Annotated in this window: 54 protein-coding genes and 6 tRNA genes (1 of these 60 only partly in view); 33 read left to right on the top strand and 27 right to left on the bottom strand. The window is 71.1% G+C overall.

What is annotated here, in order from left to right; genetic code table 11:
* On the top strand, nt 1-75 hold the 3' end of the coding sequence (locus ABD297_RS13330) for a molybdopterin-dependent oxidoreductase (RefSeq protein ID WP_344255437.1). 1,491 nt of this gene lie to the left of the window's left edge; only the last 75 of its 1,566 coding nucleotides appear in the window; its start codon lies beyond the left edge, outside the window; its stop codon occupies nt 73-75.
* On the opposite strand, the gene ABD297_RS13325 is transcribed toward ABD297_RS13330, so the two are convergent.
* Nucleotides 56-532, bottom strand: coding sequence for a RidA family protein (locus ABD297_RS13325; protein ID WP_344255436.1), 477 nt, complete (start codon nt 530-532; stop codon nt 56-58). The two genes, ABD297_RS13330 and ABD297_RS13325, sit on opposite strands and share 20 nt — an antisense overlap.
* Nucleotides 529-723, bottom strand: coding sequence for a hypothetical protein (locus ABD297_RS13320; RefSeq protein ID WP_344255435.1), 195 nt, complete (start codon nt 721-723; stop codon nt 529-531). Before ABD297_RS13320 ends, ABD297_RS13325 begins: the two co-directional genes overlap by 4 nt.
* A 130-nt stretch (nt 724-853) precedes the next feature.
* Here ABD297_RS13320 and ABD297_RS13315 point away from each other — a divergent pair.
* From ABD297_RS13315 to ABD297_RS13305, 3 genes are all read left to right on the top strand, one after another.
* Nucleotides 854-934 (top strand) — tRNA-Leu (locus ABD297_RS13315).
* Between the two features lie 75 nt (nt 935-1,009).
* Nucleotides 1,010-1,483, top strand: coding sequence for a thioredoxin-dependent thiol peroxidase (gene bcp / locus ABD297_RS13310; protein WP_344255434.1), 474 nt, complete (start codon nt 1,010-1,012; stop codon nt 1,481-1,483).
* 28 nt (nt 1,484-1,511) lie between these two features.
* Nucleotides 1,512-1,763 carry a DUF3618 domain-containing protein gene (locus ABD297_RS13305; RefSeq protein ID WP_147064025.1) on the top strand — a complete coding sequence of 84 codons (252 nt, stop codon included), beginning with the start codon at nt 1,512-1,514 and terminating at the stop codon, nt 1,761-1,763.
* A gap of 213 nt (nt 1,764-1,976) precedes the next feature.
* Here the strand turns inward: ABD297_RS13305 and ABD297_RS13300 are convergent.
* From ABD297_RS13300 to orn, 3 genes are all read right to left on the bottom strand, one after another.
* Nucleotides 1,977-2,049 (bottom strand) — tRNA-Lys (locus ABD297_RS13300).
* 380 nt (nt 2,050-2,429) lie between these two features.
* A tRNA-His gene (locus tag ABD297_RS13295) sits at nt 2,430-2,505 on the bottom strand.
* A 204-nt stretch (nt 2,506-2,709) separates the two neighbouring features.
* Nucleotides 2,710-3,333 (bottom strand): oligoribonuclease, encoded by a 624-nt coding sequence (gene orn / locus ABD297_RS13290; protein ID WP_344255433.1) that lies wholly within the window; start codon nt 3,331-3,333, stop codon nt 2,710-2,712.
* 94 nt (nt 3,334-3,427) lie between these two features.
* On the opposite strand from orn, the gene ABD297_RS13285 reads away from it, so the two are divergent.
* The 6 genes from ABD297_RS13285 (at nt 3,428) to ettA (ending at nt 11,143) form a co-directional block, all read left to right on the top strand.
* A complete protein-coding gene (locus ABD297_RS13285; protein ID WP_344255432.1) occupies nt 3,428-4,618 on the top strand; it encodes a PrsW family intramembrane metalloprotease in 1,191 nt (396 codons plus the stop codon).
* A gap of 55 nt (nt 4,619-4,673) precedes the next feature.
* Nucleotides 4,674-4,746 (top strand) — tRNA-Arg (locus tag ABD297_RS13280).
* A gap of 338 nt (nt 4,747-5,084) precedes the next feature.
* Complete coding sequence (locus tag ABD297_RS13275; RefSeq protein ID WP_344255431.1) at nt 5,085-6,794, top strand: GTPase family protein; 1,710 nt, start codon at nt 5,085-5,087, stop codon at nt 6,792-6,794.
* Entirely contained in the window at nt 6,791-8,587 is a 1,797-nt protein-coding gene (locus tag ABD297_RS13270) for a GTPase (protein ID WP_344255430.1), read from the top strand. Before ABD297_RS13275 ends, ABD297_RS13270 begins: the two co-directional genes overlap by 4 nt.
* Before the next feature lie 195 nt (nt 8,588-8,782).
* Nucleotides 8,783-9,391, top strand: a complete 609-nt coding sequence (locus ABD297_RS13265; protein WP_344255429.1) for a single-stranded DNA-binding protein — start codon at nt 8,783-8,785, stop codon at nt 9,389-9,391.
* 69 nt (nt 9,392-9,460) lie between these two features.
* The gene (gene ettA, locus ABD297_RS13260; protein ID WP_344255428.1) at nt 9,461-11,143 is read left to right on the top strand and encodes an energy-dependent translational throttle protein EttA; all 1,683 of its coding nucleotides are present in this window, start codon (nt 9,461-9,463) and stop codon (nt 11,141-11,143) included.
* 73 nt (nt 11,144-11,216) lie between these two features.
* Here ettA and ABD297_RS13255 read toward each other — a convergent pair whose 3' ends face one another.
* The gene (locus ABD297_RS13255; RefSeq protein ID WP_344255427.1) at nt 11,217-12,260 is read right to left on the bottom strand and encodes a magnesium transporter CorA family protein; all 1,044 of its coding nucleotides are present in this window, start codon (nt 12,258-12,260) and stop codon (nt 11,217-11,219) included.
* A gap of 176 nt (nt 12,261-12,436) precedes the next feature.
* On the bottom strand, nt 12,437-13,876 hold the full coding sequence (gene yczR / locus ABD297_RS13250; RefSeq protein ID WP_344255426.1) for a MocR-like transcription factor YczR: 1,440 nt from the start codon (nt 13,874-13,876) through the stop codon (nt 12,437-12,439).
* Between the two features lie 62 nt (nt 13,877-13,938).
* Here yczR and yczE point away from each other — a divergent pair, with 62 nt between their 5' ends.
* Nucleotides 13,939-14,685 carry a membrane protein YczE gene (gene yczE, locus ABD297_RS13245; RefSeq protein WP_344255425.1) on the top strand — a complete coding sequence of 249 codons (747 nt, stop codon included), beginning with the start codon at nt 13,939-13,941 and terminating at the stop codon, nt 14,683-14,685.
* Here the strand turns inward: yczE and ABD297_RS13240 are convergent.
* Nucleotides 14,648-15,253, bottom strand: coding sequence for a 2'-5' RNA ligase family protein (locus ABD297_RS13240; RefSeq protein ID WP_344255424.1), 606 nt, complete (start codon nt 15,251-15,253; stop codon nt 14,648-14,650). The genes yczE and ABD297_RS13240 overlap by 38 nt on opposite strands.
* 5 nt (nt 15,254-15,258) lie before the next feature.
* Nucleotides 15,259-15,885, bottom strand: coding sequence for a TetR/AcrR family transcriptional regulator (locus ABD297_RS13235; protein WP_344255423.1), 627 nt, complete (start codon nt 15,883-15,885; stop codon nt 15,259-15,261).
* A 98-nt stretch (nt 15,886-15,983) separates the two neighbouring features.
* On the opposite strand from ABD297_RS13235, the gene ABD297_RS13230 reads away from it, so the two are divergent.
* Both ABD297_RS13230 and ABD297_RS13225 read left to right on the top strand, forming a co-directional pair.
* Entirely contained in the window at nt 15,984-17,129 is a 1,146-nt protein-coding gene (locus ABD297_RS13230) for an acyl-CoA dehydrogenase family protein (RefSeq protein ID WP_344255422.1), read from the top strand.
* The gene (locus ABD297_RS13225) at nt 17,129-17,905 is read left to right on the top strand and encodes an SDR family oxidoreductase (RefSeq protein WP_344255421.1); all 777 of its coding nucleotides are present in this window, start codon (nt 17,129-17,131) and stop codon (nt 17,903-17,905) included. The genes ABD297_RS13230 and ABD297_RS13225 overlap by 1 nt, the downstream gene beginning before the upstream one ends.
* A 102-nt stretch (nt 17,906-18,007) precedes the next feature.
* Here ABD297_RS13225 and ABD297_RS13220 read toward each other — a convergent pair whose 3' ends face one another.
* Nucleotides 18,008-19,162: a baeRF3 domain-containing protein gene (locus ABD297_RS13220; protein WP_344255420.1), complete on the bottom strand. Its 1,155-nt coding sequence runs from the start codon at nt 19,160-19,162 to the stop codon at nt 18,008-18,010.
* Between the two features lie 409 nt (nt 19,163-19,571).
* Here ABD297_RS13220 and glgX point away from each other — a divergent pair, with 409 nt between their 5' ends.
* Genes glgX through treZ form a run of 3 tightly spaced genes read left to right on the top strand, consistent with a single transcriptional unit; the run spans nt 19,572 to nt 25,998 of the window.
* Entirely contained in the window at nt 19,572-21,743 is a 2,172-nt protein-coding gene (gene glgX / locus ABD297_RS13215; RefSeq protein WP_344255419.1) for a glycogen debranching protein GlgX, read from the top strand.
* Nucleotides 21,740-24,169 (top strand): malto-oligosyltrehalose synthase, encoded by a 2,430-nt coding sequence (gene treY / locus ABD297_RS13210; RefSeq protein WP_344255418.1) that lies wholly within the window; start codon nt 21,740-21,742, stop codon nt 24,167-24,169. Before glgX ends, treY begins: the two co-directional genes overlap by 4 nt.
* Nucleotides 24,166-25,998, top strand: coding sequence for a malto-oligosyltrehalose trehalohydrolase (gene treZ / locus ABD297_RS13205; RefSeq protein ID WP_344255417.1), 1,833 nt, complete (start codon nt 24,166-24,168; stop codon nt 25,996-25,998). The genes treY and treZ overlap by 4 nt, the downstream gene beginning before the upstream one ends.
* Nucleotides 25,999-26,195: 197 nt before the next feature.
* Here treZ and ABD297_RS13200 read toward each other — a convergent pair whose 3' ends face one another.
* Entirely contained in the window at nt 26,196-27,164 is a 969-nt protein-coding gene (locus ABD297_RS13200; RefSeq protein ID WP_344255416.1) for an acyl-CoA thioesterase, read from the bottom strand.
* Nucleotides 27,165-27,216: 52 nt separating this feature from the next.
* Nucleotides 27,217-29,370 (bottom strand): RecQ family ATP-dependent DNA helicase, encoded by a 2,154-nt coding sequence (locus tag ABD297_RS13195; RefSeq protein ID WP_344255415.1) that lies wholly within the window; start codon nt 29,368-29,370, stop codon nt 27,217-27,219.
* Between the two features lie 123 nt (nt 29,371-29,493).
* On the opposite strand from ABD297_RS13195, the gene ABD297_RS13190 reads away from it, so the two are divergent.
* Nucleotides 29,494-30,009, top strand: a complete 516-nt coding sequence (locus tag ABD297_RS13190; protein WP_344255414.1) for an acyl-CoA thioesterase — start codon at nt 29,494-29,496, stop codon at nt 30,007-30,009.
* Complete coding sequence (locus ABD297_RS13185) at nt 30,006-30,644, top strand: DUF8185 domain-containing protein (RefSeq protein ID WP_344255413.1); 639 nt, start codon at nt 30,006-30,008, stop codon at nt 30,642-30,644. The genes ABD297_RS13190 and ABD297_RS13185 overlap by 4 nt, the downstream gene beginning before the upstream one ends.
* A 60-nt stretch (nt 30,645-30,704) precedes the next feature.
* Here the strand turns inward: ABD297_RS13185 and ABD297_RS13180 are convergent, their stop codons facing one another.
* The 8 genes from ABD297_RS13180 to ABD297_RS13145 all read right to left on the bottom strand — a co-directional run bounded on the left by ABD297_RS13180 (nt 30,705) and on the right by ABD297_RS13145 (nt 38,521).
* The gene (locus ABD297_RS13180) at nt 30,705-31,496 is read right to left on the bottom strand and encodes a glycerophosphodiester phosphodiesterase family protein (RefSeq protein WP_344255412.1); all 792 of its coding nucleotides are present in this window, start codon (nt 31,494-31,496) and stop codon (nt 30,705-30,707) included.
* A gap of 81 nt (nt 31,497-31,577) precedes the next feature.
* Nucleotides 31,578-31,982 (bottom strand): hypothetical protein, encoded by a 405-nt coding sequence (locus ABD297_RS13175; RefSeq protein WP_344255411.1) that lies wholly within the window; start codon nt 31,980-31,982, stop codon nt 31,578-31,580.
* Nucleotides 31,983-32,008: 26 nt separating this feature from the next.
* Entirely contained in the window at nt 32,009-32,221 is a 213-nt protein-coding gene (locus tag ABD297_RS13170) for a VOC family protein (protein WP_344255410.1), read from the bottom strand.
* A 94-nt stretch (nt 32,222-32,315) separates the two neighbouring features.
* The gene (locus ABD297_RS13165; RefSeq protein WP_344255409.1) at nt 32,316-32,555 is read right to left on the bottom strand and encodes a hypothetical protein; all 240 of its coding nucleotides are present in this window, start codon (nt 32,553-32,555) and stop codon (nt 32,316-32,318) included.
* A 354-nt stretch (nt 32,556-32,909) separates the two neighbouring features.
* Nucleotides 32,910-33,404 carry a DUF2247 family protein gene (locus ABD297_RS13160; RefSeq protein WP_344255408.1) on the bottom strand — a complete coding sequence of 165 codons (495 nt, stop codon included), beginning with the start codon at nt 33,402-33,404 and terminating at the stop codon, nt 32,910-32,912.
* Nucleotides 33,405-33,424: 20 nt separating this feature from the next.
* Complete coding sequence (locus tag ABD297_RS13155) at nt 33,425-36,241, bottom strand: hypothetical protein (protein ID WP_344255407.1); 2,817 nt, start codon at nt 36,239-36,241, stop codon at nt 33,425-33,427.
* Entirely contained in the window at nt 36,238-36,591 is a 354-nt protein-coding gene (locus tag ABD297_RS13150; RefSeq protein ID WP_344255406.1) for a hypothetical protein, read from the bottom strand. Before ABD297_RS13150 ends, ABD297_RS13155 begins: the two co-directional genes overlap by 4 nt.
* A 133-nt stretch (nt 36,592-36,724) precedes the next feature.
* Nucleotides 36,725-38,521 carry a glycoside hydrolase family 13 protein gene (locus ABD297_RS13145; RefSeq protein ID WP_425581169.1) on the bottom strand — a complete coding sequence of 599 codons (1,797 nt, stop codon included), beginning with the start codon at nt 38,519-38,521 and terminating at the stop codon, nt 36,725-36,727.
* Nucleotides 38,522-38,735: 214 nt separating this feature from the next.
* Here ABD297_RS13145 and ABD297_RS13140 point away from each other — a divergent pair, with 214 nt between their 5' ends.
* A complete protein-coding gene (locus ABD297_RS13140) occupies nt 38,736-39,143 on the top strand; it encodes an NUDIX hydrolase (protein ID WP_344255405.1) in 408 nt (135 codons plus the stop codon).
* Nucleotides 39,144-39,186: 43 nt separating this feature from the next.
* Here the strand turns inward: ABD297_RS13140 and ABD297_RS13135 are convergent, their stop codons facing one another.
* The 4 genes from ABD297_RS13135 to pepN form a co-directional block, all read right to left on the bottom strand.
* Nucleotides 39,187-39,783: a hypothetical protein gene (locus tag ABD297_RS13135; RefSeq protein ID WP_344255404.1), complete on the bottom strand. Its 597-nt coding sequence runs from the start codon at nt 39,781-39,783 to the stop codon at nt 39,187-39,189.
* A gap of 164 nt (nt 39,784-39,947) precedes the next feature.
* A complete protein-coding gene (locus ABD297_RS13130) occupies nt 39,948-40,334 on the bottom strand; it encodes a globin (protein WP_344255403.1) in 387 nt (128 codons plus the stop codon).
* Nucleotides 40,335-40,395: 61 nt separating this feature from the next.
* Nucleotides 40,396-41,319 (bottom strand): mechanosensitive ion channel family protein, encoded by a 924-nt coding sequence (locus ABD297_RS13125; RefSeq protein ID WP_344255402.1) that lies wholly within the window; start codon nt 41,317-41,319, stop codon nt 40,396-40,398.
* A gap of 255 nt (nt 41,320-41,574) precedes the next feature.
* Nucleotides 41,575-44,154, bottom strand: a complete 2,580-nt coding sequence (gene pepN / locus ABD297_RS13120; protein WP_344255401.1) for an aminopeptidase N — start codon at nt 44,152-44,154, stop codon at nt 41,575-41,577.
* 137 nt (nt 44,155-44,291) lie between these two features.
* Here pepN and ABD297_RS13115 point away from each other — a divergent pair, with 137 nt between their 5' ends.
* From ABD297_RS13115 to ABD297_RS13105, 3 genes are all read left to right on the top strand, one after another.
* Complete coding sequence (locus tag ABD297_RS13115) at nt 44,292-44,927, top strand: mycothiol-dependent nitroreductase Rv2466c family protein (protein WP_344255400.1); 636 nt, start codon at nt 44,292-44,294, stop codon at nt 44,925-44,927.
* A gap of 170 nt (nt 44,928-45,097) precedes the next feature.
* Nucleotides 45,098-45,580 carry a ribose-5-phosphate isomerase gene (locus ABD297_RS13110; protein WP_344255398.1) on the top strand — a complete coding sequence of 161 codons (483 nt, stop codon included), beginning with the start codon at nt 45,098-45,100 and terminating at the stop codon, nt 45,578-45,580.
* A gap of 45 nt (nt 45,581-45,625) precedes the next feature.
* Nucleotides 45,626-46,741, top strand: a complete 1,116-nt coding sequence (locus ABD297_RS13105; protein WP_344255397.1) for a PP2C family protein-serine/threonine phosphatase — start codon at nt 45,626-45,628, stop codon at nt 46,739-46,741.
* Between the two features lie 61 nt (nt 46,742-46,802).
* Here ABD297_RS13105 and ABD297_RS13100 read toward each other — a convergent pair whose 3' ends face one another.
* Entirely contained in the window at nt 46,803-47,006 is a 204-nt protein-coding gene (locus ABD297_RS13100) for an antitoxin (RefSeq protein WP_344255396.1), read from the bottom strand.
* Nucleotides 47,007-47,140: 134 nt separating this feature from the next.
* Here ABD297_RS13100 and trmB point away from each other — a divergent pair, with 134 nt between their 5' ends.
* Nucleotides 47,141-47,881, top strand: a complete 741-nt coding sequence (gene trmB, locus ABD297_RS13095; protein WP_344255395.1) for a tRNA (guanosine(46)-N7)-methyltransferase TrmB — start codon at nt 47,141-47,143, stop codon at nt 47,879-47,881.
* 218 nt (nt 47,882-48,099) lie between these two features.
* Here the strand turns inward: trmB and ABD297_RS13090 are convergent.
* Nucleotides 48,100-48,173, bottom strand: a tRNA-Pro gene (locus tag ABD297_RS13090).
* Between the two features lie 148 nt (nt 48,174-48,321).
* Between ABD297_RS13090 and ABD297_RS13085 the strand changes: the two genes are divergently transcribed.
* Both ABD297_RS13085 and ABD297_RS13080 read left to right on the top strand, forming a co-directional pair.
* Nucleotides 48,322-48,395: transfer RNA gene (locus ABD297_RS13085), tRNA-Gly, on the top strand.
* Between the two features lie 44 nt (nt 48,396-48,439).
* Complete coding sequence (locus tag ABD297_RS13080) at nt 48,440-48,736, top strand: DUF2087 domain-containing protein (protein ID WP_344255394.1); 297 nt, start codon at nt 48,440-48,442, stop codon at nt 48,734-48,736.
* Between the two features lie 37 nt (nt 48,737-48,773).
* On the opposite strand, the gene ABD297_RS13075 is transcribed toward ABD297_RS13080, so the two are convergent.
* On the bottom strand, nt 48,774-49,289 hold the full coding sequence (locus tag ABD297_RS13075) for a hypothetical protein (protein ID WP_344255393.1): 516 nt from the start codon (nt 49,287-49,289) through the stop codon (nt 48,774-48,776).
* Nucleotides 49,290-49,429: 140 nt separating this feature from the next.
* On the opposite strand from ABD297_RS13075, the gene tig reads away from it, so the two are divergent.
* The 8 genes from tig (at nt 49,430) to ABD297_RS13035 (ending at nt 55,497) form a co-directional block, all read left to right on the top strand.
* A complete protein-coding gene (gene tig, locus ABD297_RS13070) occupies nt 49,430-50,770 on the top strand; it encodes a trigger factor (RefSeq protein WP_344255392.1) in 1,341 nt (446 codons plus the stop codon).
* A gap of 171 nt (nt 50,771-50,941) precedes the next feature.
* Nucleotides 50,942-51,241: a hypothetical protein gene (locus tag ABD297_RS13065; RefSeq protein WP_344255391.1), complete on the top strand. Its 300-nt coding sequence runs from the start codon at nt 50,942-50,944 to the stop codon at nt 51,239-51,241.
* 259 nt (nt 51,242-51,500) lie between these two features.
* A complete protein-coding gene (locus ABD297_RS13060; protein ID WP_344255390.1) occupies nt 51,501-52,139 on the top strand; it encodes an ATP-dependent Clp protease proteolytic subunit in 639 nt (212 codons plus the stop codon).
* A 30-nt stretch (nt 52,140-52,169) separates the two neighbouring features.
* The gene (locus ABD297_RS13055) at nt 52,170-52,823 is read left to right on the top strand and encodes an ATP-dependent Clp protease proteolytic subunit (protein WP_344255389.1); all 654 of its coding nucleotides are present in this window, start codon (nt 52,170-52,172) and stop codon (nt 52,821-52,823) included.
* Between the two features lie 119 nt (nt 52,824-52,942).
* Nucleotides 52,943-53,197 carry an acyl-CoA-binding protein gene (locus tag ABD297_RS13050; protein WP_344255388.1) on the top strand — a complete coding sequence of 85 codons (255 nt, stop codon included), beginning with the start codon at nt 52,943-52,945 and terminating at the stop codon, nt 53,195-53,197.
* Between the two features lie 17 nt (nt 53,198-53,214).
* Complete coding sequence (locus tag ABD297_RS13045; RefSeq protein ID WP_344255387.1) at nt 53,215-53,385, top strand: hypothetical protein; 171 nt, start codon at nt 53,215-53,217, stop codon at nt 53,383-53,385.
* A 149-nt stretch (nt 53,386-53,534) separates the two neighbouring features.
* Nucleotides 53,535-54,812: an ATP-dependent Clp protease ATP-binding subunit ClpX gene (gene clpX / locus ABD297_RS13040; protein WP_344255386.1), complete on the top strand. Its 1,278-nt coding sequence runs from the start codon at nt 53,535-53,537 to the stop codon at nt 54,810-54,812.
* Nucleotides 54,813-54,900: 88 nt separating this feature from the next.
* Nucleotides 54,901-55,497: a hypothetical protein gene (locus ABD297_RS13035; RefSeq protein WP_344255384.1), complete on the top strand. Its 597-nt coding sequence runs from the start codon at nt 54,901-54,903 to the stop codon at nt 55,495-55,497.
* Nucleotides 55,498-55,734: the final 237 nt, after the last annotated feature.

The raw sequence follows: 55,734 nt of genomic DNA, 5'->3' as shown, positions 1-55,734 counted from the left end.
CAGTCGCCGCTCGAGGCGCCGCCGGCTCCCGACGGCGCCACCGGCATCCACGTGGTCAACGTCCGGGTGGAGTGAGTCCCTCGACGTCCTCGCCGAGCCCCTCGCCGAGGCTCCCGCCGGCGTCGTCGGCAGGGATCCCGGTGCCGGACCCCGACCCCACGACGGCGTCGGCCTCGATCTCGACGAGCAGGTCCGGATCGATGAGGGCGGTCACCTGCACCATCGTCGAGGCAGGTCGCACCTCGGCGAAGACCTCACCGTGGGCCCGACCCACCGCCTCCCAGTCACGGATGTCGGTGACGAACATCCGCGTCCGCACCACGTCCGCCGGCGCTGCCCCGCACGCGGCGAGCGCCTTGACGACGATCTCGAGGGCGACCTTCGCCTGGGTGTAGGCATCTCCCGGGGCCACCACCCGACCGTCGCGGATGGCCGTGGTCCCGGCCACGTGGACGCTGCTGCCGACCCGCACCGCCCGCGAGTAGCCGACGACACCCTCCCAGGCGCTGCCCGTACCGACGTTCTGCCTCATGAACGCAGGCTAGCCGGGACCTCGGAAGGGGCCGCCACACTCGTCAGCGACGCCGTCGGGAGCAGGAACCAGTGCCGCGCCAGGCAGACGACCCGGGCGTGCTCGACGGGCCCCTCGGTGCTCTCCAGGACGGCACGCTCCGTGACCTCCGCGACGGCGCCGCACTCCGGGCACGTCGTCGTCTCGAGCACTCGTCCGCTCCTGCCGGTCGACCCCTCCACGGCACACCTCCCTCGTCCGGACCTCTCAAGGACGGAGGCAGGGACGCGACGGCTGATACCTGCGTGGCGCCAACTACAGTGGGGCCCGCGCACTTCGCGAGCGGACGTGGTGGAACTGGTAGACACGCAGGATTTAGGTTCCTGTGCCCTAGGTGTGCGGGTTCGAGTCCCGCCGTCCGCACTCGACCCGGTCCTGACCGTCAGGGTCCCCGGAACGGGTACGAGCCCGGCAGACACGACGACGAAGGAGCACCAGGTGACCGCACGACTCGAGCCCGGCGAGCAGGCCCCGGCCTTCACCCTGACCGACGACACCGGCCAGAGCGTCAGCCTCGCCGACTTCGTGGGCCGCAAGGTCATCGTCTACTTCTACCCGGCGGCCATGACCCCCGGCTGCACCAAGCAGGCGTGCGACTTCAGCGAGTCGCTCGACTCGCTCAAGAAGGACGGCTATGAGGTCGTCGGCATCTCCAAGGACAAGCCGGCCAAGCTCGCGAAGTTCCGTGAGCGCGACCACCTCACCATCCCGCTCCTCAGCGACGAGGACCTCACGGTCCACACGGCATACGGCGCCTGGGGTGAGAAGAAGCTCTACGGCAAGACCGTCGAGGGCGTCATCCGCTCGACCTTCGTCGTCGACGAGGAGGGCAAGGTCAGCCACGCGTTCTACAACGTCAAGGCGACCGGCCACGTGGCCAAGCTCCGTCGCGACCTCGGCATCGCCGACTAGAGTCGCACCGTCCCCGAAAGGAAGCCAGATGAGCGACACCGCACGCATCGAGCAGGACATCCAGGCAGCGCGCGCGCGCCTCGAAGGCACCGTCAACGAGCTCGCGTACCGCGCCCAGCCCCAGGTCATCGCCCAGCGCCAGCTGCAGGGCCTGAGGCTGCGCCTCGACGCCGCCACGCACACCGAGGACGGGGAGCTGCGCATCGAGCGCATCGGTGCCGTCGTCGCGGCCGCCGTGGTCGTCGTCGTGGCCGTGGGGTGGCTCCGCCGCCGGCGCTAGCCGCCCGCACCGGCCCCGCGCCAGCTCCGGACCAGCTCGAGACCAGCACCGAAGTCGGACCCGGCCACGCGCGACGTGGCCGGGTCCACTCATGTCCGACCCCGTCCGCCCGTCTCCGCTGGTGCGGTCCGCCCGCCCGGGTCGGCAGCCCGGCGACCCCGGGGGCATGGGAAAGGCCCCCGCCCGGATCTCTCCGAACGGGGGCCTCACGAGTGCGCCGCCAGGGACTCGAACCCCGAACCCAGTGATTAAGAGTCACTTGCTCTGCCAATTGAGCTAGCGGCGCAACGAGGTGAAACGTTAGCAGCCGTTCCGGGCCGGGACAAAATCGGCCTCGGGGCGACCGGTCCGGCCCTGGGCGAGGTGGGCCCGGATGGGCGAGCGTCCCGGCGCTGCGGGGGGATTCGCCGCCCTACGGGGTCGCCGACGCCGACGAGATCAGCGACAGCGCGAGGCTGACGAGCATGACGCCGATGATGACGCCGACCGTGATCCGCTGGGCCTTCTTGTTCCCCATGAGCATGGGGCCCATTGTGCGGCATCGGACCCGACGGGGTCGACGTGACGGGCGCGGGGGAGGGCCGGCGCCGGGTGGGTCCCGACACGACTGTGGCCCGGTCCCTGGGAGGGACCGGGCCACAGTCGGCGTCCTGCGAGGCAGGACCGTGGGGTGAGTGACGGGACTTGAACCCGCGGCCACCTGGACCACAACCAGGTGCTCTACCAGCTGAGCTACACCCACCATGCACAACACGAGCCGGGCCCGAGGGCTCGGCGCCGTGTCACGGCGTCGACAATGCTACAGGCTCTCGTGAGGTGCTCGTGACCACCCCGTCCGACGCCTCACCGCACGCTCGCCCGACGCTCGCCGGAAGCCGTGTCGGCGGCCCGGCCGGACGGCATACGCGCAGCAGGGTGCGTGTGTCGCCCGGCGTGGTCGGCGCGCTCAGTGCTCGATGACGTGCGGCGTCGCGAGGGCCTTGGCCGTGGCGCTGTCGGGGCCGGGCTGCGGGACGAAGACGGCCTGACGGTAGTAGCGCAGCTCGGCGATCGACTCGCGGATGTCGGCGAGCGCCCGGTGGCCCCCGGACTTCTTCGGCGCGTTGAAGTAGACGCGGGGGTACCAGCGGCGCGAGAGCTCCTTGATGGAGCTGACGTCGATGATCCGGTAGTGCAGGTAGGACTCGAGCACCGGCATGTCGCGGGAGAGGAAGCCGCGGTCGGTCGCCACGGTGTTGCCGCCGAGCGGGGCCTTGCGCGGCTCGGGGACGAACGTGCGCACGTAGTCGAGGACGATGTGCTCGGCCTCCTGCAGCGTGACCCCGGAGTCGAGCTCGGTGATCAGTCCAGAGCTCGTGTGCATGTCGCGGACGAAGTCGTCCATCTGCTCGAGGGCTTCGTCCGGCGGCTTGACGACGACGTCGATGCCGTCGCCGAGCTGGTTCAGCTCGAAGTCCGTGACGAGGGCGGCCACCTCCACCAGGGCGTCGGACTTCAGGGACAGGCCCGTCATCTCGCAGTCGATCCAGATGATCCGGTCGGCGATGGCTCGGTGGTTCGTGTCGCTCACCGCTCCACCATAGAGGCTGGGGGCGACGCTCCTCGCCCGCTCGCGCGAGCACGAGCCCCGGTGCGCGGCCGTGCTGCTGCACTAGCCTGCCCTCATGACCTCAGGGGACGTGACCACGCAAGGTCCGGGCGCTGCGCCGGGCGGCCAGGCGCAGCAATGGAGTCCGGCTCGCAACCCGACCAGGCGGCCCCTCCTGCGCACCGCCCTGACGATCGGCGTCGCGGCCTCGGTCTTCCTTGTCTGCCTGCTCGTCCTCCTCGGCATCCTGGGCGAGCGGCTCAGCACCCAGACGCTCGTCACGTCGGCGCTCATGGCGATCATCCCGGTCCTCGTCATCGTGCCGACGTTCCTGTGGCTGGACCGCTACGAGGCCGAACCGGTGCGCTACATCGTGTTCGCCTTCCTGTGGGGAGCGCTGGTCGCGGTCGTCGGCGCCTTCTTCCTCAACACCTTCGGCCTCAAGCTGCTCGTCGAGGCGCGCTGGACCGACCCTCTCGAGACGGGCGCCGTCTACCTCGCACCGGTCACCGAGGAGACCCTCAAGGGCCTCGGCATCCTGCTCATCTACCTGCTGCGGCGCCGCGAGTTCGACGGGATCGTCGACGGGATCGTCTACGCCGGGCTCATCGGGGCGGGCTTCGCCTTCAGCGAGAACATCCTCTACCTGGGCCAGGCCTACAACGAGTACGGCAGCGAGGGGCTCACCTCGACGTTCCTCGTGCGCGGCCTCATGGGCCCGTTCGGCCACCCCCTCTTCACGTCGCTGACGGGCATCGGGATCGGGATCGCCGTCACCACGAGAAGGCCGGTGGTCCGGGTCGTCGCGATCGTGGCCGGGTGGGTCTGCGCCATGCTGCTCCACGGGCTGTGGAACCTCTCCGCCCTCGCCGGCATGGACGGGTTCTTCGCGGCCTACGTGACCTACCAGGTCCCGCTCTTCATCGCCTTCATCGGCTTCCTCCTCTGGCTCCGGCGACGCGAGGGCCGACTCATCGGGCGCTACCTCTCGCCGTATGCCGACGCAGGCTGGCTCACCCACGCCGAGGTCACGATGCTCTCCCACCTGAGGTTGCGGCGGGCGGCCCGGACCTGGGCCAGGCAGAACGGCGGTCGCGCGGCCAAGCGGTCCATGGATGCCTTCCAGGACAGCGCCAGCGACCTCGCGCTGCTGCGGTCACGGCTCGTCCACGGCACGGCCGAGGACGGCGCGTCGGAGCGGGAGATGGTGCTCCTCGAGTCGATCACGGCGCATCGCCGCGCGTTCGTCGGCTCGCCCGTGACCTGATCGGACACGCCCGCCGGGGGTGCCTATCATTGGACGGCGCCCGGATCGGGCGACGGCCCCTGTAGCTCAGCGGATAGAGCAAGAGCCTTCTAATCTCTTGGTCGCAGGTTCGATTCCTGCCGGGGGCGCCTGCAGGACCGTGCCGGTCGGACGCTGCGAAGCGCGTCCGACGGAACGGTCAGCGAGGCGGCTCGGACGGGAATCGGGAGGAGCGTGCGACGGATCCTGCCGGGGGCGCCCGCGAGACTTTGGTGACGTTGAGGACCGACCCCGGCCACACGGCATACGCCGTCGGGAAACCCCCGTGGCGCAAGACGTTCGACGACCGACTCGGTATGCCGTCACCGTCGTCGGGGGCGTCGGTGACCTCTGCCCGGGGGACCGTCAGGTCACGACTCGGGGTACGTGTTGGGGGCGCGCCGCCTTTCGGTTTGGTTGTGCCAGCGCGACACGAAAGGATACGGGCGTGGCAGGTGATTCAGGGGTGGGCAATGCCCGGCTCCTCGCGGGCGTTGCGGCACTTCGGTCTGCCGTCGACGAGACGACCCTCCCGCTCGAGCTCCCCGGAGCACCCGCGGCCCGGACGGCTCGTGCGCGACTGCTCGACCAGCTCGACGACTACGTCATCCCGCGGCTGACGTCCCTCGACGCGCCGCTCCTCGCGGTCGTGGGCGGTTCGACGGGCGCGGGCAAGTCCACCCTCGTCAACTCGGTCGTCGGCCGGGAGGTGACCCTGCCCGGGGTCCTGCGTCCGACGACCCGCTCGCCCGTCCTCATCCACCACCCGTCCGACGCCGCGTGGTTCTCCGGCCCGCGGATCCTGCCGGGCCTGGCGCGCATCACGGGGCGGCACTCGTCGTCGGACGGGCCGGGCGCCGTGCGGCTCGTCTCGACCGACGAGGTGGCAGCGGGGCTCGCCCTGCTCGACGCCCCCGACATCGACAGCGTCGTCGAGGCGAACCGCGACCTCGCGACCCAGCTGCTCGCCGCCGCGGACCTCTGGGTCTTCGTCACGACGGCCGCGCGCTACGCCGACGCGGTCCCGTGGGAGCTGCTGCGCGACGCGTCCGAGCGCGGCACCGCCGTCGCCGTCGTCCTCGACCGCGTGCCCCCGACGGCCGTCGACGAGATCCGCACCCACTTCGCATCGATGCTGCGCGAACAGGGGCTCGACCAGGCCCCGATCTTCACCGTCGTCGAGTCCGAGCTCGAGGACGGCCTCCTGCCGCCCGAGCAGACCCAGCGCCTGCGCGGCTGGCTGGCCGCGCTCGCCGGAGACGCGCAGGCGCGGGCCGACGTCGTGCGGCAGACCCTGAACGGCGCCCTCGTCTCGCTGGACGCCCGGACGCTGGCGCTCGTCGAGGCCGCCACCGAGCAGACCGCGGCCGGGCAGGCGCTCGTCGACACCGCCGCGACGGCCTACGACGAGGCCCGCAAGCAGGTGCACGAGGGCATGCTCGACGGCACGCTGCTGCGCGGCGAGGTGCTCGCCCGGTGGCAGGAGTTCGTCGGCACGGGGGAGTTCTTCCGTCAGGTCGAGTCGACCGTCTCACGGGTCCGTGACCGCTTCACCTCCTTCCTCCGGGGCGAGCCGGCTCGCGCCGACCACCTCGGCGAGGCCCTGCAGTCCGGCGTCGAGTCGCTCGTGGTCAACCACGCCGAGCTGGCGGCGAGCTCGATCGCGCGGGCCTGGCGCACGCTGCCCGGCGGCGACCAGCTGCTGACGGCCGACCCGTCGCTCGCGCGCTCCGGCGCCGACGTCGACCGGCGCATCCAGCGCCTCGTGCGCGACTGGCAGGGCGACATCCTGCAGATGGTCCGCGACGAGGGCCGCGACCGTCGCACCACGGCGCGCATCATGGCCTACGGCGTCAACGGGCTCGGGGTCGTCCTCATGCTCGTGACGTTCGCGAGCACCGCCGGCATCACCGGCGCCGAGGTCGGCATCGCCGGCGGCACCGCCGTCGTCGGCCAGAAGCTGCTCGAGGCGGTCTTCGGCGACCAGGCCGTCCGGGAGCTCGCGCGAAAGGCGCGCGAGCAGCTGTCCGACCGCGTCGACGAGCTGTATGCCGCCGAGCTGGCCCGCTACCAAGGAGCTGTCACGACGTTGCAGGTCGACACCGACCAGACCGAGCGCCTCAGCACGGCCGCCGCCGCCGTCAGGGCCGCCCGATGAGCCCCATCAGGATGGGACGAGCCACCGTGAAGACGGTCTCGGCCGCCGAGCTGGGCAGCCGCACCACCGAGCTGTCGATGGCGCTCGTGTCGGGCGCCGACGAGCTCGACCCGACAGGCGTCGCCGTGGCCCGTCGCGTCGTCGACAAGGCCGTCGAGCGTTCCGGGATCACCGGCGACCACACGGTGGTCGCGCTCGCGGGGGCGACCGGCAGCGGCAAGTCCTCACTCTTCAACGCGCTCGTCGGCGCCGACGTCGCGACCATCGGCGCGCGCCGACCGACGACCTCGCGACCGACGGCCGGCCTGTGGGGCGACTCCGACGCGTCCGAGCTGCTCGACTGGCTCGGCGTCGCCGCGCGCCACGTCGTCGACACCCAGGTGCCGCCCGCGCCGGTCACACCGGGCAAGCCCGGCGCGTCCGCCACGACCGACGGGGGCGAGCAGGCCGACAGGTGCGCCAAGCCCGCGAAGGTCGGCAGGCCTGCCACGTCGGGGGGCCTCGGAGACGGCGCGGTCGTGGGCTCCCTCGACGGCCTGGTGCTGCTCGACCTGCCCGACTTCGACTCGCGGGAGCTCGAGCACCGGCGGGAGGCCGAGCGCGTGCTCGAGCTCGTCGACGTCTTCGTGTGGGTCACCGACCCCCAGAAGTACGCCGACGCCCGGCTGCACGACGAGTTCGTCAGCCTGCTGTCGCAGCACGATGCCGTCACCCTCGCCGTGCTCAACCAGTCGGACCGGCTGTCGCCCGATGCCGTCAAGACGCTGACGCAGGACCTCTCCAAGCTGCTCGTCGCCGACGGGGTCACCGACGCCAAGGTGCTCGCGACCTCCACGGTCACCGGTCAAGGCATCCCCGAGCTGAAGCAGCGGTTGGCGAATGCCGTTGCAGGACATGCGGCCTCGCGTCAGCGACTCAAGGCCGACATCATCGGCGCTGCGACGCGACTGCGCCCCGGCGTCGGTGACACCGAGGCCGAGGTGGGGCGCGTGCCACGCGACGAGCTCGACGCCTCGCTCGCCCGGGCGGCGGGCGTGCCCATCGTGCTGGACGCCGTCGCGCGCGACTACCGGCGAGAGGCCTTCGCCCACACCGGCTGGCTGTTCGCCCGCTGGACCAAGGGCTTCGCGGCCGACCCGCTCCGTCGCCTCCGCCTCGACCGCACGGGTGGCCGGCCGCCGATCCACGTCGAGATCGACGGGGCCGACGTGCGCGCCCTGCTCGGTCGCTCGTCGATCCCGGCACCGACCGCCTCGACGGTGTCGGCCGTCGACCTCGCGACCCGCGGCTTCGTCCGCGAGGCGTCCGCGGGGCTGCCGGTGCCCTGGGCCCAGGCCGCCGAGGACGCCGTCGACCGTGGGGAGGGCACGCTGACCGACTCGCTCGACCGCGCCGTCATCGGCACCTCGCTGCGGGCGCGCCGACCGGTGTGGTGGTTCGTCGTCAACATCCTGCAGTGGGTCCTCGGGCTCGTCGCCCTGGCCGGGCTCGTCTGGTATGCCGTCCTGTGGGGCTTCGCGCTCCTGCAGCTCCCGCGTCCCGAGACCCCGTCGGTCGGCATCCTCCCGCTGCCGCTCGTCATGGTCGTCGTCGGCGTCATCGTCGGGATCGGCCTCGGCGTGCTGTCTCGCTGGTGGGCCCGGGTCGGCGCCCGGCACCGGCGCACCGTCGTGGCGCAGCGGCTCACGGAGTCGGTGGCCACGGTGGCCGACGAGCACATCCTCATCCCGGTCGACGAGGTGCTCATGCGCCACCGCGAGACCCGCGAGCACCTCGAGGCCGCGGCCGGCTGACCCGGTCGACGGCCGCGCCGGGCCCCGGGAAACGGTTCGGCGTCCGTCGGTACCGGCGACCGCGCGTCCACACCCCCTGCGCGACATCCGCAGATCTCCACAGGGGCACCCAGCCGCCTGACGGTGCAGGCTGTCGGAGCGGAAGGTGGGTCCAGGCGGCGCGAGGCCGCCTCCCGAACCACCCGAGGAGCACCGATGAACGAGACCCGCATCACCCTGAACGGCAACGTCGTCAGCGAGCCCGTCGCGCGACAGGCCCGCAACGGCAGCCCGTACACGACCTTCCGCGTCGCCACGACGCCGTACCGTCGCACGGCGGACGGCCGTTTCGTCGACGGCGACACGAGCTTCTTCGACGTCATCGCGTTCAACGCCCTCGCGGCCAACGCGGCGACGGCCCTGCGCAAGGGCCAGCCCGTCATCGTCGAGGGCAGCTTCTCGATCAAGAGCTACCTCAGCAACGACGGCACGCCGCGCAGCTCGCCGCAGATCGACGCCTCGCACATCGGCCACGACCTGTCCTGGGGTCGCGCCACGTTCGAGCGCGTGAGCCGGGCGGCGGCCCTGGGCCACGACCGCACGGCCGACCCCGACGTCCAGGCGTCGATCCGCGCGATGGCCGAGGGGGAGTCGGGTGGCTCCGACCTGCGCCCGGCCCACGTGGACGCGGACGGTGTCGTCGACGACGGCTACGACCCCGAGTCCGAGGACGTGACGGGCGCCTACGCGGTTGGTGACGACGTCGTCGCGACGGGTGACCCCGAGACGGACGACTACGAGGTGGTCGAGCGGCTCACGGCCTGAGACGACGGCCGGTCAGCGGGCGCGGACACCGATTCGGTGCCGCGCTCGCCGACAGATAGCCTTCTGCGCATGGCCGAGTACATCTACACCATGACCCGTGCGCGCAAGGCACACAACGAGAAGGTCATCCTCGATGACGTCTCGATGTCCTTCTACCCCGGCGCGAAGATCGGCATGGTCGGCCCGAACGGTGCCGGCAAGTCGACGATCCTCAAGATCATGGCCGGACTCGACCAGCCGAGCAACGGCGAGGCGCGTCTGGCGACGGGAGCGACCGTCGGCATCCTCCTGCAGGAGCCGCCGCTCAACGAGGACAAGACCGTCCTCGGCAACGTCGAGGAGGGTGCGGGCGAGATCAAGGCCAAGCTCGACCGCTACAACGAGATCTCCGTGGAGATGGCCGACCCCGACGCCGACTACGACGCGCTGCTCGCCGAGATGGGCAAGCTGCAGGAGGACATCGACCACGCCGACGCGTGGGACCTCGACAGCCAGCTCGAGCAGGCGATGGACGCCCTGCGGTGCCCGCCGCCGGACTCGCCCGTCACCAACCTCTCCGGTGGTGAGCGCCGCCGGGTCGCGCTGTGCAAGCTGCTGCTGCAGAAGCCCGACCTGCTGCTGCTCGACGAGCCCACCAACCACCTCGACGCCGAGTCCGTGCTGTGGCTCGAGCAGCACCTCGAGACCTACCCGGGCGCCGTCATCGCGGTCACCCACGACCGCTACTTCCTCGACAACGTCGCCCAGTGGATCGCCGAGGTCGACCGCGGCCGGCTCTACCCCTACGAGGGCAACTATTCGACCTACCTGGAGAAGAAGGCCGAGCGCCTTCAGATCCAGGGCAAGAAGGACGCCAAGCTCGCCAAGCGGCTCAAGACCGAGCTCGAGTGGGTTCGCAGCAACGCCAAGGGCCGTCAGGTCAAGAGCAAGGCGCGCCTGGCCCGTTACGAGGAGATGGCGGCGGAGGCCGAGCGCACCCGCAAGCTCGACTTCGAGGAGCTGCAGATCCCGCCGGGCCCGCGCCTGGGCTCGACGGTCATCGAGGTCAAGAACCTCAAGAAGGGCTTCGGCGACCGAGTGCTCATCGACAACCTGTCGTTCTCGTTGCCCCGCAACGGCATCGTCGGTGTCATCGGTCCCAACGGTGTCGGCAAGTCGACGCTCTTCAAGACCATCGTCGGCTTCGAGCAGCCGGACTCGGGCGAGGTCAAGATCGGTGAGACGGTCAAGATCTCCTACGTCGACCAGGGCCGTGAGGGCCTCGACCCGAAGAAGAACCTCTGGGAGATCGTCTCCGACGGGCTCGACTACATGAAGGTCGGCAACGTCGAGATCCCGTCGCGCGCCTACGTCTCGCAGTTCGGCTTCAAGGGCCCCGACCAGCAGAAGCTCTCCGGGGTGCTGTCCGGTGGCGAGCGCAACCGGCTCAACCTCGCGCTGACCCTCAAGCAGGGCGGCAACCTGCTGCTGCTCGACGAGCCCACCAACGACCTCGACGTCGAGACGCTGGGCTCGCTCGAGAACGCCCTGCTCGACTTCCCGGGCTGCGCCGTCGTCATCACCCACGACCGGTGGTTCCTCGACCGGATCGCGACGCACATCCTCGCCTACGAGGGCACCGAGGAGAACCCGGCCAGCTGGTACTGGTTCGAGGGCAACTTCGAGTCCTACGAGGCCAACAAGGTCGAGCGCCTCGGCCCGGAGGCCGCGCGCCCGCACCGCGTCACCTACCGCAAGCTGACGCGCGACTGACGGTCCGCAGCACCGGCGGGACGACTGCCGACGAAGGGGCAGGGCACCGGGTGCCCTGCCCCTTCGTCGTGGTCTAGATCCAGCTCTTGCGGCGGAAGACGCCGTAGAGGGTGACAGCGACGCCGGCGATGACGGCAGCGCTGAACACGACGCCCCACGGTCGTCCGAAACCGGGGTAGGGCACGTTCTGGCCGAACCAGCCGGTCACGGCGGTCGGGACCGCGATGATGGCGGCCCATCCGGTCAGCTTCTTCATGACCGTGTTGAGCCGTGCGTCCTGGAGCGACAGGTTCGTCTCGAAGATCGTCGTGACCATGTCGCGCAGCGACTCGGTCCACTCGGCGGCGCGCAGGACGTGGTCGTAGAGGTCGTCGTAGAAGCCGTCGAGGGCGGTGTGCCGCTGGTCGAGCTCGCCGCGGTGGCGCAGCACGGCGTTGACGACGTCGCGCATGGGCAGCACGACCCGACGCAGCTCGACGAGCTCCTTGCGCAGCCGGTAGGTCCGCACCTGCACGGCGTGCACCTGTCCGCGCTCGTCGAAGAGCAGGTCCTCCAGGCCCTCGATCGCGTCGTCGAGCTGCTGGATCGACTCGAAGTGCCCGTCGACGACGGTGTCGAGCAGACCGTGCACGAGCGCGCCGACCCCGAGCTGCAGCAGGTCGGGGTCGTCGTTCCACCGCTCCAGCACCTGGCTCATGTCGACGTCGGAGTCGCCGCGGACGGTGATGATGCCGCGGGGCAGCACGAACGCCGAGATCCGGCTCGTGCGCAGCCGGGACTCGCGACCGGACGCGTCGGGTCCGTCCGAGGCGTCGGCGGCGTCGTCTCCCGGCACGAGACGCGTCGCGTAGACCGTGAGGAAGGTGTGCTTGGCGTGCCGGGTGGCCTTGGGTCGCTCACCGGCGGAGACGGCGTCCTCGACGGCATGCGGGTCGAGGCCGAGCTCGGCCGCGAGGGCGCGCAGCCCGGCGTGGTCGGGCTCGCAGAGGTCGACCCAGATGAGCGACCCGTCCCGGTCGAGCAGCTCTGAGACCTCGTCCAGGGGGAAGCCCTCCTCGACGACCTTGCCGTGCTCCCACCGGCAGGAGGTGATGCGCCCGGTTCCGTCGTTGCTCACGCGCCCAGTCTCTCAGTCCACCTCTGGTCGGGTGGCCCTCCCGTCACACCCGTCACACGCCGCGTGTCGGTGTGACCCGTGGGACTTCGGGGCCACTGGAGGTGGAGTGGGTGGGGTTGCTGCGGGCCACCCGAGTCGAGGAAGCGGAGAGGCGGGCCGGCGGATCCGGGGCCGGGTCAGGCGATGAGGGGAGTGACGTCGCGCGTCGTCGGGCGCTCGCCCAGGGCGAGCTGCCAGGCAGCAGCCAGGCGCCTGCCGACCTCGTCCGCCTCGTCGGGGGCGACGCAGAACGGCACGCGCACCCAGCGGGCGAAGCCGCCCTCGACCCCGAACTGCGCACCCCGAGCCAGCCGGACGCCGGCCGACTCCGCCACCCGGGCCAGCTCGTCACCGCGCGCCTCGGGCAGCTCGCACCAGAGGTTGAGCCCACCGGACGGGAGCGTGAAGCGCCAGTCGGGCACGTGCTCGCGCAGGGCGGCGGCGAGGGCGTCGCGCCGTGCGCGCGCCTCCCGACGTCGCTCGGAGAGCAGGCTCTCGCCCTGGCGGAGCAGGTCGGTGACGACGAGCTGCTCGAGGATCGCGGTCCCGAGGTCCAGGCTGTGCCTCGCCTCGATGACGGACTCGGTGGCTCCTTCCGGGGCGCGCACCCACCCGACGCGCAGGCCGCCCCACCACGTCTTGCCGGCGCTGCCGAGGGTGTGGGCGTGCCGGGACGCGGTCGCGAAGGGGGCCGGGCGCTCCGCGTCGTCGTCGAGCCCGAGCTCGACGAAGGTCTCGTCGACGACGGGCACGACGTCGGCGCGGGCGAGCACGCCCGCGAGCCGGTGCCGCGTCGGGGTCTCCATGACGAGCCCGGTGGGGTTCTGGTGGTCGGGGATGAGGTATGCCGCCCGCGCGCCGCTCTGGCGCAGGCCCACCTCGATGGCGTCGACGTCCCACCCCCTCGGGGTGAGCTGGGTGGGCACGGCGCGGTAGGCCGAACGCCGCACTCCCACAATGGCATTGGGGTAGGTGGGGCTCTCGACCAGGACTCGGTCACCGACCTCCAGCTGGGCGCGGAGCACGGCCGAGAGGCCACCGTGGGCGCCCGAGGTGATGACGACCTGGTCGGGTGAGGTCGCGAGCCCGCGCTGCTCGAACCAGGCCGCCACGGCTCTCCGTGTCTCGGGCAGCCCTCGGGGGTCGTAGCCGGCGGTGGCCAGGAGGCGGGGCAGCTCGAGCAGGGCCCGCTCGTAGGCCGCGGTGACGCCGGCAGCGGCCGGGAGGGCGGCATACGTCAGGTCGATGACGTCGGGTGGCACGTCGGTGGGGATGAGCCCGGCCTGGGAGAGGGCGAGCCCGGACGGTCCCGCCGGCAGGCAGACGACGCTGCCAGAGCCTCGCCGGGTCGCGACGAACCCCTCGTCGCGGAGGGCGTCGAGCGCGGCCCCGACCGTCGTGCGGCTCAGGCCGAGCTCGGTCGTCAGTGCGCGCTCGCTCGGCAGGCGGGTCCCGACGAGCAGGCGGCCGTCGGAGACCAGGCGACGGATGCCGTCGGCGAGGCCGCGGTAGGCGGGTCGGGGGAGCGGGGCGGACCCGAGAAGCAGGGCCAGTGAGCGGGCCGACACGGTGCGCATCGGTCCAGTGTCCCACGATTGGCCCTTATTCATCAGTCCACTCGTCGCGCATCATGGGTCCCATGCGACGCCACGTCCCCCTCGCGAACCTCAGCACCCGCCAGCAGCTGCGGGCCGGCCAGCTGCCACGCCGGGTCACCCAGCTGATCGCCGGACTGGTGCTCTACGGCGTCTCGATGGCGATGATGATCCGCTCGACGCTGGGCCTGGACCCGTGGGACGTGTTCCATGCGGGCATCGCCACGCACGTGCCGCTCACCTTCGGCCAGGTGACCATCGTCGTCGGCGCCCTCGTCCTGCTCCTGTGGGTGCCGCTGCGCCAGTGGCCGGGGCTCGGCACCGTCGCCAACGTCGTCGTCATCGGCCTCGCCGCCGACGCCGGCCTCGCGCTCATCGCGCCGCCCACCTCGATGTGGGCGCGCATCCTGCTGCTCGTCTCCGGCATCGTCCTCAACGGGGTCGCGGGTGGGCTCTACATCGGGAGCCAGCTCGGGCCGGGTCCCCGCGACGGGCTCATGACGGGCTTCGCGCGCCGCACCGGACTCTCGATCCGTCTCGTACGCACGTCGATCGAGGTCGTCGTGCTCTCCGTGGGCTGGCTCCTCGGCGGTCCCGTGGGTCTCGGGACCGTGTTGTATGCCGTCTCGATCGGCCCGCTCGTCCAGTTCTTCCTGCCTCGGCTGACCGTCGACCTCGGGGAGGGTGCCACGCGGGTCCTCCCCCGCGACGTGGCCGTCGAGGACGACGAGACCGCCGGGGCGGCAGTGCCCGTCACCCCGCCGTCCGCCCTGGGCTCGACGACGAGCTGACGCCTCGGGCGCCCGCGCCCAGGGTCCAGGAGTGCAGGATGCGGCACGCGCCCGGCTCGTACCACGCGAGGTCGAGCCGGTCGGCCCGGCACCGCGCGGGCAGGTGCTCGCCGACGAGCTCTCGGGTGGAGGCCTCGGTGACGTCGGCGGACAGGGCATCGAGCGTCAGGTGCGGGACGACGTCACCGTAGCGGCCGGCATACGGAGGGCACTGCGGGAAGGCCTGCCAGAGGGTGGCGGTCAGCGTCGCGAACGGCATCGCCGGCTCCGGGAGGAGGTGCACGATGCCGTTGGGGAACGTGTCCACCCGATGGAGCGTGAAGTCGAACGCCGCTGTCGCGCCGGCGATCTCTGCGACCAGCTCGAGGGCGGACGGCGTGAGGTGCGGCTCGTCGAGGAACGGGGCGAGGGCTGTGACGTGGGCGTGGACGAAGTCGGGGTCTGCCGACACGTAGTCGGTGTCGTAGTGAAGCGTGCGGTCCAGGACGAAGGGCTCGAGCTCGGGCACCGGGACCTGGAGCACCGAGTGGCCGCTCCCGGCCGCGGTGGCTGGCGGGACGGCCGGCATCGCGGTCAGTGCCCGGCGCCCACGAGGCGCAGCGCGAGGGCGGCGTTCGTCGCGCCGATCTCGGTCGGGGTGCGGCGGATCGTCGGGGAGTACCACCGGGCGACGTCGACGACGATCGAGAGCAGGGCGAGGGCCGTGTCGGCGCTGTCGTCGACCGAGAAGGTGCCGTCGGCGACCCCGCGGTCGAGCACGTCCCGCACGAGCGAGTCCATCTCCTTGCGCAGGGCCAGGACCTCGGCGTGGTGCTCCGGGGTGAGGTGGTGGTGCTCGTACTGCACGACCCGGGCGACCTGGTACTGCTCGACGTGCCACTCCGTGAAGCGGGCCATGGCCGCGACGAGCTGCTCACCCGGCGTCGAGCCGTCAGAGATGGCTGCGCGCAGGAGCCGGAGGGCCGACTCGTGGCCGCTGCGGCTGAGAGCGAAGAGCAGCTCCTCCTTGGAGCCGAAGTGGACATAGACGCCGGCGGGCGAGAGTCCGGCGCCGGACGCGATGTCGCGCGTCGTCGTGGCGTGGAAGCCCTTGTCGGCGAACGCGTGCGCCGCGGCCTGCAGGAGTCGCTCGACCGTGGACGCGTCGGGGTCGGACGTCCTGGCGCCGGTCACGGGCGGGGTCGAGGTGGGCTGCGGCACGTTGACAGCATGCCGCAGCAGGGGGAAACTAAGCAAGCGCTTAGTTACCCGTGGGTACCCGCGCAACGCATCCGTGAGCACGCCCGATGGAGGACGACATGCCCCGCAACATCTACGACGAGGACCACGAGGCGATGCGCGCGTCGGCGCGCGAGTTCGTCGCTCGCACGCTGGCCCCCCGCGCCGAGGAGATGATCGCGGGCAAGTCGATCCCGCGTGACATCTGGCTCGAGGCCGGCAAGCAGGGCTTCTTCGGGCTCGACATCCCCGAGGAGTTCGGCGGCGCCGGCGTCGACGACTACCGCTTCAACGCCGTCGTCGCCGAGGAGATGTCCCGCTTCAACGCGGCGACGAGCTCGTGCTTCGGCATCCACTCCGACGTGTGCCCGCCCTACATCGTCGACCTCGGCACCGAGGAGCAGAAGCAGCGCTGGCTGCCCGGCATGGCGAGCGGCGAGCTCATCTGCGCCATCGCGATGACCGAGCCCTCCGGCGGCTCGGACCTCGCCGCCCTCAAGACCACGGCCGTGCGCGACGGCGACTCCTGGATCCTCAACGGTTCCAAGACGTTCATCACCAACGGCTACCAGGCCGACCTCGTCATCGTCGCGGCCCGCACCGACCCGTCCAAGGGTGCCAAGGGCATCACGCTGCTCATGGTCGAGCGCGGCATGGAGGGCTTCGTCAACGGCCGCAAGCTCGACAAGGTCGGCATGGACGAGTCCGACACCGCCGAGCTCTTCTTCGAGAACGTCCGGGTCCCCGACGAGAACCGCCTCGGTCCCGAGGGCATGGGCTTCATCTCGATGATGCAGCGCCTGCCCCAGGAGCGGGTCGGCGCCGCGGTCTCCAACGTGGCGCACGCCAAGGCGATCCTCGAGGAGACGATCCAGTACGCCAAGGACCGCAAGGCCTTCGGGCAGCCGATCGGCGCCTTCCAGCACAACAAGTTCCTCATGGCCGAGCTCGTGACGAAGATCGAGGTCGCCGAGGCCTACGTCGACGACTGCATCGCCGCGCACGCCGATGGCAAGCTCTCCGCCGTCGACGCCGCCAAGGCGAAGTGGTGGAGCTCGGAGGTGCAGAACGACGTGCTCGACCACTGCGTGCAGCTGCACGGCGGCTACGGCTTCATGAACGAGTACCGCGTCGCGCGCGCCTGGCGCGACGCCCGCGTCACGAAGATCTGGGCCGGGTCCAACGAGATCATGAAGGAGCTCATCGGCCGGGACCTCGGCTTCTGATGGGGGCCTCTGCAGCCGGCGGACGCCACGAGGGCGCCGTCGCGATCATCACCGGTGCCAGCCGCGGGATCGGCCTCGGCATCGCCCGTCGCCTCGTCGACGAGGGCGCCAAGGTGGTCATCACGGCGCGCAAGCCGGAGGCGCTCGCAGCCGCCGTCGACGAGCTCGGCGGCCCGGCGAACGCCCTTGGTGTGGCAGGGAATGCCGCTGACGAGTCACACCAGGACGAGGTCATCGCCAAGGCGCGCGAGACGTTCGGCGGGCTGCACCTGCTCGTCAACAACACCGGGATCAACCCGGCCTACGGCCCGATGCTGGACTCCGACCTCGACATCGCCCGCAAGGTGCTCGACGTCAACGTCGTCGCGGCCTTCTCGTGGATCAAGAAGGCCGTCGCCTCGGGTCTCGGTGACGAGTCCCACCCGGGCGCGGTCGTCAACCTCGCCTCGGTCGCGGGGCAGGGTGCCTCGGGCGTCATCGGCTGGTACGGCGTGTCCAAGGCAGCGCTCATCCACCTCACGACCGAGCTGGGCTACGAGCTCGGACCCGACGTGCGCGTCAACGCGGTCGCCCCGGCGGTCGTCAAGACGAAGTTCGCGGAAGCCCTCTACGAGGGGCGCGAGGAGAAGGTCGTGCGCGCCTACCCGATGAAGCGGCTCGGGCTGCCCGAGGACGTGGCCGGGGCCGTGAGCTTCCTGCTCAGCGCCGACGCCTCGTGGGTCACCGGGCAGACCCTGACGGTCGACGGTGGCGTCACCCTCGGCGGCTCGCTCTGACGAGCGGGTCCGCGCCTCGACGACGTCATTCAAGGACGTATGCCGTCCGGCCACGTGCGTCTGCGCACGTGGCCGGACGTGCGTCCGTGACCGGGCCCGGAGTCAGTAGCGCAGCAGGGCGGCCGCCCTCCCCGGCGCCGGCAGGACGGCGAGCGGGACGCACCGGCCACCGTGCCGGAGGGTCTCCCTGACCGCGCTGTCGATCAGCCCGTCGTGGTCCGGGGGCGCGGGAGGGGAGCCGTTCGGCGCCGGGTCCGGGGCGATGAAGAGAGTGTCGACGCGACCGTCGCGCGCAGCGGTGAGGAGCTGCTCGGGGTCGCTCGCGGTCAGCCCCGTCCCGTCGGCCTCGCGGAAACGGTCCTGGAGCACCTGCTCGCGTGCGGCGATGTCCGACGCGACGAGGTCCCAGGCTGCCGCGTGCAGGTCGGCCGCGCTGCGGTGCTCGGGGTTGCCCTCGACGGCCCGGTGCACGAGCGCCGGATACCGACTCACCTGCCGGTAGATCGGCAGGTAGTAGCCGACGCAGGCCAGCACGAGAGGCTCGCCCCGACGGCCGAAGCGCTGGGTGAGCGGCTCGTCCACCGCCCGGAAGAAGCGCTCTAGGGCGGCCTTGTCGTAGTCCGCCTCGTTGCCCTGCCCGTGCACCTGCTGCTCGCGGCGTCCGCCTGTGAGCCCGCTCGAGTGGGACTGGCCGTGCCGCTCGGTCTCCTCCTGGGGGATGGCCGCACGCATCGAGGACGGGATCTGCCCGAGCTCCAGCTCGGAGGCCGCCTCCCGGGTCCCGTGCAGGAGCCGCACCCGGTTCTGGGACAGGGCGAGGACGAGGAAGCCGCCCGAGGGTGTCACGAGCGGGATCAGGGGGTGGAGGCGGAAGGCCGTCCCGACGACCACCTGCTCGTCCGGGGCCACCGGGAGCCGTGCGCGCATGGCCACACCCGGCGCGACGAAGAGGCCCAGACCGGGCGCGCGTCCCTGCCAGAAGTCGTCGTCGCCCTCGAGGTCCCTCAGCTGCGCGAGGAGCTCGGCGGCGACCCGGTCCTCGACACCGGCCTCGGAGAGGTCTCTGGCGGCCTGCCGGACGAGCGTGCGCAGCCGCGACGGGCCGAGCCTGACGTCCGGGCCCTGCACGCTGGTCGGCAGGTAGACGCTGACGCAGGGGCCGTCGGTCTCACTGAGCCGCTGCAGGCTCTCGGCCGAGCCGGGGTCGAGGTCGTCCCACGGCGTGCTCGCCGTGCCGGTTGACGGCTGGGTGTTCATCGGAGATCTCCTTCCGCGGGGACGGGCCCTCCCCGGCTCACTCACCTCCCATGCCACCACTCGGTGCCGGCACTGCGCAGGGTCCTAGGTCCCGGGACGTGCCGAGCCGGGCCTCGTGTCGGGGCTCGCGTCGCGCCGAGTCCAGGACCGAGTCCAGGACCGTGGTCACGACCCTGTCCCGAACTCCGTCGTTCGGGGTACTGGACACAGGGACGCGCGGGCTGAGCAGCGCCTTCCCCGCCGCGAACGGACGGCACGTCGCCCCGCGGCGCGCCGACCGGCATACGACCGCCTTGCGCTCGACGGGCCCCGGCAGGGAAGAATGCGCTGTGCGGACACCGTCGTCCGCTGGTCGCCACTCCGTGGCGCCGCGGCCCCGCGCCGCGACCGAACGACGGAAAGTAGGTCCATGGAGATCTGGCCGGGCAAGCCCTACCCCCTCGGAGCGACGTACGACGGCTCCGGGGTCAACTTCGCGGTGTTCTCGGAGGTGGCCGAGCGCATCGAGCTGTGCCTGCTCGACGACGACCTCACCGAGACGCGACTCGACCTGCCCGAGACGGACGGCTTCGTCTGGCACGGCTACGTCCCCTACGTGCAGCCGGGCCAGCGCTACGGCTTCCGCGTCCACGGGCCCTACGACCCCGAGCAGGGTCACCGGTGCAACCCCAGCAAGTTCCTGCTCGACCCGTACGCCAAGGCGATCGAGGGACAGGCCGAGAACGACCAGTCGCTCTACTCCTACACCTTCGGTGACGAGGAGGCCGCGACGACGACGGAGATCAACACCGACGACAGCGTGCGCCACACGATGCACTCTGTCGTCATCAACCCGTTCTTCGACTGGGGCGACGACCGCCCGCCGCGCCACGAGTACCACGAGAGCATCATCTACGAGGCCCACGTCAAGGGCCTGACGATGCTCCACCCGGAGATCCCCGAGGAGATCCGCGGCACCTACGCCGGCATCGCGCACCCCGCGATGATCAAGCACCTGAGCGACCTGGGAATCACCGCCATCGAGCTGATGCCGGTGCACCAGTTCGTCCAGGACGCGCCGCTCGTCGACCGTGGCCTGTCCAACTACTGGGGCTACAACACCATCGGCTTCCTCGCCCCGCACAACGCGTATGCCGCCGGTGGGCAGCGCGGGCAGCAGGTCCTCGAGTTCAAGGCCATGGTCAAGGCCCTGCACGCGGCCGACATCGAGGTCATCCTCGACGTGGTCTACAACCACACGGCCGAGGGCAACCACATGGGGCCGACGCTCGCGTTCCGCGGCCTCGACAACAACAGCTACTACCGCCTCGTCAGCGACGACCTGACGCACTACTACGACACGACCGGCACCGGCAACAGCCTCCTGATGCGCAGCCCGCACGTGCTCCAGCTCATCATGGACTCGCTGCGCTACTGGGTCACCGAGATGCACGTCGACGGGTTCCGCTTCGACCTGGCCGCGACCCTGGCACGTCAGTTCCACGAGGTCGACAAGCTGTCGGCCTTCTTCGACCTCATCCAGCAGGACCCGGTCGTCAGCCAGGTCAAGCTCATCGCCGAGCCCTGGGACGTCGGCGAGGGCGGCTACCAGGTCGGCAACTTCCCGCCGCTGTGGACCGAGTGGAACGGCAAGTTCCGTGACACGGTGCGCGACTTCTGGCGTGGCGAAGGTGGCGCCCTCGGTGAGTTCGCCTCTCGCTTCACGGGATCCAGCGACCTCTACGAGCACTCCGGCCGCAAGCCGATCGCCTCGATCAACTTCGTCACGGCCCACGACGGCTTCACCCTGCGCGACCTCGTGTCCTACAACGAGAAGCACAACGAGGCCAACGGCGAGGGCAACAACGACGGCGAGAGCCACAACCGCTCGTGGAACTGCGGCGTCGAGGGGCCCACCCAGGACCCGGAGATCCGCGAGCTGCGGCTGCGCCAGCAGCGCAACTTCCTCACCACGCTGCTCTTCTCGCAGGGCGTACCGATGATGCTGCACGGCGACGAGCTCGGCCGCACCCAGAGCGGCAACAACAACGGCTACTGCCAGGACAACGACATCTCGTGGATCCAGTGGGTCCTCGACGAGGACGACCAGAAGCTCCTCGTCTTCACGCAGTCGCTCGTCAAGCTGCGTCGTGAGCACCAGGTCTTCCGTCGGCGCCGCTTCTTCGCGGGCAACGCCGACCACGGCGGCGAGAGCGAGCTGGGCGACATCGCCTGGTTCACCCCCGAGGCGCAGCACATGGACGAGGAGGACTGGAGCAACGGCCAGGCCAAGTCCCTCATGATCTTCCTCAACGGCTCGGCCATCCCCGAGCCGGACCCGCGCGGCCAGCAGATCCTCGACGACTCCTTCCTCGTGATGTTCAACGCGCACGACGAGCCGCTCTCCTTCACGCTGCCCGACGCGGAGTACGGCGCGCAGTGGATCCCCGTCATCGACACGGCGCTGCACGAGATCGAGACCGACCCCATCGAGCCGACCTGGCAGATCCAGGTCCAGCCGCGGAGCATCGTCGTGCTGAGGTGCCCGCGCGAAATCGTGTCACCCATCATCCCGGGCATCTCGGAGGAGGCCACCGCGTGAGGTACTCCAGCGCCCCGGTCTCGACCCACCGGCTCCAGCTCGAGCCGGACTTCACCCTCGATGACGCGGTGGCGCAGGTGGATCACCTTGCGGCACTGGGGATCACGCACCTCTACCTGTCGCCGATCCTGCAGGCCACGGTCGGCTCGAAGCACGGCTACGACGTCACCGACCACACCACGGTGTCGCAGGGGCTCGGCGGCGACGCCGGGTTCGCCCGGCTCGTCGAGGCGGCCCACGGGGCCGGCCTCGGCGTCGTCGTGGACGTCGTGCCCAACCACATGACCACCCCGACCCCGCTCTCCCTCAACCGCCCGCTGTGGTCGGTGCTCCGCGAGGGCCGGCAGTCGGCATACGCCACGTGGTTCGACGTCGACTGGGACGCCCAGGGCGGGCGCATCCTCCTGCCCGTGCTCGGCGCCCCGCTCGACGAGGTGCTCGCCGCGGGCGAGATCTCCGTGGGGGAGCACGAGGGCGAGCCGGTCGTGACGTACTACGACCACGTCTTCCCGCTCGCCCCGGGCAGCGACGTGCGTATGCCGCTGGCCGACCTCCTCGACGCCCAGCACTACCGCCTCGCGTCGTGGACGGTCGGCGACTCCGAGCTGAACTACCGCCGGTTCTTCGACGTGACGTCGCTCATCGCGGTGCGCGTCGAGGACCCTGAGGTGTTCGATGCGACGCACGCGCTGCTCGTCGACGGCATCCGCTCGGGCGCCATCGACGGCCTGCGCATCGACCACCCGGACGGCCTCGCCGACCCCGAGGGCTACCTCGAGCGCCTCGGCGACGCGACCGGCGACTCCTGGGTCGTCGTCGAGAAGATCCTCGAGGGTGACGAGCAGCTCCCGCACGCGTGGCGGACCGCCGGCACGACGGGCTACGACGCGCTGCTGCGCATCGGCGGGCTCTTCGTCGACCCCGCCGGCGCCGCGCCGCTCGACGACCTCTCGACCGAGCTTCTCGGCGAGCGCCAGGACCTCGGCGTCATCGTGACGGAGTCGAAGCGGTGGGTCGTGCAGGTCATGCTCGCCACCGAGGTCAGCCGGCTCGTGCGTCTCGTCGCCCAGGCGAGGCCCGACCTCGACCCCGACGCGGCACGGGCGGTCATCGACGCCCTGCTCGTCGGCATGGACCGCTACCGCGTCTACCTCCGGCCGGGCACGCCGGCCGACGCCCAGGACGCGGCAGAGCTCGAGACCGCCGCGGCGCGGGGTGCTGAGGGCGTTGCCAACGCTCTCGACGCCGCCACCGTGCGGGGGGTCGTCGACCTCGCGCTCGGACAGGCCTCGCCGGTCGACCAGGTGGCCGCCGACGAGTTCGTCGTGCGGTTCCAGCAGACGTGCGGGCCGGCCATGGCCAAGGCCATCGAGGACACCGCCTACTACCGCTACGTGCGGCTCGTGGCCCTCAACGAGGTCGGCGGCGACCCGACGCAGGTGGGTGTCCCGGCCGAGGTCTTCCACGCCTTCTCCGCCGACCTGCTGGGCGCGTGGCCGCAGTCGATGACCACCCTCTCCACGCACGACACGAAGCGGGCCGAGGATGTCCGGGCCCGGCTGTTCGTCCTCGCGGAGCGACCCGAGGCGTGGGCGACGTGGGTGCAGGCGGCCCGCGAGCTGGCCACCCCGATACGGGCAGACGAGCTCGACGCCCTCACCGAGTACTTCCTCTGGCAGACGCTCGTCGGAGCCTGGCCGATCAGTGAGGAGCGGCTGCAGGCGTACGCCCTCAAGGCGATTCGTGAGTCGAAGCTCTACACGCGCTGGACCGAGCCGAACGAGGCCTACGAGTCGGCCGTCGAGCGTTTCGTGTCCGGCGTCGTGACGACCCCCGAGGTCGTCGCCCACGTCGAGTCATGGGTCGAGGCGACGCAGGCCGAGACCCGGGCCAACGTGCTCGGCCAGAAGCTCGTGCAGCTGACGATGCCCGGCGTGCCCGACGTCTACCAGGGCACCGACCTCGTGGACCTGTCCCTCGTCGACCCGGACAACCGCCGGGCCGTGGACTACTCCGAGCGCCGGGACCGCCTCGCGCGGCTCGACGGCGGCGCGGCTCCCGCCGACCTCCACGACGAGAAGCTGCTCGTGACGAGCGCGGCGCTGCGCACCCGACGGGAGCGCTCGGCCTGCTTCACCGGCGAGGACGCGACCTACGTGCCCGTGTCGACGACCTCCGAGCACGCCGTCGCGTTCGGTCGTGGCACAGCTGGGGGCGTCGAGGTCGTCACGGTGGTGACTCGCCTCGCCGGCCGCCTCGCTGACGCCGGTGGCTTCGGCGACGCCACGATCGAGCTGCCCGCCGGTCCGTGGCGCGACGCCCTCTCGGCGCGGACCTTCGCCGGCGGACCCACCGCTCTGGCCGACGTCGTCGGCGACTCCAGCCTGCCGGTGGCCCTGCTCGTGCGGGTAGGGGACGAGTCATGACCGCCGACACCCACGCCCGCTCCATCCGCGTCTGGGCCCCGCTCGCGTCGCGCGTCGACGTCCTCGTCAACCCGGTGGAGGGTCGGCGCGAGCCGACCTCCGCGGCTCGACGTCACGCCATGACGGCCGAGGACGGTGGCTGGTGGTCGTGGACGCGGCCCGAGCGCGGCACGCTCGAGTACTCGTTCAGCCTCGACGGCGGCGACCCCCGCCCGGACCCGCGCAGCGCCTGGCTGCCCCACGGGGTCCATGGTGCGAGCCGCACGTTCGACGCCGATGCGCACCCGTGGGGCGACGCCGGCTGGCGCGGGACCCGGGACGGCCGGGGTGCGCTGGGGGGTGTCGTCTACGAGCTGCACGTCGGCACGTTCACACCCGAGGGGACGTTCGACGCCGCCATCGGCCACCTCGACCACCTCGTCGACCTCGGGGTCGACGTGGTCGAGGTGATGCCGGTCGCTGCCTTCGGCGGCACCCACGGCTGGGGCTACGACGGTGTCGCGCCGTATGCCGTCCAGCAGGCCTACGGGGGGCCGGCCGCGTTCCAGCGCTTCGTCGACGCCTGCCACGCGCACGGTCTCGGAGTGTGCCTCGACGTGGTCTACAACCACCTCGGACCGACCGGCAACTACCTCGCCGAGTTCGGGCCCTACTTCACCACGACGCACAACACGCCGTGGGGACCTGCCGTCAACCTCGACGCCGACGGCAGCCACGAGGTGCGTCGCTGGGTGATCGACAACGCCCTGCGCTGGTTCCGGGACTTCCACGTCGACGCGCTGCGGCTCGATGCCGTGCACGAGCTCCGGGACGAGTCCGAGCCGCACCTGCTGGCCCAGCTGTCCGACGAGACTGCTTCTCTCGCAGCGGATCTCGGACGCCCGCTCGACCTCATCGCCGAGAGCGACCTCAACGACGCGGTCGTCGTGACGCCGACGGCCGAGGGTGGTCGAGGCATGACCGCGCAGTGGGACGACGACATCCACCATGCGCTCCACGTTGCCCTGACGGGGGAGACCCAGGGCTACTACGCCGACTTCGCCGGCGGGACCGAGGCGTGGCCGGAGGGCGGCCCGATCTCGGTGCTGGCCAAGACGCTGTCCGACGCGTTCCTGCACGACGGTCGCATGTCGACCTTCCGTGGCTCCGTCTGGGGCGCGCGGGTCGACCCCGACGCGCGGTCGGGACACCAGTTCCTCGCCTACCTCCAGACCCACGACCAGGTCGGCAACCGCGCCACGGGCGACCGCATCAGCGACCAGATCTCGCCGGGGCAGCAGGCCGTCGGCGCCGCGCTCTACCTGCTGTCGCCGTTCACCGCGATGGTCTTCATGGGGGAGGAGTGGCGTGCGAGCACCCCGTTCGCGTTCTTCACCTCGTTCGAGGAGGACTGGCTCGCGGACGCCGTCCGCTCCGGCCGGCGGGCTGAGTTCGCCGCCCACGGCTGGGACGAGGCCGACGTGCCCGACCCGCAGGACCCGGCCACCCGGGCGCACAGCGTGCTGGACTGGAGCGAGCCGAGCGCTCCCGGTCACAACGAGATGCTGCACTTCTACCGCGAGCTCATCAAGGTGCGCCGCACGCAGCCCGATGTCGCCTCGGGCGACCTCCGTGCCACGTCCGTGAAGTTCGACGAGGAGGCGAAGTGGCTCATCCTGTCGCGGGGGTCCGTCCACGTCGTCGTCAACCTCGCCGGTCGCTCCCAGGTGGTGCCCTTCACCGGCGAGGTCGAGCACATCCTCGCCTCGTGGGGCCGGGCCCCGATCGTGGACGGTCGTGGCGTGCGTCTCGACGGACACGACGTCGCGGTCCTCCGCACCACCCCCTGACCAGGGGCGGCGCCGCCACCATCAGGACGAGTGACTCGCCCGGGACCGCGTGGGACTCACCTCAACTCGAGTGGCCCTTGTGTCACTCCCGCCCCCCAGCCGGGGTGGTGCGCGTGGGCCGGGCGGACGCTCGAGCGGGCTGGAGCGTCCGTCGCGTCGACTCGAGTGGCCTCGGCGTCGCTCCTGACCCAGGCGGGTCAGGACTCCTTGACGCGGACCATGCCCTCCTGGGCCGTGGTGGCCACGAGGGTGCCGTCCTGGGTGAAGATCTCGCCGATGGACAGGCCACGCCCGCTCTCGGCCGACGGCGACTGCTGGGCATAGAGCAGCCACTCGTCGGCGCGGACGTCGCGGTGGAACCACATCGAGTGGTCGAGGCTCGCGACCCGCAGGCGCCGGTCGGTCCACACCAGACCGTGGCGGCGCAGGACCGGCTCGAGGAGGGAGTAGTCGCTGGAGTAGGCGAGCACCGCGGCGTGCAGCAGGGCGTCGTCCGGCAGGCGCTCGACGGCTCGCATCCACACGTGGTTGGTGGCGACCTGCTCCGGGCCCGCGTCGAGGAACATGTTGCTCTCGACCGGACGCAGCTCGATCGGGCGCGACTCGGAGATGTGGCGCGCGCCGGGGTGGTCGACGCCGCGGAAGGCCTCCGCCAGCGAGACGAGCCCCTCGGGACCGGTCACCTGGGGCATCTGGTTCTGGTGGTCGAGGCCCTCGGCACGTGCTTGGAAGGAGCACGTCATCGACATGATCGGTGCGCCCTTCTGCACGGCGTGCACGCGTCGGGTCGAGAAGCTGTTGCCGTCACGCATCTCCTCGACGGCGAAGCGGATCGGGAGCGTGTCGTCGCCGGGACGCATGAAGTAACCGTGGAGCGAGTGGATCGGCCGCGAGAGGTCGCCGTCGTCGAGGTCGCGCACCGTGATGCCGGCGGCCATGACGCACTGCGCGAGGACCTGGCCGCCGAAGACCCGGCCGTGGGGCATCTTCTGGCTCCGGCCCTCGAAGACCCGCGCCGAGGACGCTCCGATCGACTCGGCGGCGTCACGTCCCTGGACGTCGGTGACGGAGATGTGGGCGGTCCCGACGTCCTTGAGGGTCAGCACCTCGAGGAGGTCCTCGAGCGGGGGGAGCGGGCGCGGCTCGAAGGGGGCGTCTGCAGTCACAGCACGACCCTAGTGGCCGCGACCGAGTGGTCGTCGCGACCGGCGACCAGGGTCACGCCTCCATGGCCAGTGCCAGGGGGAGCACCGCCGGTGCCCCGGCCTGACGGAGCAGGCCGGCGCACACCGTGAGGGTCCAGCGTGAGTCGCTTACGTCGTCGACCAGCAGGACCGGCCCCGGGATGCCGCTGAGGGCCCCCGCGAGCTCCTGCCCGACAGCGAGGCGTCCCCAGACGTTGGCCAGTCGGAAGGCGCTGTTGCCTCCGGGCTCGCCGACGGGCCCGCCCTCGACGAGATCGAGCGAGCCCAGGTAGGGCAGGCGACCGAGGTTGCCGATGCCGGCAGCGAGCGACTCGACGAGGAGCGGACGTCTGCGTGACGGGACGGAGACGATGGCGGCCGGCCGCTCCTGCCATCCCCACCCCGCCAGGACGTCGACGCAGGCCCGGAGCACCTCGGCGGGGATCTCGCGGTCCTCACCGAGGAGCAGCTCGCGCAGGCGCTGGCCCCATCCCAGGTCGCTGAGGCGGGCGACGGCGCGACCCTCGGCCATGGCGATCGACGGCGAGATCTTGCCCTTGAGGGGCACCCCCAGCCGGCCCATGCCCGAGGGCCACTGGGCGCGGGACTCGAGCACGACGCCGGGTCGCTCGAGCCGGGACCTCGCCGTGTTGACCGCCGCCTCGGGGATCGTGGTGTCGAACCACGGGCCGGCACACCGGTCGCACCGACCGCACGGCTCGGCGGAGTCGTCGTCGAGCGTCTGCTGGAGGAAGGCCATGCGGCACCGGTCGGTGCGCTCGTAGTCGACCATGAGCTGCTGCTCCCGCTCGCGGGCCTCGGTGACCCGGCCGTAGCGCTCGGCGTCGTAGGTCCACGGCTCGCCCGTGGCGGTCCACCCGCCCGGGACCCGGTGGACGGCCCCGTCGACGTCGAGCACCTTGAGCAGCAGCTCGAGGCGGGTGCGGCGCACGTCGACGATGGTCTCGAGGGCGACGGTGGACAGGGCCTTGGGCGACTCGGACAGGGCGCGGACGACCGCGTCGGCCTGGTCCTGCTTGGGCATGGAGGCCGATGCGAAGTAGCGCCAGATGTCCTTGTCCTCGGGGCCGGGCATGAGGAGCACGTCGGCCCGATCGGTGGCACGGCCCGCACGACCGACCTGCTGGTAGTAGGCCACGGGCGACGACGGGGCGCCGAGGTGGAGGACGAAACCGAGGTCGGGCTTGTCGAAACCCATGCCGAGCGCGGAGGTCGCCACCAGGGCCTTGACCTCGTTGTCGCGCAGAGCCTCCTCGAGCCTGATCCGCTCGGACGGCTCGGTGCGCCCTGTGTAGGCGGCGACCTGGTGCCCCGCCTCACGCAGCGCCACCGCGACGTCCTCGGCCGCCGCCACGGTCAGGGCGTAGACGATGCCCGAGCCGGGCAGCTCCCCGAGGTGGGCGATGAGCCAGGCAAGACGCTGCTCCGGTGCCGCGAGCGGGAGCACCCCGAGTCGCAGGGACGCTCGGGCCAGTGGTCCGCGCAAGGTCAGCACGTCACGGCCACCCGCACCGAGCTGCTCGACGACGTCGGTCACCACACGGGCGTTGGCCGTCGCCGTCGTGGCGAGCACCGGCGTGCGCTCAGGCAGGGTCGTGAGCAGGTCGCGGATGCGGCGGTAGTCGGGCCTGAAGTCGTGCCCCCAGTCACTGATGCAGTGGGCCTCGTCGACGACCAGCAGGCCGCACGTCTCGGCGAGTGCGGGCAGCTGCTCGTCGCGGAAGCGGGGGTTGTTGAGGCGTTCGGGGCTGACGAGCAGCACGTCGACCTCACCCCGGGCGAGAGCCCCGGACACGGCGCCCCACTCGTCGGCATTGGTCGAGTTGAGGGTCACGGCCTTGATGCCGGCCCTCCCCGCAGCCGCGATCTGGTCGCGCATGAGCGCGAGCAGGGGGCTGACGATGACGGTCGGTCCCGCCCCTTCGGCCCGGCGCAGAGCCGTCGCGACGAAGTAGACGGCCGACTTGCCCCAGCCGGTGCGCTGCACGACGAGCACGCGTCGTCGCCCGGCCACCAGCTCGTTGATCGCCTCGAGCTGCCCGTCCCGGAAGTCGACGTCGTCGCGACCGACGAGACGCCGCAACGCGGTCGTGGCCCGCTCCCGCAGTGCTGGGTCGACGTCGGCGGCGGGCAGTACGGAGGGTGCCGAGGTGGGGGGTGGGGTCATGGCACCCAACCTACGTGGCCCCACCGACCGGGCCGACCGGCATACGCAGGCTGTGGACGCCGGGGACGTCCACCGCAGGGGATGTGGACGAGCGTGCGCGGACGGGGCTGGAAGGATGGGGACATGACCGAGACGAGCGACGCGACCGGCACCCCGCCCGAGACCGGGGCGCAGGCGACCCCGTACGCCGCGCAGGTGTCGCTGCGCTGGTCCGACATGGACGCGTACGCGCACATCAACAACGTCCAGTTCCTGCGGCTGCTCGAGGATGCCCGCGTCATCGCCTTCCGGGACTGGTTCGAGGGTGGGGGAGCGGGCGACAAGACCCTGCTCGACGAGGGTGTGCTCGTGTCGCGGCACGAGATCGAGTACCGCCGACCGCTCGGATTCCGCCACGCCCCCGTCGAGATCCAGATGTGGGTCTCGCGCATCGGCGGCGCGGGCTTCGACGTCGCGTACATCGTCACCGACCCGGACGGCGTGGGGGAGGGGGAGCGCCCGGTCTACGCGGTCGCCGAGACCGAGCTGGCGCTCTACGACTTCGCGAGCGAGTCCCCGAGGCGCATGCGGCCGGACGAGCGCACCTCGGTCCGGGCGCACCTGGGGGAGCCCGCGCCGTTCCGGAGACGCCGGCGATGAACGACACGCAGCACATCGACTTCGGTGACCCTCGCAGCCTTGCCGACCTCGGCACCTACCTGGGGCGGGCCAGCCGCGCCAACCCGGACGGCGCCGTCCGTCTCCAGGTGCTCGGCAACCTGCTGCTGACGACGGTGGCCGTCATCGAGGGGACCGGTCTCATGGGCGACGGAACGGTGCTCGGGATGCGCGTCGTTGCCATCGCCGCGTCCGACGACGTCGACGCGACCGTGTCTTTCGCGTCGGTCAACGACCGCCTCGCCCGCGAGGGCAACGGCGCCGTGCTGAGCGTCCCTCCCACGACGGTGCGCGCCCCCTGGAGCGGGCTCACCCCGCCCCGTGACGGTTGGGAGCCGGTCGGTCAGCTCCGAGGAGACGCGATCGAATCCATTGCACGTCAGGGCATCTCACAGATCGCCGAGGGCACGCCGGCGAACGCCGGCGGTCACGCGGTCGAGTCGCTGAGGCGGCGCACGTGGGGTGCGATGAGCGACACCGTCCCGCCGATCGCCGCCGGGCTCGCGTTCGGTGCCCACGTCCTCGGTTTCGCGTCGGCGGGAGAGTCCGCGACGATCTCGGCGCACGGCCGGTGGACGCGTCTGACCACGTCGCGGGGGCACGTGCTCGTTCGCTGAGCCGATGGCGTATGCCGTGTGGCGGGTCGGGAGCCTGTCGTCCCGGAGCCCCGGGGCGCGTCAGGTCCTTCCGGTCCAGGTCCCGCGCTCGACGAGGACGTCCTTGAGCACGTCGATCCGGTCGCTGACGATCCCGTCGACGCCGAGGTGGAGCAGGCGCCGCATCTCCTCGGCGTCGTCGATGGTCCACACGTGGACCTGCTTGCCGTAGCGGTGCGCGGTCTCGACGAACTGGGCGGTGACGACGCGAACTGGCCTACCCCGCAAGGGAATCGACGGCGGGACCTGGAAGACGTCAGCCGGGGTGCGGAAGACCTTGGTGAGGAGTCCGGGGGCGAATCGGGTCAGGGCCGTGCCGACCTCGGCGGCTGCGGTGGCGACGGTGCCGCGTGCGAGACGGCGGAAGTGCGAGATGTTGCGCTGCGAGAAGGAGCCGACGCACACCTGGTCGTGCAGTCCACGCTCCTCGATGAGGCGCCAGAGAGGCTGTGCCGTGCCGGGGGCCTTGAGGTCGATGTTGAGGTTGATGTCGGGCCAGGCGTCGAGGACGTCGGTGAGCAGAGGCACGTGGCCACCGTCGCCGACCTCGGCGTGCGACACCTGCGACCACGGGAGGTCGCGAATCAGCCCTCGGGCGTTGCTGACCCGGTCGAGGCGCGTGTCGTGGAAGGCGACGAGCCGACCGTCGCGGGTGAGGTGCACGTCGGTCTCGAGGTGTGTGTAACCGAGGGCCACGGCGTTGCCGAAGGCCGTCATGGTGTTCTCGAGCCCGACGTTGGGCGCGTAGAGCGACCCGCCCCGGTGAGCCAGTGCCACGGGCGTGTGAGAGAGATAGGCCCGTGTCGTCTGCATGACCACGAGACTAGACGAATGCTTGCCCAAGCCTCTCGTGTCGGGGCAGTGGGGCTCGTGATCGATGTCGGCGCACCACCCTCAAAGGTCGACGGGGTGAGGTAGCGCCAACGGGCTCTGCGACATGCGCTCCCGCCATGACCCGTCATCGCCTTCGCGGGATGTCACCGCTTCGATGACGGCGAGTCCTTGCTGGGTCGGGGCGAGCGCGGCCACCTGGAAGGGCCAGAGCTCTGGGTCGGGCTCGGCACGCCATTCACGGTCGATCCGGGAGATGGCCTCGCCCCGGGTGCAGTCCCAGGCATGAAAGCCATCCCGGTCGACATCCCCTGCCGCCACGAACCCCTCGCGGATGAGCTGGGCCACGACCTCCATGGCGGTCACGTGGAGCTCAGGGTCCTCGACCCCCATCTCCTCACGGACGTGCGAACGGACGAGGCCGAGGTCGATCCAGTCGTAGATCGTTCCCATGAGCAGGTCCTCCACGACCGAGCGCGTGGGCTGTTCGTGAGTCACTGTAGGTGGACCTTTCTGATCTGGCCGTCGGCGTAGCGCACGTCGATCGTCGCACCACCGCTGCGTGAGCCGGTCCGCAGGCCGACCTGGGTGCCGTCGGGACGCTCAAACCATTCGCCGGCGTAGCCGGGTTGTCCTCGACGTGTGGCACCTGCGGTCAACTCCTCGAACAGGGCACGGAGCGCGCGCTCGTCGGGGACCGTGAGCACGCCTCGCGACCTACCGCGGGGCAGTCGTTCCAGCTGTGGGAGCATCCGTGTCGGTGTGGCCAACTGGGCTTCGGCGTGGGAGCCCCAGCGCTCGTCAGTTCACGTCGCACACTCGCCCGAGGGCCTCCCCAGCAACTGTCCTGCCGGAGGCAGTGAGCTCGAACCACACGAACGCGAACCGCGGATCCACCTCGGGGTCTGTCCACAGGTCCGACGGCCGGTTCACCTGCTCGTCGACCGGTCCTTCCCACGGCAGGTGCTCGCCTCCTGCCAGGTCGCCGGCCACTGCAAGTCCGTCGTCGAGCAGTCGCTTCGCCAAGGTGACAGCAGTCAACCGATACTCCTCCTCGCTCGTTGGATGAGCGTGGCGGCGACGTCGAAGAAGTCGGCCGACTGCAGCCAGTCGTCGAGCCCCCGGATCACCAGCAGGTCGTAGACCGCATTCGGGTCAGGTACGGCTCAGGGCTGCTCCACTGCATCGATGGGTACCTTCCCTGGGCGCTTGGTAGTGCATCCCGGCGGCCCGTGATCCTGAGTCGTCATCCATGTACCGATGACCAGCCGTCGACCCCTCGACATGGATGTCCGTCGATGTCATGTGCGCGGATTGGCCATCCATCCACGACTGCGCGGCCTTCCTGTCGATCACGCAGTCGTCCCTGATGGGTCGGTACGCCGTCCCACGAGGTCATACCTCGGGCGGCCTCGAACGGTGGGCGAACTCCTGCCGGCGGTCGGCCAGGTACGCGCTCCACCGCATCTCGAGCGCAGCCCGGCCCGGCTCGCTTCCAGCAGGAGCAGGCAAGAACGGGACGAACCCCTCCATCTCTTCGGGGTAGTCGAAGTCGGCATAGATCTGCTCGAGTTCCGCGAAGGCATCCGCGGAGTCCTGCCTCTGCTCCCAAGCCAGCGAAAGAACGAGGAAGAGCCACACCCGGGACGGAGTCAGCACCGCTCCGCCGGGGGCGTCGTCCAGCTGGTCGACCAGATCGGGGACTCGGCCGACCGCGTCCCGCAGGAGGAGGCTGAGCTCTTGCAGTGCCGGAGAGTCCGAGTGCCCGCTGCTGACGGTCAGCTCGGCGAGCCTCACGACATCGCGACCGTCCACGTACCCCGAGCGGTAGCCCCAGGCGAGCTCGGGCGGCAGAAGATCGACGTGTCGGGCGATGAAGTCGACGGACATCCGTCGCGCTGGGTTTGTGGTCATGGCTTGATAGGCACCCCGTTGATCTTCCCGTTGCGGACAAACAGCTGGTGGGTGACGCGTTCCCCGTCGAGGATCCACTCGAACCGGCCGGAAACTCCGTTCACGCTACCCGGCATCTGAACCAGCACCCTTGCCACGCCGTCGCCGCCGACGATGGAGAAGACGCTGGCCCGCTCGGCTATGTCATCGACCACCCACGAGCCGGAGCGGTGCCACGGGTCGGTCTTCTGGGCCGATTCTGTCAAAGTGGACTGACGGATCTTCCTCGCGGCGTCGGATGGCGTTCTGGGCAACCGAGCCGGGTCGGATGGCGCGACGTGGGCTCGGTCAGCCGGACCCAATCGATCCTTGAGCCGATCGAGGGCAGTGGAACCCGTGCCCGCTGCTGCCTCTTGGCGGGCGGCCTCGGCTGCAGCGCGGATCTCGGCCGAGCGCGCGGTGCGCAAAGCCTCCGCCGTCGGCAGCGCCGGGCCGCGCGCTGCCCCCAAGGCCATGGCAGGCAGGACGGCGTCGCGGCCGCCTGTGATCGCCGCGATGCGGCTCACCAGCTCCGCGCGACGGGCGTCGTTGCGCTCGGTCTGGTCGAGCTCGACGTCGGAACGGACCAAGGAGACGACGAGGTCGTCCAGGGCGGTACGCGTCGTCCCGTCCTGGACGTAGGCGTGCACCGTGGAGACCAGCCCTGCGAGGCCACCGCGCATGATCGTCTCGATGACGTGCCCCGCCTCCGCGGTCCCCTGCAGTGCCGAACGGTTGAGCGTGTCCTGACGTCGAGCCACGTCGACCAGCGCGGCGGACGCTGACTGGTCGAAGAACCCGAGGCGCACCGCGTCGTGCCGCACGTCCGACCCCGCCTGCACCGAGCGCTGCGTCTCGTCGAGCTCGTGCTCGACCAGGCGGTCGTATGCCGCGCCGGGCTCCCTGGCGTGCAGGCCCGTCCCGGCGTCGACGGCGAGGGCACCGACGACGCCGGTCAGCTCGCGGGTGTCGAGCCAGGGCTGTGCCCCGGTGGAGGTGGGCGCCGCGTACGGCGTTGCCGGGGCCCCGAGCGCGGGCGTGGTCAGGGCGAGGTCGACGTTCTCCCGCATCGCGGACAGCCACTCGACGACGAGGGGCTCCAGCGGCGCCGTGGCGCGGGAGTAGCTCTGCGTCGTGGAGGCGTCCAGCATGGCGAAGCGGCTCGTGCGTGAGACCTCGAGCATGATCCGCGCCCGGGTCTCGGCCATCCCCGTCGGCGCGCCGTCGAGGCCACCCGCGGCGGCCGACGAGGCGCGCGTCAGCAGAGTCCTCAGGTCGGCGTCCGAGGCGAGCCGGAGGTCGGAGCGGCTCTCGATCCCGTTGGCCTCGTGGGTGATCCACCGTCGCACGAGGTGCTCTCCGACCGTGAGCCGGTCACCGCGCGAGTTGGCGAGTGCGCTCCCGGCGACTGCGGAGTCGGGGAGCGGCTCGGCCAGCAGGGCGGCCGCGTCCGACGGGTCACCACCGAGCTGCCCGAGGAGCACATGGAGCGCGTCGCCGGTCTCGGCTGCGTCGTCGAACCACGACGAGAACGACTGGCCTGCGTCGGGCGTCAGGGTGCTGCCGTGGCTGAGGGCGGTGTCGGCATCACGGGTCTCGGCGATCTCCGAGGCGGCGGCCGCCGCCGCGGCCCGTCGCGCCAGACGCGCCGGAAGGCGTCGGTCGTCGCCCGAGGCTCGCGCACCCGTGAGCAGCTGACCGAGCAGCCAAGCGCCCGAGGCGCGCCCGCCATCCGGGGCGGCGTGGACGGTGTCGAGCCCGGCGACCAGCTCGTCGGCCAGCAGGGCCGCACCTGAAGCCAGCTGGGCGCGGGTCCGTGGGTCGGTGCCGGTCGGCGCCGTGTGGCTCGTCGCCGTGATGACGAGTGAGCCGAGGGCGCTCAACAGGGCACGCACCCTGTCCACCTTCGCGCCGGATGCCACCTGCGCCACGCCCGCCGCCATGAGCAGCCGGGACAGACCGTCGGCACCGAGCTCGGACATCATGGCCTGCGCGTAGACGGGGTCGGCGACCCGCGACCTGACCCTGGCGGTGAGCCCGTCGATCTCGCCGCCCGCGGCCCCACCGCCGGTGCCGGGTGACGCACCCGTGATGAGCCGCCGTGCGAGCGCGCTGTCGTCGACAGCCGCGTCACGCGACTGCCGTGCAGCGACCGCACCGTCGGCGAACCACAGGCCCCCGGTCACCACGGTCCGTACGGCTGCCGCGCTGGTCGCCGTGCCGGCCGGCACCGTCGTGTCGGTCGCCGTGGCCACGAGCCCCGCGCTACGCCGGGCCGTCTTGCGCAGCTCCTCGACCACACCGGCGTACGACCGGCTGAGCCGCGCTCTCCCCGCGAGCTGGTCGGACCGCGCGTGCTCGGCCCCCAGCATGGCGACGGCACCCGTGGGGTCGGGCAGCGCAGCGAGCCGGCGGACGGCCAGGGCGTGCTCGACGTCCAAGGCGTCCCACTGCCGTTGCAGCGACCGCACCCGAGCGACCGCGAGCTCGAGCCCCGCGGCATACGTCAGCAGGGACCGCGACGCGCCGGGGAAGACCTCCACCACCCGACGCGTGCGAGCGCCCAGCTCGTCGGCCTCGGCCCCGGCCGCTGCAGCCGCCTCACCGGTCCAGACCGCACCCAGACGGGGTCCCAGCGTGCCGCGGGCCGTCGTCGTCGCTCGGGCGCGTGCAACTGCCCGGTCGAGCGACCGTGCCGCAGAGCGCAGGCCGGCGACGTCGCCGGACGGCAGTGGCAGCGCGAGGTCCCCAGCGATGGCTGGCGCCGAGTGCCCGACCTCGGACGCCCTGGTCACCGCAGCTCCGACCGCGTCGGACCGCGGGGCGCTCCGGAGCCGTCCGCCGTCACCGCCGAGAAGCCAGCCGTGACGAACAGCTCCACCGAGCGCATCTCCAGCGTGGACCGGTCGAGCCGGTCACCGAGGGCACTCGCGGCATCAGCCAGGGCGTCGAAGGCGTGGGCGTGCACGACGCGGAAGCGCTCGATCGCGGCCCTCAGGCCCTCCGCGTCGTCGCCCAGAGCGACCGTGGCCGCCATCCCGGCAGAGGCCACGGCCGACGCGCAGGCGCTCAGCTCGGCCGGGTCGTGCGACAGGGCCAGGCGCGCTCGGGACACCCCGTGGGTGTCGAAGGAGTAGCGCGTCATGCACCGACCGTAGGAGAGCCGGCCGCGTCGCCCTGGCCGTCATCCACAGGCCTCGGTATGCCGTGAGGCCCCCGTCCCGAGGGACAGGGGCCTCACGTGCGGGTGGCCACTCAGGCGGCCACAGCCTCCCGCGTCAGGACCAGCGGGCCCAGACCGTCGTGTCGGTCGGGACGAGCCCGTCCTCGAGCGCACCCGAGGCGACGATGACCTCGGCGCCCTCGGGCAGGGCGACGGCGTCCGCACCGAGGTTGGTGACGACGAGCACCCGGTCGCGCTGGGAGGCGCCGTTGGTGAGCGCGACGACGTCACCGGCATACCCCTGCACCCACGTCAGCGAGCCCGTGCCGAGCGAGAGCTCGCGGCGTGCGGCGAGGAGCGAGCGGTAGAGCTCGAGCGTCGACCCGGGCACGCCCTCCTGGCGGTCGACGGCGTACTCGGCGTACACCTCGGGCTGCGGCAGCCACGTGCTGGCGCTCGGGCCGAAGCCGAGCGACGGACCTTGCGACGACCACGGGATCGGCACGCGGCAGCCGTCACGGCCGGTCTCGGCGCCGGCCGTGCGGGCGAACGTCGGGTCCTGGCGGAACTCCGCCGGCATGTCGGTCGAGTCCGGCAGGCCGAGCTCCTCGCCCTGGTAGATGTACGCGCCCCCCGGCAGGGCCAGCATGAGGGCCGTCGCCGCCCGGGCACGGCGCAGGCCGAGCTCGCGGTCGGGCTGCGGGTCGGTCGCCGTGATGCCGTTCATCCGCGGCGTGCCGGGGGCGTAGCCGAGGCGCGTCGCGTGGCGCACGACGTCGTGGTTCGACAGCACCCACGTCGACGGGGCGCCCACCGAGTCGGCGGCGTGCAGCGAGGAGGTGATGACCGCCCGAAGGTCCTCGGCGATCCACGACGCGGTGAGGAAGTCGAAGTTGAACGCCTGGTGCATCTCGTCCGGACGGACGTAGGCGACAGCGCGCTCCTGCGGCTCGACCCAGGCCTCGGCGCACAGGATGCGGTCGGGCGTGCCGTAGGACTCGAGGATCTGGCGCCAGGCGCGGTAGATCTCGTGGACCCCGTCCTGATCCCACATGGGGCTGCGCTTCGTGTGGTCGATGCGCGGCGCCTCCTCGACGGCGTGCTCGCCCTCACCATGCTCGTGCTCGGCGTGGCCGAGCATCGTCGTGCGCTCCTCCTCGGTGTCGGGCAGGCCCTGCTCCTTGATGAGGCCGTGCGCCACGTCGACGCGGAAGCCGTCGACGCCGCGGTCGAGCCAGAAGTGCAGGATCGACTCGAACTCGGCACGCACCTCGGGGTGCTCCCAGTTGAAGTCGGGCTGCTTGGTGTCGAAGATGTGCAGGTACCACTGGCCCGGCGTGCCGTCGGCCTCGGTCACCCGCGTCCAGGCGGCGCCGCCGAAGACGGACTCCCAGTTGTTCGGGGGCAGCTCGCCGTGCTCGCCGCGGCCCTCGCGGAACATGTAGCGCGCGCGCTCGGCCGAGCCGGGGCCTGCGGCCAGGGCGGCCTTGAACCACTCGTGCTCGTCGGAGGAGTGGTTGGGCACCATGTCGACGATGACCTTGAGGCCGAGCTCGTGGGCGCGCGCGATCAGGGCGTCGGCGTCGGAGAGCGAGCCGAAGATGGGGTCGATGTCGCGGTAGTCCGCGACGTCGTAGCCGGCGTCGGCCTGCGGCGAGGTGTAGAACGGCGAGAGCCAGATGGCGTCGACGCCGAGGGCCCTCAGGTGCGGCAGTCGCGACGTGATGCCGGGCAGGTCGCCGATGCCGTCGCCGTCCTGGTCGGCCCACGAACGCGGGTAGATCTGGTAGATCACGGCCTGCCGCCACCAGGCGGCGTCCGGTCGGTCGGCGGCGTGGATCGCGGTCGCGTCCTCGCGAACGTCCACGTCGTGTCCCGCGTGGTTCAGGGTCTGGGTTGCTGATGGCGTCACGAGCCACCATCGTTCCTCATCGGACCGAAAACTCAAAGAAAGTTCTGCAACTTCTTGCAACGCGTCGCGGGGGCCCGTCCTTGTGGCGGCAGCGCGCACGTCACCGCACGACCTCCGGCCGCCGTGGACGCGAGCCCGAGGCCCGTGTCCTGGGTTCCCAAGGGCGTATGCCGTGTGGCCGGGGGCGGGCTCCGCCGGGCACTACGGTCGTGCCATGACGACCTTTGTCACGGCGGCGTTCTGCCTCGTCCGGGACGGCAGGCTGCTCACCGTCCGCAAGGCTGGAACAGCCGGCTTCATGCTCCCCGGTGGCAAGATCGACCCGGGCGAGAGCGAACGGGAGGCGGCCGTACGAGAGGTCATGGAGGAGGTCGGGGTCGACGTCTCGGACTCGGGCGAGCCCTTGGGTCGTTTCCACGACGTGGCGGCCAACGAACCGGGAGCCTTCGTCGACGCGACCGTCTTCGTCACGCACCTGCGTCCGCACGACGACCCCGCGCCGCTGGCCGAGATCGCCGAGCAGCGCTGGCTCGACCTCGACGGGGAGCTGCCGCCCGACCTCGCCCCGCTGCTGAGCAACCACGTCGTGCCGTCCCTGCGGGCGCATCTCGCCGCACGCTGAAGGGCGTCCCCCGAGGTCGGGGAACGCCCTCCGAAGCGGTCGCTCAGCGCGGGCCGCCGTGCATGTCGATGACTCCGGCCTTGGCCGCCTTCTTCACGGCGTCGGCCTCGGCCTGGGTCAGCTTGCCGTCCTTGACGGCCTGCGCGAGCCGGTCGTCGAAGGCCTTCTGCTCGTCGGCCTCGTGGGCGGTCCGCAGGTCGGCGAACGCGGCCTTGACCTTGGCCACGTCGATGCCGAGCTTGGCAGCGAGCTTGGTCGCCAGCTGGTCCTGCATCGTCGTCGGGTCGGGCTTGGTCGCGTTGCCCTGACCGGGGGTGCGGCTCGCCCTGAGCTCGTCCCGCACGGCCTTGAGCGCGTCCTCGAGCTTGGTCTGGTCGACCCCGAGCTTCGTGGCCAGTGCCGACAGGTCGGCGCCGTGGCCGAGCCCCATGCCCATGCCGCCGTGGCGTCCGCCCGGACCCCAGCCCTTGCCCGGACCGGGGCCGGTCGCGTCGCCGTTCGGACCTGCCTGCGTGGACGTCGCCGTGGGGGTGGGGCTCGTCGTGGTCGCGTCGTCCGCCCGCGCGACCTGCGTGACCCCGAGACCGATGACGGCTGCAGCCGCCGCCACGGCGGCTGCGCCGGCCGTCTTCCTGTTCACGGGCTTTCCGTTGATCGACACCATGTTCGTCCCTCCGTCGTGGCCGCCGGGCGAGGGGCCCGGCCGTTGATCCACCTAGGTCCAGAGAACACCCCGGGGCAGGGTCGCCACCCGTGAACGCGCTGTGAGTTGCTGTGAGTTACGAGGGCGCCGAGGGGGAGGCGTCAGAAGGTCCCGTCGGGTCCCGGCGAGTTGACGAGGGAGTATGCCGCCCGCGTGAGGTAGTCGCGCAGCCGGTCGTCGTTCTCCGGCGAGAGCTCCAGGGTGTCGACGGCGTTCATCATGTGCAGCAGCCAGCGGTCGCGCATGTCCGGGGTGACCGCGAACGGGTGGTGGCGCATGCGCAGCCTCGGGTGTCCGCGCTGCTCGGAGTAGGTGGTGGGACCGCCCCAGTACTGCTCGAAGAACATCCGCAGCCGCTCCTGCGCCGGCTCGAGGTCCTGCTCGGGGTAGAGGGCGCGCAGCGGCTCGTCCTCGGCGACGCCGCGGTAGAACTCGCGCACCAGCTTCGCGAAGGTCTCGTGGCCACCGAAGTCGTCGTAGTACGTCACGTCGGCAGTCTCCCAGAGTCGGCGTGACCGCCCGCGTCGGGTCGACCGCGACGAGGGGGCGTCACTTCGGGGCGGTCCCGCCGTACGGCGGCATCACGGGGAGCGGGCTGCGCACGCCCTCACGGTCGAAGGCGAGCTTGACCCGCTCACGGATCTCGCGCTGGATCCCGAACTGCTCGTTGGCGATCGTCTTGGCGATGACGCGGATGGTGATGGCGCCGTTGGCGATCGACTCGACACCGACGACTTTGGGCTCCTCGAGGAGGATGTCCTTGAAGGCCTCGTCGTCGTCCATGACGCTGACGACGTCGCGGATGACGCCGATCGCCTTCTCGACGTCCTGGTCGTAGGCGATGGCCAGGTCGACGATGGCCGTCGACCAGCCCTGCGTCTTGTTGCCGATGCGGACGATCTCGCCGTTGCGGACGTACCACGTCATGCCACCGGCGTCGCGCAGCTGGGTGACGCGCAGCGAGACGTTCTCGACGGTGCCGACGACCTCGCCGGTGTCGATGACGTCGCCGACGCCGTACTGGTCCTCGACGATCATGAAGACGCCGGAGAGGAAGTCCTTGACGAGGCTCTGTGCTCCGAAGGCCAGGGCGACGCCGCCGACGCTGGCGGAGGCGAGCATCGGCCCGAGCGGGATGCCGACGAGCGAGAGGACCGTCAGGACGGTGATGCCGCCCACGACGAAGGTGGTGATGCTCTTGAGCAGGGCCCCCATCGTCTGGGTGCGCTGGACGTGGCGGACGTTGGCGACGCCGACCGCCTGCAGGGCCCGCCCGGCGCCGGGGATGCTCGCCAGGCGCTCGGCCCGCTTCGAGGTGGCCGTCGTGACGACCCGGTTGATGAGGCGGTGCAGCAGGAAGCGGGCGACGAAGCCGACGAACACCACCGTGATGATGAGCAGCGGCGTCCCGACGAGCCAGTCGCCGACCCCGGACCAGGTCAGGCCGGAGAGGTCGGGCATCGAGAGGTTCACGGGCAGCTCCTGCGAGGGAGACGGACTCGGCGTCGGAGTCGGGGCGGGGGTGGAGATCTGGCGGACGACGGGGGTCAGGTTCGTGAAGGTGGTGATCACAGGGTCTCAGTCGGGGGTCGGTGTCAGTCAGAGGTCGGTGCGCGTCGGGCGGTCTCGGTGTGCGGGTGAGCAGGCCTCGGCCCCGAGCGCGGGGAGGGAGCCGGTGAAGCCGTGGTGCGGGACCGACGGACTGACGTCGGTCGGTCCCGCACCGGGTCAGCCGAGCCGGTCACGCTCCTGCGCGACGAGCGCGCGGGCGATCGTGTCGCGGTTCTCGGCGACGGTGCGCACGAGTCCCGGGGCCGCGTCCGCGTTGGCGGCGAGCCATGCGTCCGAGGCCTCCTTCAGCTGCGCGCTCGCGAGCGAGAACGGGTAGAAGCCGCCCACGACGCGCTCACCGATGGCGACGCTCCGCTGCGCCCAGGCGTCGACGAGCATCGAGTGGTAGCGCTCCACGTACGGCTCGAGCAGCGAGAGGTCGGTGCTGCGGCGGAAGCCGGCGCTGACGGCCTCGACCATCTGGTTGGACAGGTCGTTGCGCTCGACGGCCTTGGCCCAGGCGTCGGCCTTGGCCTCGGCGGTGGGCCGGGCGGCGAGGGCCTCGGCGGCCCGCTCCTTGCCGGTGGCGGTCGGGTCACGGTCGAGCTCCGTCGCGATCTCGACCTCGTCGGCGACGCCGAGCGCGGCCAGGGCCTTGATGAAGGTCCAGCGCAGCTCCGTGTCGACGGTCAGGCCGGGCAGCGACTCCGCGCCGGTGAGCAGGGCCCGCAGGCGTGCCTCGTCCGCGGGGTCGGACGTCGCAGCGGACCACGCCTCGACGAGCTGGAACTGGGCGTCGCTGCCGGCCTCGGCCGACTCGGCGAGCGAGCGCAGCGACGACGACAGCATCGAGGACACCTCGGCGCGGTGCTCCGGTGCGGTGTAGAGCCGGGCGGCCGTGGACATCTGGCCGATCAGCACCCGCAGCAGGGTCGAGTCGGTCTCGCCGGGCAGCGACTCGAGGACGAAGCGCACGAAGTCCCGGGCCGGCATCTCGCCGTCGCGGGTCATGTCCCACGTCGCGCCGAGCACGAGCGAGCGCGGCAGCGAGTCCTGGAAGCCGCGGGGGAGCGACAGAGCCGTGGCGAGGGAGCGCTCGTCGAGGCGGATCTTGCCGTAGGCGAGGTCGTCGTCGTTGAGCAGCAGCAGGTCCGGCTGCTCCTGGCCGACGAGCTCGACCAGCTCGGTGCGCTCACCGGCGATGTCGACCTCGTCATAGCCGACGCGCTCGAGGACGTCGGCCGAGCCGTCGGTGCCGCGGCGGACGGCATACCGGCCCACACCGATGCGGTGCGGACGCAGGGTGGGGTGCTCCTCGGTGGCCGACTGCGTGATCGCGAACGAGCTGTAGCGCCCGTCGGCGTCGACCTCGAAGACGGGGCGCAGCGTGTTGACGCCCGCCGTCTCGAGCCACAGCTTGCTCCACTCGGTCAGCTCGCGCCCAGAGGCCTTCTCGAGCTCGCCGAGCAGGTCGGCGAGGGTCGTGTTGCCCCAGGCGTGCTTGCGGAAGTACTCGCGCAGCGCGGCGACGAACGGCTCGCGACCCACGTAGGCGACGAGCTGCTTGAGCACGGACGCGCCCTTGGCGTAGGTGATGCCGTCGAAGTTGACCTCGACGTCCTCGAGGTGGCGCATGTCGGCGGCGATCGGGTGGGTCGAGGAGAGCTGGTCCTGGGTGTAGGCCCACGCCTTCTCCGCGGTGCCGAAGGTCGTCCACGCACTCGTCCACTCGGTGGCCTCGGCCTGGCACGTCGTCGACGCCCACTCGGCGAAGGACTCGTTGAGCCAGAGGTCGTCCCACCACTTCATCGTCACGAGGTTGCCGAACCACATGTGGGCCAGCTCGTGCAGGATCGTCAGGGCGCGGCGCTCGATCTTGGCCTCGGAGACCTTGGACCGGAAGACGTAGACCTCGACGAAGGTCACGGCGCCGGCGTTCTCCATCGCGCCCATGTTGTACTCGGGCGTGAAGATCTGGTCGTACTTCTCGAAGGGGTACGGCTGGTCGAACTCCTCCTCGAAGAAGGCGAACCCCTTCTTCGTGCAGTCGAAGATGTTGTCGGCGTCGAGGTACTGCGTCAGCGACTTGCGGCAGTAGACACCGAGCGGCACGACTCCCTTGCGCGTCTGCACCTCGTCGCGGACCTCGTCGTAGGGCCCGGCGATGAGCGCCGTGATGTAGGAGGAGATGCGCTTCGTGGGCTCGAACGACCACGTCGCGCGCTCGACGCCGTCGGCCACGCCGGCGGCCTGCGGGGCGGGCGTGGGGGAGTTGCTGATGACCTTCCAGTGCGCGGGCGCGGTCACCGTGAAGCGGAAGGACGCCTTGAGGTCGGGCTGCTCGAACACGGCATACATGCGCCGGGAGTCCGGGACCTCGAACTGCGTGTAGAGGTAGACCTCGTTGTCGACCGGGTCGACGAAGCGGTGCAGCCCCTCGCCGGTGTTGGTGTAGCGGCCGGTCGCGTCGACGACGAGCTCGTTCTCGGCGGCCAGGCCCGGCAGGGCGATGCGCGAGTCCGCGAAGACCTCGGCCGGGTCGAGGTCGACGCCGTTGAGGGTCACCTTCTCGACGGAGTCGGCGATGAGGTCGATGAACGAGTCGGCACCGGGCTCGGAACAGGCGAACGTGACCGTGGTGACCGTGTGGAAGTTCTCCGGTCCCGTCGTCAGGTCGAGACGGACGTCGTAGGAGTCGACGCGCAGGATGCTGGCGCGGCTCGCCGCCTCGTCGCGGGTCAGGTTCTTGCCGGGCACGTAGGACCTCCTGGGAAGGGGCTGGGGGCACGACGGAGCGTCGGTCGGACGGCGTCGTCGCGGGCCATCCTCGCACGGAACCCCGACCGGTCCACCACCGGAATCGGCGCCCGGCGGGCAGTGCCATGATGGGCCGCATGGCCGATGTGAACGACACCCCCAGCACGAGCCGTACCCCCGTCGAGATGTGGTTCGACCCGATGTGTCCGTGGGCGTGGATGACGTCCCGCTGGCTCATGGAGGTCGAGACGCTCCGCGAGATCGACGTCACGTGGTCGGTGATGAGCCTCGCCGTCCTCAACGAGCACCGCCACGACCTCGACGCCGCCTACCGGGCGCGCATGGACGAGGCCTGGGGACCGGTGCGCGTCATCATCGCCGCCGCCGAGGCCCACGGGGACTCCGTCGTCAAGCCGCTCTACGACGCCATGGGCACCCGGATCCACCTGCGCAAGATGAACGACTTCGACCAGGTCATCCGCGAGTCGCTCGACGAGGTCGGCCTGCCCGCGGCGCTCGCCAAGGACGCCCACCACAAGAAGTTCGACGCCGCCCTGCACCGCAGCCACAAGCGGGGCATCAGCCTCGTCGGCACCGACGTCGGCACCCCGATCATCGCCGTCGAGGGCGTCGCCTTCTTCGGCCCGGTCGTGACCCCCGCACCCAAGGGTGAGGCCGCCGCCCGGCTGTGGGACGGCTGCGTGCTCGTCGCCGGCACCCCCGGCTTCTACGAGCTGAAGCGCAGCCGCACGGAGGGCCCGATCTTCGACTGACGAGCCGGGCACGTCGAGCTCGGCACCTGGAGCTCGGCCACCCGGCTCGACCGCCCTCCCACGGGCATCCGCACCGGAACCACGACGGCAGCACCCTCTCAGTACCCTCGCTCCGCACCCTCCATCCGCACCACCAGCGATCCACCCCTCCGACGCACCCAAGGACGGACATGCGCATCCACATCGGCGGCGACCACGCGGCATACGAGCTCCACCAGTCCCTCCTCGCGCACCTGCGCGAGGCCGGGCACGACGTCGTCGACCACGGCCCCTTCGGCTACGACGCCCAGGACGACTACCCCGTCTTCGTGCTGCGGGCCGCCGAGGCCGTCGCGGCCGAGCCGGGCTCCCTCGGGGTCGTGCTCGGTGGCTCCGGCAACGGTGAGCAGATGGCTGCCAACAAGGTCGCCGGCATCCGCGCCGCCCTCGCCTACAGCGTCGAGCTCGCGAGCCTCGCCCGCGAGCACAACGACGCCCACATCGTCTCGATCGGCGCCCGCTTCACCGCGGACGACCTCGCCAAGGAGATCGTCGACACCTTCGTCGCCACCAAGTTCAGCGATGAGGAGCGCCACAGCCGCCGTCTGGGTATGGTTTCGGCGTACGAGAACACGGGGGACTTGCCGGCTTTGCCGGACTCGGACGCACGCTGACCGCATGCTGTCCGCCGTCCCCCTCCATCGCGGATAGGGAGGCACGTGGCCCACAACGAGAGCTTCGTCTCTCGGCGCTCCAGCTACGCTGCCGGCCCCGTTCGACGCCTCCGCCTGCTCGGCCCGTGGCTGACCCGTGCCCCGTGGGTCCTCGTCAGCGCGTTCCTCGCCCTGAGCATCCTCGCGACGGTCGCCATCGCCATCTGGCCGGACCGGGTGCCGTGGGGTGTCTACGGCTTCATCGTCGTGCTATCGGGCCTCTTCCTCGAGCCTCGACTGCTGCTGGTCGTCTACATCGGTCTCTTCCTCGCGATGGCGATCCTCGGTGCCTACCTCGGCGAGCTGAAGCCCACGACCACCGGCGCGCAGATCGTCACGGTCGCCACGATGATGCTCATGCTGTGGCTCTCGCACGCCCGCGCCCAGGTGGGCGTCGTCGGCGTCAGCGGCGAGTCGATGCTCGTCGACATGCGTGACCGCCTCCGTGCTCAGGGCGAGCTGCCTCCCCTCCCACGCCAGTGGGGCGCCGAGGTCGCGCTCGAGTCGGCCTACGGCGACGGCTTCGCCGGCGACTTCGTCGTCGCGAGCCGGTCGACCGACGGCGTCACCCTCGAGGTGGCCCTCGTCGACGTCTCCGGCAAGGGTCGCGAGGTCGGCACCCGGTCGCTGCTGCTCTCCGGCGCCCTCGGCGGCCTGCTGGGCGAGATGAGCGAGGGCGGCTTCCTGCAGTCGGCCAACAACCACCTGCTGCGGCTGCGCTGGGACGAGGGCTTCGCCACGGCCGTCCACGTCGCCGTCAACCTCGAGACGGGCGACTTCACCATCGGGTATGCCGGCCACCCGGCTGCCGCGCAGTTCGCGTCGGGCTCGGGCCGGTGGCGCATGCTCTCCGGCGGCCGCGGGCCCCTGCTCGGGGTCATCGAGCAGGCCGAGTACCCCCGCGAGAGCGGCACGATCCGGCGCGGTGACGCGCTCGTGCTCTACAGCGACGGCGTCATCGAGGCCCGCGACAAGGCCCTCGTCGACGGTATCGACCGCATGCTCGGGCGGGCCGAGTCCTTCATCCGGACCGGTTTCGAGGGGCTCGCCCAGCGGCTCTGCGACCAGGCGGCCGCGGGGCTCGGGGACGACCGGGCTGTCGTGACCATCTGGCGTACCTGACGCGAGGAGGGTGGCCGCCCGAGACGGGCCGCCACCCTCGCGCAGTCGGGTGCGGGCGGGGTCAGCTGATGTCGTCGTCCTGGCCGTCGAGGCCGTCGAGACCGTTCTTGAGGGCGTCCTGGCCCTGGTCGACCCTGTCGGCGTACTGTCCGCCGGTCCTCTCGTCGAGGAGGTCGCCGGCCTTGTCGACGCCCTGGCCCACCTGCTCGCCGTGCTCGTCGACCTGCTTGCTGACCTGGTCCTTCATGTTGTCGAAGACACTCATGACTTGCCTCTCGGTCGGCGAGGACCGCTCTCCGGCCCTCGTGCAGCTCCCAACGTAGCCCTCGCTCCGGCTGCCGGGACCGGCCGAGCCGCAGCGAACTTCGGGAGGGCGCCCGGCGTCACTACGATGCCTGCGTGAGCGAGCACCCCACCGAAGCGACGACCCGCGATGCCGGCCCCGACCGGCGCAAGGAGCACGTCGTGCCCGACCTGCCGCCGGGTGTGACCCCCGCGCGGGTGCGCACCTTCGTGCGCCGCGGCCGGCTGTCCTCGCTGACCAAGGACCGCGTCGAACGCCTCGCACCCGCCAGGTCGCTGCCCGAAGGCCCCTTCGACGCGGCGAAGGCGTTCGGGCGCACCGCCCCCGTCGTCCTCGAGATCGGCTGCGGTCACGGTCACGCCGCGATCGCGTATGCCGCGGCCTTCCCCGAGCACGACATCCTCGCCATGGACGTCCACACCCCCGGGCTCGCCCGGATGCTCGCGGACGCCGACGAGGTCGGCGTGCCCAACCTGCGCGTCGAGATCGGCGACGCCGTGCTCTTCCTCGAGGAGCGTGTGCCCGACGCGGCCTTCGACGCCGTCCACCTCTTCTTCCCCGACCCGTGGCGCAAGCAGAAGCACACCAAGCGCCGGTTCGTCAGCCCCGCTAACCTCGACCTGCTCGCCCGGGTGCTCAAGCCCGGGGGTCACGTGCTCATCGCCACCGATCAGGACTTCTACGCCGAGCACGCGCTCGCCGAGGTCGCGGCGCACCCGCGGTTCGAGGCCAGCCGGGTCGCCCGGCCGCAGTGGCGTCCGCGGGACGGCTTCGAGGCCAAGGGAGTCGCCGTCGGCCGCACGATCAACGAGCTGCGCCTCGACCTGCTGCCCTGAGCGTCGAGGAGTCTTCTCGGCACCAGGTGCCGGAGAACCTCCACGAATGACGTCGAGGCCCCGGTCCGTTGCCTCGCGGGGTGACAGGACGCCGGCCTCGCTGCCGCGGCTCGTTCCTCGCCGCGGCTGTTCGGCCTCCCGGCATCCTGTGCACCCCGACAAGAGCGGAGGCCGAGCTCGGGCGACTTCGTCGCTCCGAGCTCGGCCTCCGCGAGATGTCGGGGTGACAGGATTTGAACCTGCGGCCCTTGCGTCCCAAACGCAATGCGCTACCAAGCTGCGCCACACCCCGTGGCGTCGGAATCGTAGCCCAACGACGGCCGAGGGGCCGTGTCCGAGCCGCCGGGCCGAAGCGGACCACCGGCAGAGGGGCCGATTTCGGCGGACGGTCGTGGACCCAGTACGCTGGCACCTCGGATCGCCGGCACGACCGGCGCCGTGCGGGCGTAGCTCAATGGTAGAGCCTCAGTCTTCCAAACTGATCACGCGAGTTCGATTCTCGTCGCCCGCTCCAAAAGCCTTTGCCCACGGGCGTTCCCACTTCCTAGCGTGGGTCGCATGTTCCGCCCAGACCTGCAGGACGCCCTGCGCGACCGCGACGCCGTGCTCCGCTCGTTCCTCGCGCCCGACGGCTCCCTGACGAGCATCCCCACCAAGATCCGCAAGCGGCTCGTCGTGCTCGACCTGCTCGCCCAGGAGTTCGAGCCGGGGGAGAAGTACGACGAGTCGCAGGTCAACAACCGCCTCCGCTCCTTCCACCCCGACGTCGCTGCGCTGCGGCGTTACCTCGTCGAGGAGGGCTTCCTCGAGCGAGCCGAGGGTCGCTACTGGCGCAGCGGCGGCACCGTCGACTGACCCGGCCACCCGGCACACGCCGTCGCGAGGACCGGCCTCAGCGGAAGCCGAGGGCCTCGCTCAGCCAGCTCTCCGCGCCGTCGGCCTCCAGGCCGGCCTCGACGGCGGCGGCCGTACGGGCGGAGGGCCAGCCGTGGATCCAGAAGAGCGCCAGACCACCCGGAAGCGCGATGAGCAGCGGCAGCCACGAGTGCGGCGTGAAGGCGAACGAGCACGCGAACGCGACGAGGACCGGTGCCTCGCACAGGGCCGTGCGCAGGGTCGTCGTCGAGGTGAAGTAGCGCAGGCTCGTCGTCTCGGCGTTCTCGCGGGGCAGGCCGTGGGGGAGGGCCGGCACGGCATACCCGACGTAGCGGATGAGGGTCGCCGAGGCGACCAGCGTGGCGAGCACGATGCCCACCGCCCACGGCGAGGGCATCGGCGCTGACGGGTCCACGACGATGCGCACGGCGCTCAGCATCAGGGCCCCCATGCCGACCGCGACCGACACCATCTGGATCGGTCGCAGGGCGGCGCTCTCGGGCGAGGCGAACGGTCCGGGGGAGGTGCTCATGGAGCCTGAGCATAGGCCGCGGCGCGTCCCGGACGATCCGCGCATTTAGCCATCGGCCGCGTGCCCGATAGCATGGTGCGCTGGCCCGTCCATTCACCGTCGACGACCACGTCGGCACCACCCCAATGGAGTAACCCGCAGTGAAGAGTGCGCTCGAGACCCTCAGCCCGACCCGGGTCAAGATGACCGTCGAGGTCCCGTTCGAGGAGCTCAAGCCGAGCCTCGACGCGGCCATCAAGCACATCGGTGAGCACATCCAGGTGCCCGGCTTCCGCAAGGGCAAGGTGCCGGCTCGCATCATCGAGCAGCGCGTCGGTCGCGCGGCCGTCCTCGAGGAGGCCGTCAACAACGCCCTCCCGACCTTCTACGGCCAGGCCCTCGAGGAGCACGAGGTGCGTCCGCTCGGCCAGCCCGAGATCACCGACCTCCAGGTGCCCGCGACCGACGGCGAGGACTTCGTCTTCACCGCCGAGGTCGACAAGCGCCCCGAGATCACCCTCCCCGACTTCGGCGACATCGAGCTGACCGTCGACGAGGTCAAGGTCGAGGACGAGGCCGTCGAGCAGCGCCTCACCGACCTCCGCGCGCGCTTCGGCACCCTCAAGGGCGTCGACCGCGCCGTCCAGGACGGCGACTTCGTCTCGATCGACCTGTCCGCCGAGATCGACGGCGAGCAGATCGACGAGGTCACCGGCGTCTCCTACGAGGTCGGCAGCAAGAACATGCTCGACGGTCTCGACGAGGCGCTCATCGGCATGACGGCCGACGAGACCAAGCAGTTCACCGCCCCCCTCGCAGGCGGCGACCAGGAGGGCCAGGACGCCAACTGCACCGTGACCGTCACCGCGGTCAAGGAGCGCGAGCTGCCCGAGCTCGACGACGAGTTCGCCCAGCTGGCCTCGGAGTTCGACACGCTCGACGAGCTCAAGGCCGACCTGACCGCCAAGGCCGAGGTCGACGCCAAGTTCGCCCAGGGCGTCGCCGCCCGCGACCAGCTCCTCGAGGCCATCCTCGAGAAGGTCGAGGTGCCGATCCCCGAGAGCATCGTCGAGGCCGAGGTGCACAGCCACCTCGAGGGTGAGGGTCGTCTCGAGGACGACGAGCACCGCGCCGAGGTCGGCGAGAGCACCCGCAAGGGTCTCAAGACCCAGCTCGTGCTCGACGCGATCGCCGAGAAGGAAGAGGTCAAGGTCGAGCAGCAGGAGCTCATCGAGTTCCTCGTCATGAGCTCGCAGCAGTACGGCATGGACCCCAACCAGTTCGCGCAGTCGCTCGACCAGGAGGGCCAGATCCCCGCCATGGTCGCCGAGGTCGCCCGCCGCAAGGCGCTCGCCACGGTCCTCGAGAAGGTCGCCGTCAAGGACACCGCCGGCAACGTCATCGACCTCAACGAGGCCGTCCCCGGCACCGAGGGTGACGAGGACGTCGTCGAGTCCGACGAGGTCGCCGACGACGCGCAGGCCGAGAAGGCCGACGCCTGACCGTCGCTCGCCAGATCTGCGTATGCCGTGAGGCCGGCCCCCGCTCGGGGGTCGGCCTCACGGCATGTCCGGGGCCGATGCGCGGGCGGTGGCGGGTTGTCGGGCGCGAGGCCCGGGTACGACACGGGAGGTCGCCGACCGGCGGTCCGCACCTCGACGAGGGAGCCAGTGATGAGCAGCACCGACGAGTCGGGCGCCGGCATGGCCGACACCGACATCAACAGCGCCGACCCCGACGGCACCAACCCGCCCGAGCGTGACAGCACCGCGGCCGAGGGCTCCGGCGACGACGCGGACCGCGGCAACCTCGACGGCAGCAACGCCGTCGACGAGCCCCGCGACCGGTCCCTCGACCAGGCCGCGTCGGGAGCCGGCGGCAACGGGTCCTTCGACGACGGGGCGGACGACCCGGCCGACGGGGCCGCCTCGGACACCTACGACGCCGGCCAGGACAACGGCCTCAACGGCTGACGCACGACCGACCGACCGCACGACGCACTGCACGGCTGACCCGCGCGACCACGGACCCCGCCGGACGGCATACGACCGGTGGGGTCCGGCGCGCGTGCCAGTGCGCGTGGTTGCGCGCGACCCGCTCAGGTTTGTGCGCTCACGGCGAACACGGCGCGGTTCGGGAAATCTGCCCGAGGGGTCGCGCGTTAGGGTCAGTGACGAGCCAGCCGGCGCCGCATCCCGTGGCGAGAGGCTGGACCACTTCGACGATGGAGACATGGTGATTTCGGAGACCTCCGCCAACGGCAACGGCATGCCGGGTGGTCTGGACGACCACATCTACAACCGCCTGCTCAAGGAGCGGATCATCTTCCTCGGGTCCGACGTCCGCGACGACAACGCGAACGCCATCGCCGCGCAGCTGCTGCTGCTGTCGGCCGAGGACCCCGAGAAGGACATCTGGCTCTACATCAACAGCCCCGGCGGCTCGATCTCTGCCGGCATGGCCATCTTCGACACGATGAACTGGATCCCCAACGACGTCGCCACCGTCGCGATGGGCATGGCCGCCTCGATGGGCCAGTTCCTGCTGTCGGCCGGCACGAAGGGCAAGCGCTACGCCACGCCCCACGCGCGCGTCATGATGCACCAGCCCTCGGGCGGCATCGGCGGCACGGCCACGGACATCAAGATCCAGGCCGAGCAGATGCTCTACGTCAAGAAGCAGATGGCGCAGCTGATCGCCGAGCACACCGGCCAGACCGTCGAGCAGATCGAGAAGGACTCCGACCGCGACCGCTGGTTCAGCGCGGAGGAGGCCAAGGGCTACGGCTTCGTCGACCACGTCTTCAGCCGGTCCGACCAGGCGGTCGAGGGCAAGGGTGTCGGCCAGGCCGACGCCAAGGGCGAGAACTGACCGCGGCCTGAACAGGACTTGGAGACACGCATGAACATCGAACCCACCAACCGCCTCGCGGTGCCCGCCCCGTCGAGCCGCTACATCTTGCCGCAGTTCGAGGAGCGCACCTCCTACGGCATGAAGCGGTCCGACCCCTACAACAAGCTCTTCGAGGACCGCATCATCTTCCTCGGCGTGCAGGTCGACGACGCGTCGGCCGACGACATCATCGCCCAGCTGCTCGTGCTGGAGTCGCTCGACCCCGACCGCGACATCCTCATGTACATCAACAGCCCGGGTGGCTCGTTCACCGCCATGACGGCGATCTACGACACGATGCAGTTCGTCCGGCCCGACATCCAGACGTTCGTCATCGGCCAGGCCGCCTCGGCCGCGGCGGTGCTCCTCGGCGCCGGTGCGCCGGGCAAGCGCTTCGCCCTCCCGAACGCCCGCATCCTCATCCACCAGCCGGCGCTCTCGGGCGGCGACTACGGCCAGGCCTCGGACATCGAGATCCAGGCCAACGAGGTGCTGCGCATGCGCACGTGGCTCGAGGACACCCTCGCGCACCACACGGGCCGCACGTCCGAGCAGGTCCGCAGCGACATCGAGCGCGACAAGATCCTCTCGGCCGAGGACGCCAAGTCCTACGGCCTCATCGACGAGGTGCTCGCCTCGCGCAAGGCCTCGCTCGAGGTCTGATCTCGCCGCTCGTCGACGAGCACGTCTGCCGCAGGGCCGGGTTCCGCTGGGACCCGGCCCTGCGGCATACCTGCTTGGATGGCTAGTGGAACCTGACGTCGAGCGTGAAGGTGTGAGTCATGGCGAGTGCGGAGTTCGAGCAGGCGGTCGAGGCAGTCAAGGGACTGACGAGCGATCCGGGCAACGACGTGAAGCTGCGGCTCTACGGGCTGTTCAAGCAGGCCACCGCGGGCGACGCGACGGGCTCGCGTCCCGGCTTCACCAACCCGGTCGGGCGGGCCAAGTACGACGCCTGGGCGAAGCTGTCGGGGACGTCCCCGGAGGCGGCGCAGGAGCAGTACGTCGCGATCGTCCGTGACCTGACCGCCGGCTGACGCTCGAGGGAGTGTGCATGTCCGGGACGACGATGCTCGTCATCGCCCTCGTGGGGCTGCTCGTCGTGACCTTCGGGGGACTGGCGCTCGCCGTCGGGCTGGGGCTGCTCACCGGTCGCAGGCGCCACAGGAGTCCCACCGACGAGCCGGGGGCGGCTTCGGATTCGACTGGAACGACGTCCACGTGACAGTGCGGCCGTTTGTCCGCCATCAGCGGACAAACGGCGTTGCGCGAGCGAGGGTGGCTCCCACCGTCGTCTAATAGGAGTCGACCCCCTAGCGTGGGGTCGGCCGGGTGCACCCCAGCGTTCGGCGCCGACGGACCAGGAGCGAATCGGTGGCACGCATCGGAGAAGGCGGAGACCTCCTCAAGTGCTCTTTCTGCGGAAAGAGCCAGAAGCAGGTCAAGAAGCTCATCGCCGGGCCGGGCGTCTACATCTGCGACGAGTGCATCGACCTCTGCAACGAGATCATCGAGGAGGAGCTCGCCGAGAGCAGCGAGCTGGGCCTCGACCACCTGCCGAAGCCGCGCGAGATCTTCGACTTCCTCCAGAACTACGTCATCGGCCAGGACGCCGCCAAGAAGTCCCTCGCCGTCGCCGTCTACAACCACTACAAGCGCATCCAGGCCGGTGAGGGCGTCAAGCGCGACGACGACCACATCGACATCGCGAAGTCCAACATCCTGCTCATCGGCCCCACCGGCTCGGGCAAGACCTACCTCGCGCAGACGCTGGCCAAGATGCTCAACGTCCCCTTCGCCATCGCCGACGCGACGGCCCTGACCGAGGCCGGCTACGTCGGCGAGGACGTCGAGAACATCCTCCTCAAGCTCATCCAGGCCGCCGACTACGACGTCAAGAAGGCCGAGACCGGCATCATCTACATCGACGAGGTCGACAAGATCGCCCGCAAGAGCGAGAACCCGTCGATCACGCGAGACGTCTCCGGTGAGGGCGTGCAGCAGGCGCTGCTGAAGATCCTCGAGGGCACGACCGCATCGGTGCCGCCGCAGGGTGGTCGCAAGCACCCGCACCAGGAGTTCATCCAGATCGACACGACCAACGTGCTCTTCATCGTCGGCGGCGCGTTCGCCGGCCTCGAGAAGATCATCGAGTCGCGCTCCGGGCGCAAGGGTCTGGGCTTCGGCCAGCCGCTGCACAACCCCAAGGACCTCGGCGACAGCTTCTCCGACGTCATGCCCGAGGACCTGCTGAAGTTCGGCCTCATCCCGGAGTTCATCGGCCGTCTGCCCGTCCTGACGACGCTGGCGCCGCTCGACCAGCAGGCCCTCGTCAACATCCTCACCGTCCCGCGCAACGCGCTCGTCAGGCAGTACCAGAAGATGTTCGAGATCGACGGCGTCGACCTCGAGTTCACCGACGACGCCATCGCCGCGGTGGCCGACCAGGCGCTGCTGCGCGGCACCGGCGCCCGTGGCCTGCGCGCCATCATGGAGGAGGTCCTCCTTCCCGTGATGTTCGACGTCCCGAGCGACGACGAGATCGCCCGGGTCGTCGTGACCCGCGAGGTCGTCCTCGACAACGTCAACCCGACGATCGTGCGCCGTGAGGCCGAGCCCCGCGCCAAGCGCCCGCGCAAGGAATCTGCCTGACGGCGGTGCTCGTCCGCGCCGCCCGCGGGTGATCGGAGGCTGATCGGTGGTGGAGCCCTTCCGGCTCGCCCTGGGGGACTCTGCCCCGGTGCAGCAGACCAGCACGACGTGCGGCTCGGCGTCGTTGACCGTCGCCCGCATGCTCGCCAACCCCGCCTTCGCGCGGTGGGTCCGCGACGGCACACCCAGGGACCCCCGTGAGGGGGAGACCCCTGACTCCGGCACCGAGGCCCAGCGGTTCGCCGCCTACGAGCAGGTGGTGGCGGCGCGGACCAACGCCCTCGTCGGCCCCGGGCGCCGACTGCAGCCGCCGTGGCCGCGCGCGCTGGGCACCCCACCGTGGGGCGCCGCCAAGGAGCTCGAGCTCGGGGCCAGCGACCCCACGGCCGCCTATGCCGTCTCGTGGTTCCGCCTGCGGGGACGGGTCGGTCTCGGGCACACGTATGCCGACCTGCGCGCGCGGGTGCGCCCCGGCCGTCCGGCGCTGCTCTACGTCGGCAACGCGTGGGCCCCGCGGCACGTCGTGCTCGTGCTGCCGCCCACGGCGGAGCAGGAGCTCGACGTCTATGAGCCGTCGGCCGGACGCGTCGTCGACCTGCCGGAGCACGCCTTCGTCGAGCGCCGGCTCGCGGTGGCCGGCTGGGACGTCCCCTGGGCAGCTGTCTGGGCCACCGGGCCCCGCTGAGCGGCATCCCGACCCGCCGCCCCCACACATGGAACCGTCGAAAGGCCAATCTTTGCGGCCCTGCGCACGTCGAGAGGCCACTGTTCGTCACGAACAGTGGCCTCTCGACTGCTTGAGTTCAAGGGTCTGTTGCAACGAGGGCTATCCAAGGATGGTGTCCATGCCTGGTCCTCGTTTGTCGGTGTCCGAACGCGCTCAGATCGAGGTGCTCTTCGGTCAGGGCCTGACCTTTCCCGC

The organism is Terrabacter carboxydivorans (assembly GCF_039532035.1).
In the GTDB taxonomy this organism is placed as follows: Bacteria; Actinomycetota; Actinomycetes; order Actinomycetales; family Dermatophilaceae; genus Terrabacter; species Terrabacter carboxydivorans.
Note: the sequence above shows the minus strand (reverse complement) of the source record. Positions and strands in the feature narration are given on the sequence as shown.

What these genes read in the sequence shown, in the direction of transcription:
- ABD297_RS13055 (WP_344255389.1), top strand. Translation starts at nt 52,170, where the DNA reads ATGAACATCGAACCCACCAACCGCCTCGCGGTGCCCGCCCCGTCGAGC.
- ABD297_RS13325 (WP_344255436.1), bottom strand. Translation starts at nt 532, where the DNA reads ATGAGGCAGAACGTCGGTACGGGCAGCGCCTGGGAGGGTGTCGTCGGC.
- ABD297_RS13115 (WP_344255400.1), top strand. Translation starts at nt 44,292, where the DNA reads ATGGCCGATGTGAACGACACCCCCAGCACGAGCCGTACCCCCGTCGAG.
- ABD297_RS13080 (WP_344255394.1), top strand. Translation starts at nt 48,440, where the DNA reads ATGTTCCGCCCAGACCTGCAGGACGCCCTGCGCGACCGCGACGCCGTG.
- ABD297_RS13065 (WP_344255391.1), top strand. Translation starts at nt 50,942, where the DNA reads ATGAGCAGCACCGACGAGTCGGGCGCCGGCATGGCCGACACCGACATC.
- ABD297_RS13220 (WP_344255420.1), bottom strand. Translation starts at nt 19,162, where the DNA reads ATGAACACCCAGCCGTCAACCGGCACGGCGAGCACGCCGTGGGACGAC.
- ABD297_RS13265 (WP_344255429.1), top strand. Translation starts at nt 8,783, where the DNA reads ATGAACGAGACCCGCATCACCCTGAACGGCAACGTCGTCAGCGAGCCC.
- ABD297_RS13240 (WP_344255424.1), bottom strand. Translation starts at nt 15,253, where the DNA reads ATGCCGGCCGTCCCGCCAGCCACCGCGGCCGGGAGCGGCCACTCGGTG.
- yczR (WP_344255426.1), bottom strand. Translation starts at nt 13,876, where the DNA reads ATGCGCACCGTGTCGGCCCGCTCACTGGCCCTGCTTCTCGGGTCCGCC.
- ABD297_RS13140 (WP_344255405.1), top strand. Translation starts at nt 38,736, where the DNA reads ATGACGACCTTTGTCACGGCGGCGTTCTGCCTCGTCCGGGACGGCAGG.
- ABD297_RS13180 (WP_344255412.1), bottom strand. Translation starts at nt 31,496, where the DNA reads ATGCAGACGACACGGGCCTATCTCTCTCACACGCCCGTGGCACTGGCT.
- treZ (WP_344255417.1), top strand. Translation starts at nt 24,166, where the DNA reads ATGACCGCCGACACCCACGCCCGCTCCATCCGCGTCTGGGCCCCGCTC.
- ABD297_RS13050 (WP_344255388.1), top strand. Translation starts at nt 52,943, where the DNA reads ATGGCGAGTGCGGAGTTCGAGCAGGCGGTCGAGGCAGTCAAGGGACTG.
- ABD297_RS13045 (WP_344255387.1), top strand. Translation starts at nt 53,215, where the DNA reads ATGTCCGGGACGACGATGCTCGTCATCGCCCTCGTGGGGCTGCTCGTC.
- ABD297_RS13100 (WP_344255396.1), bottom strand. Translation starts at nt 47,006, where the DNA reads ATGAGTGTCTTCGACAACATGAAGGACCAGGTCAGCAAGCAGGTCGAC.
- ABD297_RS13195 (WP_344255415.1), bottom strand. Translation starts at nt 29,370, where the DNA reads ATGACCCCACCCCCCACCTCGGCACCCTCCGTACTGCCCGCCGCCGAC.
- ABD297_RS13230 (WP_344255422.1), top strand. Translation starts at nt 15,984, where the DNA reads ATGCCCCGCAACATCTACGACGAGGACCACGAGGCGATGCGCGCGTCG.
- ettA (WP_344255428.1), top strand. Translation starts at nt 9,461, where the DNA reads ATGGCCGAGTACATCTACACCATGACCCGTGCGCGCAAGGCACACAAC.
- ABD297_RS13285 (WP_344255432.1), top strand. Translation starts at nt 3,428, where the DNA reads ATGACCTCAGGGGACGTGACCACGCAAGGTCCGGGCGCTGCGCCGGGC.
- ABD297_RS13225 (WP_344255421.1), top strand. Translation starts at nt 17,129, where the DNA reads ATGGGGGCCTCTGCAGCCGGCGGACGCCACGAGGGCGCCGTCGCGATC.
- ABD297_RS13075 (WP_344255393.1), bottom strand. Translation starts at nt 49,289, where the DNA reads ATGAGCACCTCCCCCGGACCGTTCGCCTCGCCCGAGAGCGCCGCCCTG.
- ABD297_RS13060 (WP_344255390.1), top strand. Translation starts at nt 51,501, where the DNA reads ATGGTGATTTCGGAGACCTCCGCCAACGGCAACGGCATGCCGGGTGGT.
- ABD297_RS13160 (WP_344255408.1), bottom strand. Translation starts at nt 33,404, where the DNA reads ATGTCCGTCGACTTCATCGCCCGACACGTCGATCTTCTGCCGCCCGAG.
- yczE (WP_344255425.1), top strand. Translation starts at nt 13,939, where the DNA reads ATGCGACGCCACGTCCCCCTCGCGAACCTCAGCACCCGCCAGCAGCTG.
- ABD297_RS13190 (WP_344255414.1), top strand. Translation starts at nt 29,494, where the DNA reads ATGACCGAGACGAGCGACGCGACCGGCACCCCGCCCGAGACCGGGGCG.
- ABD297_RS13305 (WP_147064025.1), top strand. Translation starts at nt 1,512, where the DNA reads ATGAGCGACACCGCACGCATCGAGCAGGACATCCAGGCAGCGCGCGCG.
- glgX (WP_344255419.1), top strand. Translation starts at nt 19,572, where the DNA reads ATGGAGATCTGGCCGGGCAAGCCCTACCCCCTCGGAGCGACGTACGAC.
- ABD297_RS13110 (WP_344255398.1), top strand. Translation starts at nt 45,098, where the DNA reads ATGCGCATCCACATCGGCGGCGACCACGCGGCATACGAGCTCCACCAG.
- ABD297_RS13185 (WP_344255413.1), top strand. Translation starts at nt 30,006, where the DNA reads ATGAACGACACGCAGCACATCGACTTCGGTGACCCTCGCAGCCTTGCC.
- ABD297_RS13270 (WP_344255430.1), top strand. Translation starts at nt 6,791, where the DNA reads ATGAGCCCCATCAGGATGGGACGAGCCACCGTGAAGACGGTCTCGGCC.
- ABD297_RS13150 (WP_344255406.1), bottom strand. Translation starts at nt 36,591, where the DNA reads ATGACGCGCTACTCCTTCGACACCCACGGGGTGTCCCGAGCGCGCCTG.